General features: G+C 67.7%; 54 protein-coding genes and 1 pseudogene (2 of these 55 cut by a window edge). 33 read left to right on the forward strand and 22 right to left on the reverse strand.

Features of this window, described 5'->3' with window-relative positions:
* A protein-coding gene (locus tag ACSQ9I_RS05215; RefSeq protein WP_436312469.1) for a LysR substrate-binding domain-containing protein crosses the window boundary here: on the forward strand, window positions 1–831 show its 3' portion. It extends 129 nt beyond the left edge of the window; only the last 831 of its 960 coding nucleotides appear in the window; the start codon falls outside the window, past its left edge; the stop codon is at window positions 829–831.
* On the opposite strand, the gene ACSQ9I_RS05220 is transcribed toward ACSQ9I_RS05215, so the two are convergent.
* Window positions 807–1241 (reverse strand): DUF1841 family protein, encoded by a 435-nt coding sequence (locus ACSQ9I_RS05220; protein WP_436302912.1) that lies wholly within the window; start codon window positions 1239–1241, stop codon window positions 807–809. The two genes, ACSQ9I_RS05215 and ACSQ9I_RS05220, sit on opposite strands and share 25 nt — an antisense overlap.
* 70 nt (window positions 1242–1311) lie before the next feature.
* On the opposite strand from ACSQ9I_RS05220, the gene ACSQ9I_RS05225 reads away from it, so the two are divergent.
* From ACSQ9I_RS05225 to ACSQ9I_RS05350, 26 genes are all read left to right on the forward strand, one after another.
* A complete protein-coding gene (locus ACSQ9I_RS05225; protein ID WP_436312470.1) occupies window positions 1312–4482 on the forward strand; it encodes an adenylate/guanylate cyclase domain-containing protein in 3171 nt (1056 codons plus the stop codon).
* 22 nt (window positions 4483–4504) lie between these two features.
* On the forward strand, window positions 4505–5155 hold the full coding sequence (locus tag ACSQ9I_RS05230; protein ID WP_436302914.1) for a peroxiredoxin family protein: 651 nt from the start codon (window positions 4505–4507) through the stop codon (window positions 5153–5155).
* Window positions 5156–5203: 48 nt separating this feature from the next.
* Window positions 5204–6154 carry a LysR family transcriptional regulator gene (locus tag ACSQ9I_RS05235; protein ID WP_436312471.1) on the forward strand — a complete coding sequence of 317 codons (951 nt, stop codon included), beginning with the start codon at window positions 5204–5206 and terminating at the stop codon, window positions 6152–6154.
* Window positions 6155–6428: 274 nt separating this feature from the next.
* On the forward strand, window positions 6429–8039 hold the full coding sequence (locus tag ACSQ9I_RS05240) for a hypothetical protein (RefSeq protein ID WP_436312472.1): 1611 nt from the start codon (window positions 6429–6431) through the stop codon (window positions 8037–8039).
* A 38-nt stretch (window positions 8040–8077) separates the two neighbouring features.
* The gene (locus ACSQ9I_RS05245) at window positions 8078–9067 is read left to right on the forward strand and encodes a UbiA family prenyltransferase (protein WP_436312473.1); all 990 of its coding nucleotides are present in this window, start codon (window positions 8078–8080) and stop codon (window positions 9065–9067) included.
* A 192-nt stretch (window positions 9068–9259) separates the two neighbouring features.
* On the forward strand, window positions 9260–9772 hold the full coding sequence (locus tag ACSQ9I_RS05250) for a hydroxyquinol 1,2-dioxygenase (RefSeq protein WP_093109594.1): 513 nt from the start codon (window positions 9260–9262) through the stop codon (window positions 9770–9772).
* A 139-nt stretch (window positions 9773–9911) separates the two neighbouring features.
* A complete protein-coding gene (locus tag ACSQ9I_RS05255) occupies window positions 9912–10919 on the forward strand; it encodes a hydroxyquinol 1,2-dioxygenase (RefSeq protein WP_093109595.1) in 1008 nt (335 codons plus the stop codon).
* A gap of 50 nt (window positions 10920–10969) precedes the next feature.
* Window positions 10970–12712: an FAD-dependent oxidoreductase gene (locus ACSQ9I_RS05260; RefSeq protein ID WP_436312474.1), complete on the forward strand. Its 1743-nt coding sequence runs from the start codon at window positions 10970–10972 to the stop codon at window positions 12710–12712.
* Window positions 12709–13071 (forward strand): c-type cytochrome, encoded by a 363-nt coding sequence (locus tag ACSQ9I_RS05265; protein WP_436312475.1) that lies wholly within the window; start codon window positions 12709–12711, stop codon window positions 13069–13071. The genes ACSQ9I_RS05260 and ACSQ9I_RS05265 overlap by 4 nt, the downstream gene beginning before the upstream one ends.
* Before the next feature lie 16 nt (window positions 13072–13087).
* A complete protein-coding gene (locus ACSQ9I_RS05270) occupies window positions 13088–13549 on the forward strand; it encodes a nuclear transport factor 2 family protein (RefSeq protein WP_093109598.1) in 462 nt (153 codons plus the stop codon).
* A gap of 41 nt (window positions 13550–13590) precedes the next feature.
* Window positions 13591–15054 carry an aldehyde dehydrogenase family protein gene (locus tag ACSQ9I_RS05275; RefSeq protein ID WP_436306257.1) on the forward strand — a complete coding sequence of 488 codons (1464 nt, stop codon included), beginning with the start codon at window positions 13591–13593 and terminating at the stop codon, window positions 15052–15054.
* 10 nt (window positions 15055–15064) lie between these two features.
* On the forward strand, window positions 15065–16120 hold the full coding sequence (locus tag ACSQ9I_RS05280) for a maleylacetate reductase (protein ID WP_436315713.1): 1056 nt from the start codon (window positions 15065–15067) through the stop codon (window positions 16118–16120).
* Between the two features lie 40 nt (window positions 16121–16160).
* Window positions 16161–17414: an ABC transporter substrate-binding protein gene (locus tag ACSQ9I_RS05285; protein WP_093111626.1), complete on the forward strand. Its 1254-nt coding sequence runs from the start codon at window positions 16161–16163 to the stop codon at window positions 17412–17414.
* Window positions 17411–18130, forward strand: a complete 720-nt coding sequence (locus tag ACSQ9I_RS05290) for an ABC transporter ATP-binding protein (protein WP_436312476.1) — start codon at window positions 17411–17413, stop codon at window positions 18128–18130. The genes ACSQ9I_RS05285 and ACSQ9I_RS05290 overlap by 4 nt, the downstream gene beginning before the upstream one ends.
* Entirely contained in the window at window positions 18127–18828 is a 702-nt protein-coding gene (locus tag ACSQ9I_RS05295) for an ABC transporter ATP-binding protein (RefSeq protein ID WP_093111622.1), read from the forward strand. The genes ACSQ9I_RS05290 and ACSQ9I_RS05295 overlap by 4 nt, the downstream gene beginning before the upstream one ends.
* A 3-nt stretch (window positions 18829–18831) precedes the next feature.
* On the forward strand, window positions 18832–19692 hold the full coding sequence (locus tag ACSQ9I_RS05300; RefSeq protein ID WP_436302921.1) for a branched-chain amino acid ABC transporter permease: 861 nt from the start codon (window positions 18832–18834) through the stop codon (window positions 19690–19692).
* Window positions 19693–19714: 22 nt separating this feature from the next.
* Entirely contained in the window at window positions 19715–20746 is a 1032-nt protein-coding gene (locus tag ACSQ9I_RS05305) for a branched-chain amino acid ABC transporter permease (RefSeq protein WP_436293735.1), read from the forward strand.
* Between the two features lie 77 nt (window positions 20747–20823).
* Window positions 20824–22284 carry a type II toxin-antitoxin system HipA family toxin YjjJ gene (yjjJ, locus tag ACSQ9I_RS05310; RefSeq protein ID WP_436312477.1) on the forward strand — a complete coding sequence of 487 codons (1461 nt, stop codon included), beginning with the start codon at window positions 20824–20826 and terminating at the stop codon, window positions 22282–22284.
* A gap of 102 nt (window positions 22285–22386) precedes the next feature.
* Entirely contained in the window at window positions 22387–23415 is a 1029-nt protein-coding gene (locus ACSQ9I_RS05315) for an ABC transporter substrate-binding protein (RefSeq protein WP_436312478.1), read from the forward strand.
* Window positions 23416–23419: 4 nt separating this feature from the next.
* Window positions 23420–24205 carry an ABC transporter ATP-binding protein gene (locus ACSQ9I_RS05320; protein ID WP_436302925.1) on the forward strand — a complete coding sequence of 262 codons (786 nt, stop codon included), beginning with the start codon at window positions 23420–23422 and terminating at the stop codon, window positions 24203–24205.
* 12 nt (window positions 24206–24217) lie between these two features.
* The gene (locus tag ACSQ9I_RS05325) at window positions 24218–25066 is read left to right on the forward strand and encodes an ABC transporter permease (RefSeq protein ID WP_436312479.1); all 849 of its coding nucleotides are present in this window, start codon (window positions 24218–24220) and stop codon (window positions 25064–25066) included.
* A 198-nt stretch (window positions 25067–25264) separates the two neighbouring features.
* Window positions 25265–26644, forward strand: coding sequence for an FAD-dependent oxidoreductase (locus ACSQ9I_RS05330; protein WP_436312480.1), 1380 nt, complete (start codon window positions 25265–25267; stop codon window positions 26642–26644).
* On the forward strand, window positions 26644–27807 hold the full coding sequence (locus ACSQ9I_RS05335; RefSeq protein WP_436312481.1) for a CaiB/BaiF CoA transferase family protein: 1164 nt from the start codon (window positions 26644–26646) through the stop codon (window positions 27805–27807). Before ACSQ9I_RS05330 ends, ACSQ9I_RS05335 begins: the two co-directional genes overlap by 1 nt.
* Window positions 27804–28580 (forward strand): enoyl-CoA hydratase-related protein, encoded by a 777-nt coding sequence (locus ACSQ9I_RS05340; protein WP_093111606.1) that lies wholly within the window; start codon window positions 27804–27806, stop codon window positions 28578–28580. Before ACSQ9I_RS05335 ends, ACSQ9I_RS05340 begins: the two co-directional genes overlap by 4 nt.
* Before the next feature lie 12 nt (window positions 28581–28592).
* Window positions 28593–28919: a ferredoxin gene (gene fdxA / locus ACSQ9I_RS05345; protein WP_093111604.1), complete on the forward strand. Its 327-nt coding sequence runs from the start codon at window positions 28593–28595 to the stop codon at window positions 28917–28919.
* Window positions 28920–28946: 27 nt separating this feature from the next.
* Window positions 28947–29861: a LysR family transcriptional regulator gene (locus ACSQ9I_RS05350; RefSeq protein WP_093111602.1), complete on the forward strand. Its 915-nt coding sequence runs from the start codon at window positions 28947–28949 to the stop codon at window positions 29859–29861.
* A 7-nt stretch (window positions 29862–29868) separates the two neighbouring features.
* Here ACSQ9I_RS05350 and ACSQ9I_RS05355 read toward each other — a convergent pair whose 3' ends face one another.
* The 3 genes and pseudogenes from ACSQ9I_RS05355 to ACSQ9I_RS05365 all read right to left on the reverse strand — a co-directional run bounded on the left by ACSQ9I_RS05355 (window position 29869) and on the right by ACSQ9I_RS05365 (window position 32009).
* On the reverse strand, window positions 29869–31056 hold the full coding sequence (locus tag ACSQ9I_RS05355) for a YncE family protein (RefSeq protein WP_436312482.1): 1188 nt from the start codon (window positions 31054–31056) through the stop codon (window positions 29869–29871).
* Window positions 31057–31157: 101 nt separating this feature from the next.
* Window positions 31158–31375: pseudogene (locus tag ACSQ9I_RS05360) on the reverse strand (alpha/beta fold hydrolase); the annotation flags it as partial.
* A gap of 214 nt (window positions 31376–31589) precedes the next feature.
* Window positions 31590–32009, reverse strand: coding sequence for a nuclear transport factor 2 family protein (locus tag ACSQ9I_RS05365; protein ID WP_436312483.1), 420 nt, complete (start codon window positions 32007–32009; stop codon window positions 31590–31592).
* A gap of 32 nt (window positions 32010–32041) precedes the next feature.
* Between ACSQ9I_RS05365 and ACSQ9I_RS05370 the strand changes: the two genes are divergently transcribed.
* From ACSQ9I_RS05370 to ACSQ9I_RS05380, 3 genes are all read left to right on the forward strand, one after another.
* Complete coding sequence (locus ACSQ9I_RS05370; protein ID WP_436302928.1) at window positions 32042–32263, forward strand: hypothetical protein; 222 nt, start codon at window positions 32042–32044, stop codon at window positions 32261–32263.
* 124 nt (window positions 32264–32387) lie between these two features.
* Entirely contained in the window at window positions 32388–32606 is a 219-nt protein-coding gene (locus ACSQ9I_RS05375; protein ID WP_436312484.1) for a hypothetical protein, read from the forward strand.
* Window positions 32607–32618: 12 nt separating this feature from the next.
* Window positions 32619–32891 carry a hypothetical protein gene (locus ACSQ9I_RS05380; RefSeq protein ID WP_436312485.1) on the forward strand — a complete coding sequence of 91 codons (273 nt, stop codon included), beginning with the start codon at window positions 32619–32621 and terminating at the stop codon, window positions 32889–32891.
* Here ACSQ9I_RS05380 and ACSQ9I_RS05385 read toward each other — a convergent pair.
* From ACSQ9I_RS05385 to ACSQ9I_RS05450, 14 genes are all read right to left on the reverse strand, one after another.
* The gene (locus ACSQ9I_RS05385; RefSeq protein ID WP_436312486.1) at window positions 32854–33672 is read right to left on the reverse strand and encodes a M55 family metallopeptidase; all 819 of its coding nucleotides are present in this window, start codon (window positions 33670–33672) and stop codon (window positions 32854–32856) included. The two genes, ACSQ9I_RS05380 and ACSQ9I_RS05385, sit on opposite strands and share 38 nt — an antisense overlap.
* The gene (locus ACSQ9I_RS05390) at window positions 33669–34688 is read right to left on the reverse strand and encodes a P1 family peptidase (RefSeq protein ID WP_436312487.1); all 1020 of its coding nucleotides are present in this window, start codon (window positions 34686–34688) and stop codon (window positions 33669–33671) included. The genes ACSQ9I_RS05385 and ACSQ9I_RS05390 overlap by 4 nt, the downstream gene beginning before the upstream one ends.
* A 3-nt stretch (window positions 34689–34691) precedes the next feature.
* The gene (gene gsiD, locus ACSQ9I_RS05395) at window positions 34692–35561 is read right to left on the reverse strand and encodes a glutathione ABC transporter permease GsiD (protein WP_244504109.1); all 870 of its coding nucleotides are present in this window, start codon (window positions 35559–35561) and stop codon (window positions 34692–34694) included.
* A gap of 13 nt (window positions 35562–35574) precedes the next feature.
* On the reverse strand, window positions 35575–36495 hold the full coding sequence (gene gsiC, locus ACSQ9I_RS05400; protein ID WP_436312488.1) for a glutathione ABC transporter permease GsiC: 921 nt from the start codon (window positions 36493–36495) through the stop codon (window positions 35575–35577).
* Window positions 36496–36514: 19 nt separating this feature from the next.
* Window positions 36515–38062, reverse strand: a complete 1548-nt coding sequence (gsiB, locus tag ACSQ9I_RS05405) for a glutathione ABC transporter substrate-binding protein GsiB (RefSeq protein WP_436312489.1) — start codon at window positions 38060–38062, stop codon at window positions 36515–36517.
* 37 nt (window positions 38063–38099) lie between these two features.
* Complete coding sequence (locus ACSQ9I_RS05410) at window positions 38100–39995, reverse strand: dipeptide ABC transporter ATP-binding protein (protein ID WP_436312490.1); 1896 nt, start codon at window positions 39993–39995, stop codon at window positions 38100–38102.
* Window positions 39996–40006: 11 nt separating this feature from the next.
* Window positions 40007–40975 carry an isoaspartyl peptidase/L-asparaginase family protein gene (locus tag ACSQ9I_RS05415; protein ID WP_436302934.1) on the reverse strand — a complete coding sequence of 323 codons (969 nt, stop codon included), beginning with the start codon at window positions 40973–40975 and terminating at the stop codon, window positions 40007–40009.
* Entirely contained in the window at window positions 40972–41928 is a 957-nt protein-coding gene (locus ACSQ9I_RS05420; RefSeq protein ID WP_436312491.1) for a MurR/RpiR family transcriptional regulator, read from the reverse strand. The genes ACSQ9I_RS05415 and ACSQ9I_RS05420 overlap by 4 nt, the downstream gene beginning before the upstream one ends.
* A gap of 424 nt (window positions 41929–42352) precedes the next feature.
* Window positions 42353–43768 carry a pyruvate kinase gene (gene pyk / locus ACSQ9I_RS05425; RefSeq protein WP_436312492.1) on the reverse strand — a complete coding sequence of 472 codons (1416 nt, stop codon included), beginning with the start codon at window positions 43766–43768 and terminating at the stop codon, window positions 42353–42355.
* 47 nt (window positions 43769–43815) lie between these two features.
* Window positions 43816–44598, reverse strand: a complete 783-nt coding sequence (otnI, locus tag ACSQ9I_RS05430; RefSeq protein WP_436293721.1) for a 2-oxo-tetronate isomerase — start codon at window positions 44596–44598, stop codon at window positions 43816–43818.
* A gap of 20 nt (window positions 44599–44618) precedes the next feature.
* Complete coding sequence (locus ACSQ9I_RS05435; RefSeq protein WP_436312493.1) at window positions 44619–45266, reverse strand: class II aldolase/adducin family protein; 648 nt, start codon at window positions 45264–45266, stop codon at window positions 44619–44621.
* Entirely contained in the window at window positions 45263–46567 is a 1305-nt protein-coding gene (gene otnK / locus ACSQ9I_RS05440) for a 3-oxo-tetronate kinase (RefSeq protein WP_436312494.1), read from the reverse strand. Before otnK ends, ACSQ9I_RS05435 begins: the two co-directional genes overlap by 4 nt.
* A gap of 5 nt (window positions 46568–46572) precedes the next feature.
* Window positions 46573–47463, reverse strand: a complete 891-nt coding sequence (ltnD, locus tag ACSQ9I_RS05445) for an L-threonate dehydrogenase (protein WP_436312495.1) — start codon at window positions 47461–47463, stop codon at window positions 46573–46575.
* A 9-nt stretch (window positions 47464–47472) separates the two neighbouring features.
* On the reverse strand, window positions 47473–48783 hold the full coding sequence (locus ACSQ9I_RS05450) for an MFS transporter (protein ID WP_436293719.1): 1311 nt from the start codon (window positions 48781–48783) through the stop codon (window positions 47473–47475).
* Between the two features lie 300 nt (window positions 48784–49083).
* Between ACSQ9I_RS05450 and ACSQ9I_RS05455 the strand changes: the two genes are divergently transcribed.
* On the forward strand, window positions 49084–50100 hold the full coding sequence (locus ACSQ9I_RS05455; protein ID WP_436302940.1) for a LacI family DNA-binding transcriptional regulator: 1017 nt from the start codon (window positions 49084–49086) through the stop codon (window positions 50098–50100).
* Window positions 50101–50122: 22 nt separating this feature from the next.
* Here ACSQ9I_RS05455 and ACSQ9I_RS05460 read toward each other — a convergent pair whose 3' ends face one another.
* Window positions 50123–51511: a c-type cytochrome gene (locus ACSQ9I_RS05460; protein WP_436312496.1), complete on the reverse strand. Its 1389-nt coding sequence runs from the start codon at window positions 51509–51511 to the stop codon at window positions 50123–50125.
* On the reverse strand, window positions 51441–52145 hold the full coding sequence (locus tag ACSQ9I_RS05465; RefSeq protein WP_436302942.1) for an RNA polymerase sigma factor: 705 nt from the start codon (window positions 52143–52145) through the stop codon (window positions 51441–51443). Before ACSQ9I_RS05465 ends, ACSQ9I_RS05460 begins: the two co-directional genes overlap by 71 nt.
* A gap of 125 nt (window positions 52146–52270) precedes the next feature.
* Between ACSQ9I_RS05465 and ACSQ9I_RS05470 the strand changes: the two genes are divergently transcribed.
* Window positions 52271–53068, forward strand: a complete 798-nt coding sequence (locus tag ACSQ9I_RS05470) for a class I SAM-dependent methyltransferase (RefSeq protein ID WP_436312497.1) — start codon at window positions 52271–52273, stop codon at window positions 53066–53068.
* 20 nt (window positions 53069–53088) lie between these two features.
* On the opposite strand, the gene ACSQ9I_RS05475 is transcribed toward ACSQ9I_RS05470, so the two are convergent.
* The gene (locus ACSQ9I_RS05475; protein WP_436312498.1) at window positions 53089–54138 is read right to left on the reverse strand and encodes a glycosyltransferase family 2 protein; all 1050 of its coding nucleotides are present in this window, start codon (window positions 54136–54138) and stop codon (window positions 53089–53091) included.
* Between the two features lie 174 nt (window positions 54139–54312).
* Window positions 54313–55098 carry an IclR family transcriptional regulator domain-containing protein gene (locus ACSQ9I_RS05480; RefSeq protein WP_436312499.1) on the reverse strand — a complete coding sequence of 262 codons (786 nt, stop codon included), beginning with the start codon at window positions 55096–55098 and terminating at the stop codon, window positions 54313–54315.
* A 105-nt stretch (window positions 55099–55203) separates the two neighbouring features.
* Between ACSQ9I_RS05480 and ACSQ9I_RS05485 the strand changes: the two genes are divergently transcribed.
* A protein-coding gene (locus ACSQ9I_RS05485) for a 3-oxoacid CoA-transferase subunit A (protein ID WP_436312500.1) crosses the window boundary here: on the forward strand, window positions 55204–55617 show its 5' portion. It continues 288 nt past the right edge of the window; only the first 414 of its 702 coding nucleotides appear in the window; the start codon lies at window positions 55204–55206; the stop codon falls past the right edge of the window.

Below are 55617 nucleotides of genomic sequence, written 5' to 3' on the forward strand. Positions count from 1 at the left end.
TCGAAGACCCTGGCCGAGCTCGAAACCCTGGCCGGCGCCCGGCTGGTCGAACGCGGCAGCGCCGGCCGGCGCGGCATCCAGGGCTTCACTGTGGCCGGGGAGCAATTGCTGGCGCATGCGCTGCGCGTGCTGGAAGCGCTCGATGCCAGCGCCGAGGCCGTGATGCCGGCGTCGGGCACGCGCCCGCAGCGCCTGCGCATCGGCGCGCTGCCGAGCGTCGCCCCGTCCTTGCTGCCTGCTGCGCTGGCGGCGCTGCGCGAGCGGCTGCCCACGCTGCAGGTGCTGGTGCAGACCGGCGCCAACGGCCCGTTGCTCGATGCCCTGCGCGCGGGCGAGCTGGACCTGGTGGCCGGCCGCATGAGCGACCCGCAGCTGATGGCGGGGCTCACCTTCGAGCTGCTCTACACCGAGCCGCTGGCGCTGGTGGCGCGCGCCGGCCATCCGCTGGCGAGCGGCGCGCCCTCGGTGCAGGAGGTGCTGCGCCATCCGCTCGTCATTTACGGAGAAGGCACCATCCCGCGCCACCACACCGAGAGCTTTCTTTCCGGATTGGGCCTGCGCCTGCCCGCGCATGTGACGCAGACGCTGGATCTCTCGGTGGCGCGCGCGCTGCTGATCCGTTCCGACGCCGTCTGGTTCACGCCCATCGGCGCCGCGCGCGACGACCTGGCAAGCGGTCAGCTGGTGCGGCTGGCGATCGACACCGCCGGCACCGAAGAGCCGGTCGGTCTGCTGTTGCGCAGCGATGCCGAGCCCTTGGCCGCGCGGCAGGCGCTGATCGCGCTGCTGCGCGAGGCCGGTATGGCTCAGTCGCGGGTGGCGCGCCGCTGAACGCAGGCCACGTAGGCCTCGCCGTCGGGCGGCCGGCCGGCGCGCTGGCTCTCCCACATCATCCGGCCCAGGCATTCCATCGCCTCGTGGTGCGCATCGAGCAGCGAGTCGCGGCGCGCGGCCAGCAGTTCGACCGCCTGGCGGATGCCGCGCGGCTGGTCGATCGAGCACTGCTCGCTGATCGACAGGTGCATCGAGAGATGGAGAAACGGGTTCTCGCGCCCGTCCTTGCCGTCGTAGACCCGCGCCACCGCGGCATCGGCATCGACCAGGTCGGCGTGGTACTCGGGGTGTTCGTCGATCCAGCGGCTGGCGATGATTTCCAGCGCTTCCATCGGCAGGCCCTGGCGGCTCTTGGCGAAGACGTCGCAGAAGAAACGACGCACTTCCTCTTGGGAGGGATTGAACATGCGTCGAGGTTAGCAGCAAGCATGCTTGCCAGTGGCGCAAGGGACGGAAGTGGCGCAGCATCGGGCTCCAATGGCCACGACCTGTCTTTGCCCGGCGTGCGGTTGCGTCAGCGACTCGGATTTCGCCTTCTGTCCGCGCTGCGGCGCGGCGCGCCATCCGGCGCAGAACAACTCTGAGCACGAGGGCGACCGACGCCAGGTCACCGTGCTGTTCGCCGATCTGACGGGCTTCACCTCGCTGGCCGAAGGGCTCGATCCCGAAACGCTGCGCAGCTTCCAGAACGCGCTGTTCGAGACGATGGCGCAGGCCATCGCGCACTACGACGGCTTCGTCGAGAAGTTCGTCGGCGATGCGGTGATGGCGGTGTTCGGCGCGCCGCGTGCGCACGAGGACGATCCGCTGCGTGCGCTCGAGGCCGCGCAGGAAATGATGCAACGCGTGGACCGCTTGAGCCGGCAGTGGGCGGCGCGCCTCGGGCGACCCGTGACGCTGCATATCGGCGTCCACACCGGCGCGGTGGTGGCCGGCAGCCTGGGGCAGGGCGCCGGCAGCGCCTACGCGGTCACCGGCGATACCGTGAACACCGCCTCGCGGCTGCTCGCGGCCGCCGAGCCGGGCACGGTGCTGGTGTCGGAGGCGACGCAGGCCATGGTGCGGCACCGCTTCGCCTTCGAGCCGGCCGTCGAGCTGGCGCTGCGCGGCAAGGTGCAGCCGATGCGGGTTCACCGCCTGGCCGGCGCGCGCACGGATCTGGCCTCCGCGCGCGGCCTGGCCGAACTCGGACTGGCGGCGCCGCTGGTCGGGCGCGACGCGGCGATCGCGTGCCTGCTGGCCGCATTCGACCGCATGCAGCGCGGCCAGGCCCAGCTCGTCAGCGTGACCGGGGAGGCCGGCGCGGGCAAGTCGCGCCTTCTTGCCGAGCTGTTCGCGCGGCTCGAAAGCGACGGCCGGTTCGCCGCGACGGTCGTGCGCCGCACCACCTGCTCGTCGCTCGGAGAGCCGACCTACGGCACCTTCGGCGCGCTGTTCCGCGAGGCCTACCGCGTCGAGGAGGCCGACACGCTGGAGGCGGCCCGGCGCAAGCTGCAACAGGGTTTGCAGGCCCTGGGTGCCGATGCGGACGAGGCCGATGCGGTGGCGCAGGTGCTGAACTACCTGCTCGGCATTCAAGAGGCCCGCCCCCGCGACATCGAACCCGAACAGCTGCAGCGCCAGATCACGCTGGCGGCGCGCGCTTTGCTCGAGCGGCGGTTGGCGCGGCAGCCGGTCATGGTCGTCATCGACGACCTGCAATGGGCCGATGCGGCCTCGGTGGACCTGCTGCGCGAGGTCGTCGACCAGCTGGCGGACCGGCCCCTGATGCTGCTGGTCTCGCAGCGCCCCGATGGGCGCGCGCTGCGCACCCTGCTCGCCGAGCACTCGACGGTCGAGCTCGGCCCGCTCGGCGACGAGGACGCCCGCTCGCTGGTGAACCATCTGCTCGGAGCCCCTGCTGCCGACGACGGCCTGGCGCCGATGCGCGATTTCGTCGCGGCCCGCGCCGGCGGCAACCCGCTGTTCGTCGAGGAAGTCGTGCGCAGCCTGGCCGGCCGTGGCCTGCTGGTACGCAAGCAAGGGCGCTGGGTGTGCGCGGCAGATTGCGACGCGCCGGATGTTCCGCCCACGCTGTATGGCCTGCTGCTGTCGCGCATCGACCGGTTGGCCGCCGGGGACCGCCGGGCGCTGCAGGAAGCGGCCGTGCTGGGGGCCGAGTTCGACCGCGCGCTGTTGCAGCGCATCGCGAGCGAGCCGAGGTCGACCGAGGCGGCGCTGCACCGGCTGGCCGTGGCCGACCTGATTCGCGCCGACGGGTCCAGCGAACAACGCTGGCGCTTCACGCACGCCTTGCTGCACGAGGTGGCCTATCAAAACCTGCTGCTGGCGCGTCGCACCGAGCTGCACCAGCGCGCGGGCCGCGCGCTGGAAGCCGAGCTCGGCGCGGATGCGCAGGCCCCGGCCGATGGCGAAGGCCGCGGCCCGCGCCGCCTGGCCGAGCTGGAGGCGCTGGGCCACCACTGGAGCCGGTCGCCGGACAAGGCGCGTGGCGCGCACTACCTGCTGGCCGCCGGCGACTGGGCGCGCGCGGTCTATGCGAACGACGACGCGATCCGCCACTACGAGCGCGCGCTGCGCACTCTGGCCGAGGCATCGGTGGACACGGCTGCCGCAGCGGCCGAGGTCGAGGCCGCGGAGCTCGACGCGCGCGAGCGGCTCGGCGACCTGTTCGGCCTGCAGGGCCGGCGCGCCGAGGCGCTGGCGCACTACGAGCTCGTGCAGCGGGCGGTCGAAGGGCAGCGCGATCCGGTGCGGGCTGCGCGCCTGCTGCGCAAGATCGGCGGCCTGCACTGGGAGGCCGGCGAGCGCGAGCGCGCGGGTGCCTGCTTCAACGCCGGCCTGGCTCGCCTGGGCGAAGACGGCGATGCGATCGAACGCGCGCACCTGTTCCAGGAGATGGGCCGGCTCGCCTTTCGTGCCGGCGACAACGCCACCGCCCTGGCGCTGGCGCAGCGCGCGCTGGCCGAGGTGCCCGCCGATGCCGCCGGGCGCACGCGTGAGGCCAACGTCGTGCGCGCCGAGGCATGCAACACGCTCGGCATCGCGCTGGCGCGCCTGGGGCGGCCGGTCGAGGCGGTGGGGCATATCGAAAGCAGCGTCGCCGAGGCCGAAGCCAACAACCTTCTGCAGGCGGCCTGCCGCGGCTACACCAACCTGGGCGTGCTGTACGCGTCGCTCGATCCGCAGCGCAGCATCGAGACCTGCCTGCGCGGACTCGAAACCGCCAAGAAGGTCGGTGACCTCGGCTTCCAGTCGCGGCTGTATGCCAACCTGGCGGTGGCCTACTGCGCGCTGACCAATCGGTGCGAGGCCGAGGGCATCGCTGCGGCGCACGCCGCGGCCAGCCTGGACCGCCGGCTCGGGCTGCTCGATCACCTCGCGGTGCCGCTGATCGTGCTGGCCCAGATCCACCAGTGCCATGGCGATCATGCGCGCGCCTTCGCGTGGTACCGGGAGGCGTTGCAATTGGCCGAGCAGGTCGACGAGCCTCAACTGCTCTTTCCCTGCTACGATGGTTTGGCAACGTTGTATCTCGACACTGGGCGCCCGGCCGAGGCCGAGGCCTATCTCGCGAAGGCGCAGGCGGTTTGCGAACGCGCCGGCCTCGAGCCCGACGCCCTGATGGTGCTTCCGTTCCTCTGTTGAACCTGCCGGAAGGAGCCTCGACATGACATCCGCGATGAGTCAACCCGTGATGCCGGGCGAACCCGCCCCCGATTTCGCGCTGCCGGCAGTGGCCGGGCCCGAGACCGTTTCGCTCGCCGATTACCGCGGGCGCAGCCCCTTGTTCCTCTCGCTGATGCTCGGCCTGTGGTGTCCGTTCTGCCGACGACAGATCGTGCAGCTCGGCGCGCTCGAGGGCAAGCTCAAGGCGCTGGGCGTCGAGAGCCTGGCCGTGGTGGCGACGGCGCCGGAGAATGCGCGGCTGTATTTCAAGTTCAGGCCGACGCGGCTGCGGCTGGCGTCCGACCCCGATTTGACGACGCACCGCGCGTTCAGGGTGCCGAAGCCCGAGCCGACGCCGGCGATGATGCAGGAGATGGAGACCACCCGGATCAACCCCACCGGCGAACTGCCCGAGCCGCTGCCGATCCCCGAGGCCGGCAGGGTGCTGCAGGAACTCGACGGCTACGTCTACACGCCGGCCGACCTGGCCGATATCGATCGGCAATGGCCGCAGCTGAAGGCGATGTTCATGATCGATCGCGACGGCATCGTGCGCTGGATGGACATCGAGTGCGCCGCCGAGGGCATGGCCGGCATCGGCAAGCTCCCGTCCGAAGACGTGATCCTCGGCGCTGCCCGCGCCCTGCAATGAGCGAAGAGAGGCCGGGCGCGCCGGCGGCATGGGTGTCGCGCTGAATCGATGGACCGCCTCGAAAACATAGAGACATTCGTCCGCGTCGCGCAGACCCAGAGCTTCGCCGAGGCCGCCAGGCAGATGCGGGTGGCCAAGTCGGTGGTCACCAGCCGCGTGAAGCAGCTCGAAGACCACGTCGGCGCGCCGCTCTTCCACCGCAGCACGCGGGTCGTGCGGCTCAGCGACGTCGGGCAGGCCTTCCTGCGCGACTGCACCGAACTGGTCGGGCGGGCCAATGACATCTTGGACCAGATGCGCGGCGCGCGGGCCGGGCCGACCGGCACGCTGCGCATCCACGCGCTGACCGGCTTCGTGCTCGGCCACTTTGCATCGCTGCTGCGCGCCTTCCAGGTCAGCTACCCCGACATCCACCTCGAACTGATCGTGAGCGACGCGGTGGTAGATCCGGTCAAGACCGGCGTGGACTGTGCGCTGCAGATCTTTCCGGCCGCTTCCACCGAACTCGTCTCGCGGCCGCTCTTCCCGGTGCGCCGCGTGTTCTGCGCCACGCCCGAGTACCTGCGCACGCACGGCGCGCCGCAGAGTCCGCGCGACCTGCACAAGCACACGCTCGGCCTCTATTCCGGCTATCCGACCCGCGACCGCTGGACCTTCCATCACGAAGGCGAGCAGGTGACGATCTACATGAGCGCCGCGCTCTTGACCAACAGCGTGCACCTGCTGCGCGAATACGCGCTCGAACATGCCGGCATCGTCTGCCTGCCGACGCTGGTGGCGGGCGATGCGATCCTGGGCGGCGATCTGCAGGTGGTGCTGCCCGAACACCAGCTGTCCTCGTTCTCGCTCAGCGCGGTCTATGCGGGCACTTCGCGCAACGCCTTCAAGCTGCGCCTTTTCATCGAGCACATCACCGCGGCCTTCTCGCGCGTGCCGCCGTGGGATGCCGCGATGATCGAGCGCGGCTTGCTGCCGGCCGATTTGATTGCAGACGCTTAGATACGGAGCCGCCTGAACGCCGCCGTTGGCGCAATTCCTACAGAGCATTGACATCTCGCTGACAGAAGGCGGGCCTTCAATGGCGCACTCTGGTGTTTCGATGTGGTGCCGACGAGCCGTGCTCTGGGCACGAGCGCATGGTATGAAAAGCGCGCCACATCTCTTCACAAACTCACACCGGCGTTTCACAGAAGCGGGCAACTCGCAGGCCGCGTCGCATTGACCGCGCGCCTTGCCGCTGGAGAGCGGCGCAGGCTGTTCAAGGGGACCATCAATGAACACTTCCGGCTGGGTCTTCTCGCCGGCACGCTCGGGAGCAGGCAAGGGCTTCGCTGTCGCCACGGTGGCGGTCTGGACCTTGCTCGTGCTCGCGCTCATGTCGCGCCACGTGTTCTGGCGCGATGAGGTGCGCGCGCTGTCGCTGGCCTTGCAAGGCGAGGGCGTGCTGGCGATGCTGCGCGGCCTGCAGGGCGAAGGCCATCCTGTGATCTGGTACCTGCTGCTGCGCGCAGCGCACGCCGTCGTGGCGTCGCCGGTGGTCCTGCCTGCCGTGTCCTTCCTGGTGGCACTCGCGTCGGCCTGCCTGCTGACACGGCACTCGCCGTTCGGATGGGTGCTGACCGCTGGCGTGCTGCTCGGCCAGGCCGGGCTGTACGAATACGCGGTGGTGGCACGCAACTACGGCATCGGCATGCTGGCGATGTTCGCGTTCGCCACCCTCTACAGACGATATCGGGACCGCGGCATCGTGCTGGGTTTGCTCCTGCTGGTGCTCGCGAACTCCAGCGCGCATGCCGTGCTGCTGGCGGGCGCATTCGCGCTTTTCTGGATGCTCGACCTGGCCTGGCAACGGCCTCCCGCGCCAGCGCGCGCGTGGCGCAACTTCGCGCTGAACGCGGCCCTCGCGGCCTTGGGCGCGGCGCTGTGCGTCGCGACCATCTATCCGCCATTCAACGACGCGGCACAGATCGCGCGGCCGGAAGGCGGCACCGCTGCCGCGATGGCAAAGGCCTTGCTGTTGCCCTCGTCCTCGTTCGGCGAAGTGTCCGGATACCGGCTCTTCAGCGATCTGCTCGAGCCTCTGTCCGGCGAGGATCAGCCCCGGACCCTTGCGCTCTACTTCCTGACCTCGGTGCTGATGGTCGGAAGCGCGCTCGGGCTGGTGCGCCGGCCCGCTGCACTGGTCGCCGCCTGGGTGGCGCTTTTCGGCTTCTGCGTCTTCTTTGCGTTTCTTTATCCCGGAAGCTATCGGCATCAGGCGCTTTGGCTGATGTTCCTCGTTTCGCTGTACTGGATCGTGTGGCGCGAGGCCGCGCCGTCGCCGGGCGGCTCCGCCCTGCGGCGGCGCGTGGGCGAGGTGGGCGCGGCGCTGTTCGTGGCCATCGTTCTGCTCCAGGTCCCGGGCGGACTCTTCAAGCTGGCCCAACTCGCCCAGGCCGATGCGCCGGAAAGCCGCAGCCGTGACTTCGGGCGGCTGATGGCGCGGCAACCTGAATTGCGCGACGCGACGATCCTGGCCGATCCCGACTACCTGGTCGAGCCGCTCGCGTACTACGTTGCGAATCGCACCTACCTGATGCGCGAGCAGCGATTCGGAAAGGTTGTCGTGTTCACGCGGCGCGCCCGCCAGTCCCTCACTCTGGACGACATCCTGGCCGATGCGCATCGCGTGCGCGACTCGACCGGCCAGCCGGTCGTCATCCTTCTCGCGGAGCGGCTGGATCGTTCGGCACCCGCGCGGACGATCACCGAGGGCTACAGCTGGACGCTGTCCACCAGCCCCGAACAGGTGGAGCGGTTCCTTGCGGCCACGCGTCGCATCGAGCGCTTTGCGCCCGCCTGCTGCAGCGACGAGAGCTTCGATGTCTACGTGCTCGATCGCTGATACCCGGCCCCATCGAACAATGGAACACAGCAACGCCCATGTCTTCCGCACCCGCCTCGCATTCGCGCCCCGCCGCCCGGCAAGCCGGACGGCCCGCCGACTACCTCGCCATCGCACGCCTGGACCACAGCACCAAGCACATCCTCATCGTTCCCGGCATGGTCCTGGCGTACCTGCTGCGCGGGGTTCATGCCGACGACGTCGCGCAGCAGGTCGTGCTCGGCCTGCTCTCGGCCGTCGGCATCGCGTCCGCCAACTACGTCATCAACGAATGGCTGGACCGTGAATCCGACAGGCACCACCCGACCAAGTCGCAGCGCTCGGCCGTCCAGCGCCAGTTGCTCGGCCGCTGGGTGCTGCTGGAGTGGTTCTGCTGGCTGGCCCTGGGCATCGGCAGCGCATACCTGGCGAGCGGGACGATGCTGCTGGTCGCCGTGCTGTTCGCGCTGCAGGGCCTGGTCTACAACGTGCCGCCGCTGCGGAGCAAGGACAAGGCCTACCTCGACGTGATCTCGGAATCCGTCAACAACCCCCTTCGCTTGACGATCGGCTGGGCCATGATCGATCCGACGACCGTGCCGCCCGGGTCCGTCATCCTTTCCTACTGGCTGGGCGGCGCGTTCCTCATGGCGGCGAAGCGGCTGTCGGAGTACAGGGAGATCGTGGCCTCGCACGGCCGCGGACTGCTCGCGCGCTATCGCGTCAGCTTCGCGGGCTACACGGACACCTCGCTCACGGTCTCGTGTTTCGTCTACGCGATGCTGTCGGCCTTCTTCCTGGCGGTCTTCCTGCTGAAGTACCGCATCGAATACCTCATCCTGATGCCGCTCGTGGTGGCGCTTTTCGGGCAGTACCTCGCGCTCTCCATGCAGCCCGGCTCGGCGGCCCAGAAGCCGGAGAAGCTCTTCAAGGAGCGCGGCCTCATGTTGCTGGTGCTGCTGCTGGGACTGGCGTTCGCGGTCAGCACCTTCGTCAACATTCCCGTGCTCGAGCCCTTGACCGCTCAGCGCTTCATCAGGCTTCCATGAGCGGCCTGCCGCCTCCTCATCCCAGCGAGTAGGACGCTATCCGTTCGTTCCGCTCCCGGGTTAACCCTGCGGATTGACCGGATCTGCCGAACAATGCGGCCCGCATTTAGGCCCTACCCGAGGGGGCCTTCGTTTCCTAGAGTTCAGCCATCGCAGCACACCGCTGCTTCGACGACCCAGGAGACAAGCCCCATGACCACTACCGGCTACCAGACCCGCTTCGGGTCCCTCAAGCATTTCGACAAAGGCCATGTCGAGCCGATCGCCGACGACGTGCGCCACTACGCCTTCTCGAATTGTTTCGAGATCGCGAGCAAGAGCAAGCCCTACGAGAAGGTCGTGTTCGGCCAGAACCAGATCTACGTGCTCGAGACCCTGCGCGCCGAAGGCGCCTCATCCTGGTACACCTGCGCGCACGACGAGTTCGCGCTGGTGATGGATGGCGAGGTCGAGATCCACCTGGCCAAGCTCGACGCTTCCCAAACCGTCGCCGACGAAGAGAAGAACGGCGCCGTGCTCGTGAAGGGCGAACCCAAGGGCCAGAAGATGGGCTGGATGAAGCTCACGCGCGGCCACCAGGGCCTGTTGCCCAAGAACACGGCCTACCAGTTTCGCGCGCCCGGCGAGCCCGGCGTGATCGTGCTGCAGACCTGCAAGGGCGAACTCTCGGTCGAGAAGTGGGCCGAGATCTGCCAGACACATTGACCACCCCCAGGCTGCGCGCACTTCGTGTCGCTACGCCAACCCCCTCACCGGGGGCAACACCAGCGGCCCAGCTAAGCCGGTTCCGCGGTGTTCCCCGAAGGGGACAGCAGCCAGCATCGAAACAAAGGAGTCACACAACATGAACGCACCCGCAGAACTCGCCAAGGTCATCGCGTCGCAGCCCGACGCCGCGCTTGGCTACAAGGATTTCTCGCTCGGCAGCTTCGGCTTCCGGCGCGACGAGTATTTCGTCCACATCACCTGGAAGACCAAGGACGGCCGGCCCATGAGCCACACCATGGACGCCGGCAACTACCTGCGCGCGCTGATGCGCGACGTGGCCTGGGGCTTCTTCTACGGCTGGGTCAATTTCGACGACGTGGTCGGCACCGTCAACCACTACCAGTCGGTGGACCTCTACGCCGGCAGCTTCAACGGCACGATGAAGGAAGCCGGCATCGACTTGCTGGAGAACTTCCCGACCGCGCAGATCCGCGCCACCTTCGAAGCCATGCTCGACGACTGGACCAACGAGAGCTTCGACCCCTTCAGCGCACCGCAGGAAACCGGCTCGCCCTACGGTCGCAAGAAAGGCAACAACACCGCCAAGATCACCCGGGCGCGCGAGCTCGCCAAGCGCTGCGTCGGCTTGAAGGACGACCTCCGACTGCGCAGCGACGACACCGGCGCGCCGGTCAATCGCGCCTTCGCCGACGTGCCGCAGGGGGAGCCCGAGCTGCATCCGGAACCCGGCTTCGAGAACGAGGTGCATGCCTTCAATCTCTTCGGCTTCCTGAGCCGCTCGCAGGTCACCTGGAACCCGAGCTTCACCTCGGTGGTGAAGCACAGCTTCATGTGCCCGACCACCGAGGAGCACATCCTGCCGATCATCCACGGCAACGACCGGGTCGAGTGGTTCTTCCAGATGACCGACGAGATCCACTGGGACTGCGGCGACAAGAACACTGGCAAGCCCATGGCCCGCGTGATCATGAAGGCCGGCGACATGGCCGCCATGCCCGCCTACTGCCGCCACCAGGGCTTCAGCCCGAAGCGCTCGATGCTGCTGGTGTGGGAGAACGGCTCGCCGAGCCTGGTCTATGAGATCCAGAAGGGCGAGAGCCCCGAGATCCCCGTAACGTTCTAGAGGAAAACGCGCCGCGGAGCGGCGCGTCCTCTGTGTTTAGGAGACAAGAGATGGCAGACCGCATCCGATCCGATGCCGGCGCAGCTTCGCGCCGACGATTCATCCAGCAGGCCGGCGCAGGCTCGGCGGCCGTCGCTGCGGCGACGCTGGGCCTTTCGACGCAGGAAGCCGAAGCCGCACCGGCTTTCGACGCGAGCTACGACGTCGTGGTCTGCGGCAGCGGCTGCGGCGGCCTGGCCTCGGCGTTGTTCGCGCGCTGGCAGGGAAACAGCGCGGTGATCCTCGAGAAAGCCGGCAGCATCGGCGGTACCACAGCCAAGGCCGCGTTCTGGTACTGGGTGCCGAACAACGAGGCGATGAAGAAGGCCGGCATCGCCGACCCCAAGCCCGACTTCCTGAAGTACGTGGCGCGGCTGTCGAGCCCGCAGACCTACGATCCGGCGCATCCCCGCCTGGGCCTCACGCCATGGGAGTACGACATGTGCTCCGCTTTCTACGACAGCGCCTCGCCGGCGACCGAGCTGCTGGCGGCCAAGGGCGCGCTGCCTTATCGCCACGTGGCCGACGTGCCCGATTACTTCGCCGAGCTGCCCGAAGACAAGGCGCCCAAGGGCCGCGTGCTGGTGCCGAAGGACGCGATCCCCAGCATGTCCGACGGCGGCCTGGTGGCGGTGCGCACGCTGTCGGCCAAGGCACGGCAGGAGGGCATTCCGATCCGCACCGGCATGCGCGTGACCAAGGTGCTGCAGGACAAGTCCGGCCGCGTGATCGGCGTCGAAGCGAAGGACGAGCTCGATGCCACGGTACGGCTGCGCGCGAGGAAGGCGGTGATCTTCGCCACCGGCGGCTTCACGCACAACGTCGAGCTGCGCAAGAACTTCTTGAACGGCCCGATCTATGGCGGCTGCGCGGCGCCCAGCAACGAGGGCGACTTCGTGCAGATCGCCGGCCCGCTCGGCGCTCAGCTGCGCAACATGAACTACGCCTGGACCTGCCCGATCCCGCTGGAGAAGGCGATCGCCAAGGACGGCTCGATCTCGGGCATGTTCTCGGTGGCCGGCGACTCGATGCTCTTCGTCAACAAGTACGGCCGGCGCAACGTCAACGAGAAGCTGCAGTACAACGAGCTGGCCCAGACCTTCTTCGAATGGGATGGCGCCAAGGCCGAGTACCCGAACCTGGTGCGCATCGCGGTCTGGGACCAGCGCTCGCAGCAGCATTCGGCCAGCGCCGAATACGGCCGGCTGATCGTGCCGCCCGGCACCGACGACCGCCATGTGATCAAGGGCGCCACGCTCGCGGAACTGGCACGTGCCATCGACGAGCGCCTGGCCAAGTACGCGGGCGCGACCGGCGGCGCGAAGCTCGCGCCCGACTTCCTGCCCAACCTGCAGGCTGCCATCGCGCGCTTCAACCAGTTCGCGAAAACCGGCAAGGACCTCGACTTCCAGCGCGGCGAGCGCATCGTCGAGCAGCTCTTCAACGGCGACGTGAAAGCCGAGCCGGGCCGCGCCAACCCGACGATGTGGCCGCTGGCCGATGCCGGCCCGTACTACGCGGCGCTGGTCGTCGCCGGCACCCTCGACACCAAGGGCGGACCGAAGACCGACACGCACGGCCGCGTGCTCGACGGCCGCGACCGGCCGATCCCCGGCCTCTACGGCGTCGGCAATTGCGTCGCCTCGGCCTCGGGCCGTGCCTACTGGGCCGGCGGCGCGACGCTGGGGCCGATCATCGCCTTCGCCTACCGCGCGGCGAACGCGGCGCATGCCGAGGGCAGGAGCGCAGCATGAAGACCTGGCTCCTCATCCCGGTGCTGGCGCTCGCCGCGAACCTGGCCCACGCGCAATCGCCCGGCCAACGCCTCGCGCAGACCGCATGCACCCAGTGCCACAGCTTCGGCAAGGGCGAGCCGCACGGCGTCGGGCCCAACCTGTTCGGCCTGCTCGGAAAGCCGGCGGCGGCCAACGGCGGCTTCACCTACTCCAAGCAATACGTCGACGCGATGAAGGGCAAGACCTGGGATCGCGCGCTGCTCGACAAGTGGCTCACCGACACCCAGGCGGTCGCGCCGGGCAACACGATGGTCTATTTCCAGGACGACCCGAAGAAGCGCGCCGCGCTCATCGAGTACATGCAATCGCAGAAGTGAAAGAAGGAGACACACCATGGCCCTCACACGTCAAACCATGACCGACGAGCAACGCAAGTCGGTGGCGCTCGAATACCTCAAGGCCTACGACAACGGCGGCGTCACTTCCACCGGCGGCTCGATCCTCGACCTGTTCGCGAGCGACGCGCAGGTCTACTTTCCGAAATGGGGCCTGGCCAACGGCAAGGACGAGATCGGCAAGCTCTTCGGCGAAGTCGGCAGCCGCGGCAAATCCATCCGCCACGACTACGCCGGCTTCAACTGGATCTTCTCGGGCACCGACCTGTTCGCCTGCGAAGGCACGAGCTACGGCGAGCATGCCGACGGGCCCTGGCGCGCGGGCGTGCCCGAGTGGGGCGCGGGCCGCTGGTGCGACGTGTTCGAGGTGCGCGACTGGCTGATCCAGCGCTGCTTCATCTACCTCGATCCCGACTACGCCGGCAAGGACACGGCCCGCTACCCCTGGTTGAAGACATGAAGCTCGCAGACATCCAGCAGGCCGCAGGCCTCAAGACCCCCATCCGCCACCAGCTCTTCATCGACGGCCGATTCGTCGACGCCGAGTCGGGCGAGACGCTGGCCACGCTCAATCCGCACGACAACTCGACCATCGTGGAAGTCGCGCTGGCCGGCAAGGCCGACGTCGACCGTGCCGTGGCCGCGGCGAAGCGCGCCTTCCCGGCCTGGAGCCGCATGGCCGCGGCCGACCGAGGACGCATTCTGCTCAAGCTCGCAGACCTGATCGAGGCCAACGCCGAAGAGCTCGCGCGCCTCGAATCGCTGGACACCGGCCATCCGGTGCGCGACTCGCGCAAGCTCGACGTGCCGCGCACGGCGGCCTGCTTCCGCTACTTCGGCGGCATGGCCGACAAGTTCCAGGGCGAGACCATTCCGGTGGAGCAGGGCTTCCTCAACTACACGCTGCGCGAGCCGGTCGGCATCGTGGGCCAGGTGGTGCCGTGGAACTTCCCGCTCATGTTCACCAGCTGGAAGATGGCGCCCGCGCTCGCGGCCGGCAACTGCATCGTGATGAAGCCGGCCGAGATCACGCCGCTCAGCTCGCTCAAGATCGTCGAGCTCATGGCCGAGGCCGGCATGCCCGCCGGCGTGGTCAACATGCTGCCGGGGCTGGGCAGCGTCGCGGGCCAGTACATCGCCGAGCATCCCGAGATCGCGAAGATCGCGTTCACCGGCAGCACCGCCACCGGCCGGCGCATCGTGCAGGCCAGTGCCGGCAACCTCAAGAAGGTGCAGTTGGAACTCGGCGGCAAGGGGCCCAACATCGTGTTCGAAGACGCCTTCCTGCCCGCCGCCGTCAACGGCAGCGCCTGGGCCATCTTCCACAACCAGGGGCAGGCCTGCATCGCGGGCTCGCGCCTGATGCTGCACGAGAAGATCGCCGACGCCTTTCTCGACCAGTTCATTCCGCTCGCCAAGTCCATCCGGCTCGGCAATCCGCTCGACGATGCGACCGAGATGGGTCCACTCACGAGCGCGCAGCACCGCGAACGCGTGCTGAGCTATGTCGAAGTGGCGAAAGGCGAGGGCGGAGAATTGCTCGCCGGCGGCAGCTCGCCCGGCGGCGAACTCGCGAAAGGCTGCTACGTCGAGCCGACGGTGGTGCGCGCAAAGTCGTGGCGCGACCGCGTGGCGCAGGAGGAGGTTTTCGGCCCCTTCGTCACCGTGCTCACCTTCAAGGACGACGCCGAGGCGATGCAGATCGCCAACGGCACCGACTACGGCCTCGGCAGCGGCCTGTGGACCAGCAACCTGCAGCGCGCGCACCGGGTCGCGCGCGACCTGCATGCGGGCATGGTCTGGATCAACAGCTACAAGCGCGTCAACCCGGGCTCGCCCTTCGGCGGCGTCGGCCAGAGCGGCTATGGGCGCGAGATGGGCTTTGATGCGATGCGCGAGTACACCCAGGTCAAGAGCGTCTGGGTCAACATCGATGCGCAGATCCCGCCGCACTTCCAGCGCTGATGCCATGGCCATGCGCGACTTCGTCTACACCAGCCAGCCGCAGCGCGTGGTCTTCGGCGCCGGCAGCCTCGCCCACCTGGCGCGCGAGATCGACGCGCTGGGCGCGCGCCGTGCGCTGGTGCTGTGCACGCCCGAGCAGCGCGCCCAGGCCGAGCGCGTGGCCGAGCTGCTGGGCGCCCAGGCCGCCGGCATCTTCGACCGCGCCGCGATGCACGTGCCGATCGAGACCGCGCGCGAGGCTCGCGAGATCGCGCGTGAGCTCGATGCCGACTGCGCCGTGGCCATCGGCGGCGGCTCCACCACCGGCCTGGGCAAGGCCATTGCATTGGATTCGGGTCTGCCCATCCTGGCGATTCCCACCACCTACGCGGGCAGCGAGATGACGCCGATCTACGGCCTGACCGAAGCGGGCCTCAAGAAGACCGGCAAGGATCCCCGTGTGCTGCCGCGCACCGTGATCTACGACCCCGAGCTCTCGCGCAGCCTGCCCGTGGGTTTGAGCGTCACCAGCGGCATCAATGCGATCGCGCATGCGGCCGAGGGGCTCTATGCGCAGGACAGCAACCCGGTGATGGACCTGATGGCCGAGGAAGGCATTGCCGCGATCGCGCGTGCGCTGCCCGCGATCCGGCGCCAGCCCGAGGACATCGAGGCGCGCTCCGATGCGCTCTACGGCGCGTGGCTGTGCGGCAGCGTGCTGGGCAATGTCGGCATGGCGCTGCACCACAAGCTGTGCCACACGCTGGGCGGCAGCTTCAACCTGCCGCATGCCGAGGTGCACGCGGTGGTGCTGCCGCATGCGATCGCCTACAACGCGGCCGCGGCGCCGCGGGCGATTGAGCGCATTGCGCGAGCGCTGGGCCGCGAGAACGCGGCGCAAGGGCTCTTCGAGCTGGCGCGCGACAACGGCGCGCCGGTCGCGCTCAAGGACATCGGCATGAAGCACAGCGACCTCGACCGCGCGGCGGACATCGCGGCGGCCAACCCGTACTGGAATCCGCGCCCGGTCGAGCGCGAGGCGATCCGCGCGCTGCTGCAGCGCGCCTTCGAGGGCGAGCCGGCCTGAATCCCTTGTGCAAGAAGAGAAGCAAAAGAAGGAGACAACCATGACATTCAATCGCAGACAGTTCACCCAGGCCGCGGCCGCGCTCGCCGCGAGTGGCGCCGCGCCGCTGGTGTTCGCCGCCGACACGCTGAAGATCGGCTACGTGTCGCCGCAGACCGGGCCACTCGCACCCTTCGGCGAGGCCGACAAGTGGGTCATCGAGCAGATGAAGACGGCCTTCAAGGACGGCCTCAGCGTCGGCGGCAAGAAGTACGCGGTGCAGATCGTGCTGAAGGACAGCCAGTCCAATCCCAACCGCGCGGGCGAGGTCGCCAACGATCTGATCCTCAAGGACAAGGTCGCGCTGGTGCTGACCGCCGGCACGCCCGAGACCGCGAATCCGGTGAGCGACGCCTGCGAGCTCAACGAAGTGCCCTGCGTCTCCAGCGTGGTGCCGTGGCAGCCCTGGTTCTTCGGCCGCAAGGGCGATCCGGCCAAGGGTTTCAACTGGACCTATCACCTGTTCTGGGGGTTGGAGGACGTCATCGCCAACTTCACCAACGGCTGGAAAACCGTCGAGACCAACAAGAAGGTCGGCGGCCTGTTCCCCAACGACGGCGACGGCAATGCCTGGGGCGACAAGGAGCTCGGCTTCCCGAAGCCGCTGGCGCAGATGGGCTTCACGCTCACCGACCCGGGCCGCTTCCAGAACGGTACGCAGGACTTCAGCGCGCAGATCGCGGCCTTCAAGCGCGACAACGTCGAGATCGTGACCGGCGTGGTGATCCCGCCCGATGCCAAGACCTTCCTCACGCAGGCGCGGCAGCAGGGCTTCAGGCCCAAGGTCATCACTCTGGGCAAGGCGCTCCTGTTCCCGGGCGCGATCGAGGCGCTGGGCGATCTGGGCTACGGCCTGTCGACCGAGGTGTGGTGGAGCCCGTGGCATCCCTTCACCTCGAGCCTCACGAAGCAGAGCGCCAAGTCGCTGGCCGAGGCCTACGAGGCGGGCGCGAAGAAGCAATGGACGCAGCCCATCGGCTTCGCGCACGCGCTGTTCGAAGTCGCGTCCAACGCGCTCTCGCGCGCCAAGTCGCCCAAGGCGGCCGACGTGCGCGACGCGGTCGCCGCCACCTCGCTCGACACGGTGGTCGGCCCGGTGAAGTGGGGCGGGCAGGGCCCGTTCAAGAACGTGAGCAAGACGCCGCTGGTGCTGGGCCAGTGGAACAAGGGCCAGAAGTACAAGGTCGAGCTGACCATCGTCAACAACGATGCGGCCAAGAGCATTCCGGCCGGCGGCACCCTCAAGCCGCTATGACGCTTCTCGCGCTGCACGGCGTCTGCAAGTCCTACGGCGCGCTCAAGGTCACCGACGACATTACGCTCGCGGTGGCCGAGGGCGAGACGCTGGGCATCCTCGGGCCGAACGGCGCGGGCAAGACCACGCTGTTCAACCTGATCTCGGGCGACGTGCGCGTCGACGCGGGGCGCGTGGAGTATGAAGGGCGCGACGTCACCACGCTCAAGCCGCACCAGCGCTGCCATGCCGGCATCGGCCGCAGCTACCAGGTGCCGCAGCCCTTCGGCCACATGAGCGTGTTCGAGAACCTGGTCACGGCCGCCTGCTTCGGCGCCGGCCAGACCGAGCGCGAGGCCTGGCAGACGGCGCAGGAGGTGCTGGCCGAGACCGGCCTCATGGCCCATGCCAACAAGCCGGCCGGCGGTCTGACCCTGCTCGACCGCAAGCGGCTCGAGCTTGCGCGTGCGCTCGCGACGCGGCCCAGGCTGCTTCTGCTCGACGAGATCGCGGGCGGGCTGACCGAGCCCGAGGCGAGGCAACTGGTGGAAGAGCTCAAGCAGATCAAGGCGCGCGGCGTGACCATGATCTGGATCGAGCACGTGGTGCATGCACTGCTCTCGCTGGCGGATCGGTTGTTCGTCATCAACTTCGGGCAGAAGCTGGCGGAAGGCGAGCCGCGGGTGGTGATGGGCGATCCGGAGGTGCGGCGGGTTTATATGGGGATGGAGGCATGACGAAGCTGCTCGAAGCCCGAGGCCTGAAGGCCTTCTATGGCGATGCCCAGGCGCTCTTCGGCATCGACTTCGAGCTCGCGCAGGGCGAGCTGGTCGCGGTCATCGGTGCCAACGGCGCGGGCAAGTCCACGCTGCTCAAGTGCCTCACGGGCCTGGTGCGCGCGCCGCGCGAGGCGGTGCACTTCAAGGGCGAGGCCATCGGCGGCCTCGCGCCCGGCGAGATCGTGAAGCGCGGGCTGGCGATGGTGCCCGAGGGCCGGCGCCTGTTCTCCAGCCTCAGCGTGGAGGAGAACCTGCTGATCGGCGGCCACGCGGGCCGCAAGGGGCCGTGGAACCTGCAGCGCCTCTACGCGCTGTTCCCCATCCTCGCCGAGAAACGGCACGAACCCGGCACCTCGCTCTCGGGCGGCCAGCAGCAGATGGTGGCGCTGGGCCGTGCGCTGATGAGCAACCCCGAGGTGCTCTTGTGCGACGAGCTCTCGCTGGGCCTGGCGCCGATCGTGATCCGCGAGATCTACGCCGCCATGCCGGCCATCACCCGCGAAGGCATGACGGTGGTGATCGTCGAGCAGGACGTGAGCATGGCGCAGCGCGTGTCGCAGCGCATCTATTGCCTGCAGGAGGGGCGCGTGTCGCTCGCGGGCCGATCGGACGCGCTCACGCGGGACCAGATCTCGGCGGCCTACTTCGGAGTCTGAGCCGTGCTTGAAACCCTGCTCCAAGGCATCCTGCTCGGCGGTCTCTACACCCTCTTCGCGCTCGGCCAGTCGCTGATGTTCGGCGTCATGCGGCTCACCAACACCGCGCAGGGCGACTTCATCATCCTCGGCGCCTTCGCGGTGATCGCCGGCACCACGCTCGTGGGCGGTGCGCCCTTCCTGGTCGCGCTGGCGGTGCTGCCGCTGGCCTTCGGCTTCGGCTATGCGCTGCAGCGCTACGTGCTCAACGGCACGCTGGGCAAGGACCCGCTGCCCTCGCTGGTCGTGACCTTCGGCCTCTCGATCGTGATCCAGAACCTGCTCTTGGAACTGTTCTCAGCCGATCCGCGCTCGATCGAGACCGGCGGCCTCAACACGCTGGGGCTTCGCATCGGCGAGTCGCTGTCGCTGGGCGTGCTGCCGCTGGTGGTGCTCGCCATCGCGGTTGCCGCGACGGCGGCGCTGCAATGGCTCTTCGCGCGCACGGCGCTCGGCCGCTCGTTCCGGGCGGTGTCGGACGACCGCGAGATCGCCGAACTCATGGGCCTCAACGCGAAGAAGGTCTACGCCTTCGCGACCGCCATCGCCTTCGTGCTGATCGCGGTGGCCGGCGCGCTGCAGGGCATGCGCACGACGGTGTCACCCTCGGACGGGCCGCTGTTGCTGCTGTTCGCCTTCGAGGCCGTGATCATCGGCGGCATGGGCTCCTTCTGGGGCACGCTCGCGGGCGCAATGATCCTCGGCATCACGCAGCAGATCGGCTTCCGACTCGACCCGGGCTGGGGCATCTGGGTCGGGCACATCGTCTTCCTGCTGGTGCTGGTGCTCAGGCCGCAAGGGCTCTTTCCGAAAACGCGAGGCTGATGCAATGACCAGGAATCCGGTCTTGACCCCGAACCCGGCGTTCGACGTCGTGCGCAGTACAGCCGCGAGCCGCGCCGCGCTGATGGTGGCGGCGGTGCTGGTCGCCCTTGCCGCCAGCCTGCCCTTCTGGGGCGAATCGAGCTGGATGCGCGAGTTCGTCGAGATCGCCTGCTACTTCATCTTCGCGATGATGTGGAACCTGCTCGCCGGGTACGGCGGCATGGTCAGCATCGGCCAGCAGGCCTTCTTCGGCTTCGGCGGCTACGTGATGCTGATGCTCGGCAACTTCGCCGGCGTCAACCCCTTCATCGCCATTCCGCTCGGCGCGCTGGCGGCTGGGGCCATCGCGGTGCCGGTGTCCTTCGTCGCCTTCCGGCTCTCGGGCGGCTACTTCGCGATCGGCACCTGGGTCATCGCCGAGGTGTTCCGCCTGAGCTTCGCCAACGTCTCGGTCGTGGGCGGCGGCTCGGGCACCACGCTCACCGCCCTGCGCGGCATCGAGCGCGCCACGCGCGAGAGCGTGACCTACTGGATGGCGCTGGCTTGCGTGGTGGCGGCGATCGCACTGGTCTACCTGTTCCTGCGCAGCAAGCGCGGGCTTGCGCTGCTCGCCATTCGCGACAACGAAGTCGCCGCCGAATCGCAGGGCATCCCTGTCGTGCGCATGAAGCTCGCGGTGTACGTGGTCGCGGCCTTCGGCGCCGGCCTGGCGGGCGCGCTCTATTTCGTCGGCAACCTGCGCATCAGCCCCGACGCCGCCTTCAGCGTGAACTGGACCGCCTTCGCCATCTTCATGGTGGTGATCGGCGGCATCGGCCGCATCGAGGGGCCGCTGGTGGGTGCGCTCATCTTCTGGGCGCTCAACAAGTTCTTCAGCGACTACGGCACCTGGTACCTGCTGGGCCTCGGCCTGCTGGCGATCGTGGTCACCATCTTCTTCAAGCAGGGGCTCTGGGGCTACGCGCAGCAGCGCTGGGGGTGGTCGCTGTTTCCGACGCAGCGGGTGCTGGTGGGCAGCGCCCCATCAGATAAGGTATTAGAATCTATTCATTAATCTATTCATTAATCTATTCATTTTTATATTCCGAAGTCGACTTGCAAGAGGTGTGTCCGCAGGTTCGATCTATTCACATGAGCGAACTTACCGAGCGCGTTCGACAGGCGCTGCGTACCGCTGGCGCCGCGCGCAGCGCTGAGCTGCAGCAGGTCTGCGGTGCAAGCCAAGCCTCCATTTCGCGTGCGCTCGCGCCGCTTCTTTCGGCGGGCGAGGTGCTCAAGGTCGGCCGCGCACGGAATCAGGCCTATGTCATGCCGCGCCGCGTGGAGGGCATAAGCACCACCGGCACCATCCCGATCATGAAGGTGGACGGCACCGGAAAGGCCGCCGAGTTCGGCACCTTGATTCCTGCGGTCAGAGGTCGATGCTGGGTCGAGGAGTTCGAGCCCACTCGTGCGCAGCTTCACGATGGCCTGCCGTGGTTCCTGGCCGACATGCGGCCGCAAGGTTTCCTCGGACGCGCATTCGCGCATGCCCGGAAGGAACTCCACCTTGCCGACAACCCCGATCACTGGACGGATGACGACGTCCTGAGAGCCCTGAGCCAAGTCGGTGAGGACTTGCCCGGCAACCTGATCCTTGGAGCCGGGTCGTTCGAGCGCTTCATGCACGCAGGCCCGGCCGATCGGGCGTCGCCGGATCTGTACCCCGAGTTGGCCGAGGCCGCGATGCACGGCGCCCTGCCCGGTTCCTCCGTGGGTGGCGAACAGCCCAAGTTCTGCACCGTTCGCGAGGACGGCCAGCCCGTGATCGTGAAGTTCTCGCCCGCAGGGGACTCTGCGCCCGAGCAACGGTGGGCCGACCTCCTGGTGTGCGAGCACCTGGCCCTCTCCACCTTGAACGCGGCTGGCGTTCCGGCGGCGAGGACACGGATCTTCGTTGCAGGCGGCCGCACCCTGCTCGAAGTGGAGCGCTTCGACCGCACCACGCGCGGCCGCATCGGCATGGTCTCCCTGCTCGCGTTCGACAACGAGTACATCGGCCAGATCGACAACTGGGCCGCGTCCGCGGAGCGTATGAGCACGCGCGGCCTGATGCGCCCCAGCGATGCCGACAGGCTTCGATTGCTGGAGGCATACGGACAACTGATCGGCAATACCGACCGGCATTACGGGAACATTTCGCTGGTCATCGATCCATCGGGCAACTGGGCGCTGGCGCCGGCCTATGACACCTTGCCCATGGTCTATGCACCCGTGGCCGGTGAACTGGTGTCGCGGGACGACTTCGATCCAGGCAAGCTGGTCCCCACGGCAGACACGCTGCGGGTTTGGGACGCAGCCAGGAAACTGGCCATCGCGTTCTGGCAAAGCGCGGCCGGGGACAAGCGGATCTCCGGCGCGTTCCGCGAGGCGGCAGGGCGACACGCGCGCAGCCTTGCGGCGCATGAAGATCCGCCGCAGCCCGCCGCAGCCCGCCGCGGACGAGCCGGTCTTTCAGCGAGAGCGGCCGAGCTGACGCAAGGCAACGCGGGTCCGTGGCCTGAAACAGGCCGGCCACCTCGGGCGAGCCGCTGCCCTGGCACTCCGCCCTAATTTTTAGCTCGCCCGTTGCGAAAAACGGTTCTTGGAGGCAACGCCCTCCGCTCCTAGCATCCGCCCACTGCCTTCATCCTCTTGCATCAAAAGGAACCTGCCATGGCCCATCTCCACGACTCCGGCCGCCGAAGCCTGCTCAAGACCTCGCTCATTGCCGGCGGACTTTCGGCGGGCGGCCTGCTGTCGATCGACGCGTTCGCGCAGGGCAAGGCGCGCATCAACATGCAGCTCGGCTGGATCGTCGGTGTCAACCAGATCGGCGAAGTGGTCGCCAAGCGGCTGGGCTTCTACGAACAGGAAGGCATCGATTTCGCGATCCAGCCCGGCGGCCCCAACATCGATGGCGTGGCCATCGTCGCCTCGGGACGCTACGAGCTGGGGCAGGTCTCCTCGAGCCCGTCCGTCATGCTCGCGGTCTCGCAGGGCCTGCCGATCAAGTGCTTCGCCGTCGGCGCGCAGAAGCACCCCTTCACCTTCTTCTCGCTGGCCAAGAACCCGGTGCGCAAGCCGGCCGACCTGGTCGGCAAGCGGGTGGGCCTCCCGTCGACGGCGGCCGTGCTGCTGCGTGCCCTGCTGGCGAAGAACAAGATTCCGGAGAAGGAGGTCAAGGTCGTCACCATCGGCGCCGACATGTCGCCGCTGCTGACGGGCCAGGTCGATGTGGTCACCGGCTGGCTCACCAGCACGACTGCGCTCAAGGTGCTGGGCCCGGAGCGCGTCGACCTGACGCTGTGGGACTCGGGCGTGAAGCTCTACGCGCTGCCGTACTACGCGTCGACCAAGACGCTCGAGACGCAGCCCAAGGTCATCGAAGCCTTCCTGCGCGCCACCGCCCGCGGCTGGCAGCATGTGAAGGCCAACCGCGACGAGGCGGTCGACCTGCTGGTCAAGGAATACCCCAACCTCAAGCGCGAGGACGAACGCGTGGCGGCCGACGTGATGCTCGAGTACAGCTTCGGCGGCCTGGCGCAGACGCAGGGCTGGGGCGCGATGGACCCGGCGGTCTGGCAGGAACAGATCTCGATGTACGCGGATCTGGGCCAGTTCACCGCGCGCACGCCGAAGGTGGAAGACGTGCTGTGGCTCGACGGCCTCAAGGCGAGCGCGGCCGCGCGGATGAAGGCGTGATGCCATGGCTGCCGTTCTGACGAACGCCTCGCCCGCGATCTCCTGTCGCGACATCGGCATGCGCTTCTTCACCGAGCGCCGCGACGTGACTGCGATCAAGAGCCTGGACCTCGACGTCGCTCACGGAGAGTTCCTGACCTTGCTCGGGCCCTCGGGCTGCGGCAAGTCCACCTTCCTGCGCGTGGTTGCCGACCTGCTGGAGCCGAGCCGCGGAAAGATCGAGGTGCTCTCCGCGACGCCGCAGGCCGCGCGCAAGAACCGCGACATCGGCTTCGTGTTCCAGGATGCGGCGCTCTTGCCGTGGCGCACGGCGCTGCAGAACGTCGAGCTGCCGCTGCAGGTGGGCGGCGGCGCGAGCCGCAAGGGACGCCGCTCGCCGCAGGAGCTGCTCGAACTGGTCGGCCTGAAGGACAAGGCGCAGGCCTGGCCCCATGAGCTGTCGGGCGGCCAGCGCCAGCGCGTGTCGATTGCGCGCGCACTGGCCAGCGACCCGAAGATCCTGCTGATGGACGAGCCCTTCGGCGCGCTCGACGAGATCACGCGCGACCGGCTCAACGAGGAGATCCGGCGCGTCTGGAAGGAAACCGGCGTGACGATCCTGTTCGTCACCCACAGCATCCATGAGGCCGCCTATCTGGGCCAGCGCGTGCTGATGCTGGCCGCCAATCCGGGCCGCGTGCGCGAGATCGTGCCGGTCGAGCTGCCCGAAGACCGGACGCTGGACATCCGCGAGACCCCCGAGTTCGTGCGCCTCACCGCGCACTTGCGGCGCGTGCTGGAAACCTGCTGACGGGAGGCCCCCATGACCACCAGTTCCATCGATACGCCGGTGACCGGCCTGGCTCAAGTTCCCGCCGACCCCGAGTACCTCGCCTGGGCCGCAGCGCGCCAGCGGCGCGTCTGGCGCCGCCGCATCCTGCCGGCGCTCGGCATCGTCGGCCTCGTCGTGCTGTGGTGGGCCGTCATCGCGATCTTCGACGTCAAGCCCTTCATCGCGCCCACGCCATGGGCAGTGCTCGAAACGCTCCACGCCAAGCGCGCCGTGCTGCTCGACAACCTGATCCCCACCGCGATGGAGGCGGCCGGCGGCTTCCTGCTGGGCAACCTCGCCGCGATCGCGATCGCGACGGTCTTCGTGCACAACAAGACGCTGCAGGACATCTTCTTCCCGGTGGTGCTGATGTTCAACGCCGTGCCGCTGGTGGCCAAGGCCCCGGTGCTGGTGCTGATCATGGGCAACGGCATGGAGCCGAAGATCACCATCGCGGCGCTGGTGTGTTTCTTCCCGACGCTGGTGAACATGGTGCGCGGCCTCGAATCGGTGAACCCGCAGGCCATGGAGCTGATGCGCGTGCTGTCGGCCAGCAAGACGGAGATCTTCTTCCGCCTGCGGCTCCTGAACGCGCTGCCCTATCTGTTCTCGGCCCTGCGCATCGCGGCATCGATGTGCGTGATCGGCGCGGTGGTCGGCGAATGGGTGGGCGCCACGGTCGGCATCGGCGCCATGATTCTTCAGGCCACTTTCAACTTCGACTCTCCGCTGCTGTACGCCGCGATCGTCATGAGCGCGAGCCTCTCGGGCCTGTTCTTCCTGCTCGTGACCCTGGCCGAGCGCTGGATCATTCGCTGGCATCCGGAGAGCACGCACTAGAAGGGCCTGTTAACACATGAATCACCCCCGCGTGGGGCCCCAGAGAGGGCCCAATCTGGGCGCCAAGCGGAACTGGGTTGCACACCCAGTGCCCTCTCTTGGGCCCCACCCGAAGGGCCGGGGGTGATTCATGTGTTAACGGGCCCTAACGCAGTGCGTCACCTCGACATTTCAAACAGGACAAACAGGAGATTAGCTATGAGCCGTATCGGCGACTGGATGCAGGAGTCTGCGCACGACGTTCGTGTGGCAGCCGAATCGGATGTGGTGGTGGTGGGCGGCGGGCCGGCCGGCCAGGCCGCGGCCCTTGCCGTTGCGCGCAACGGTGCGAGCGTGACGCTGCTGGAGCGCTACAACCACCTCGGCGGCCTGGCCTCGGGCGGCATGGTGCTGGTGCTCGACGACATGTGGGACAACCAGCAGAAGGAAATTTCGGTGCGCGGCATCTGCCTCGAGATGATCGATCGCATGGCCGCGCTCGGCCTGGCCGAATATCCGAAGCAGCAGGACTGGGGCAGCCTGCCCGACTCGGTGCGGCGCTGGAAGCGCTGGGGCACCTACGACTTCCACAGCAAGGAGAAGCCGCACCCGATCTGCTTCGCGGCGGCCTTCGACCCCGACGCGTGGAAACGCACCTCGCTCGAGATGGTGCAGCGGGCCGGCATCGAACTGCGCCTGCACTCGTGGTTCTCCCGTACCCTGGTGGAGGACGGCAAGGTCAAGGGCGTGGTCTGCGAGACCAAGGGCGGGCGCGAAGCGATCCTGGGCAAGGTGGTGATCGACGCCACCGGCGACCTCGATGTCGCGGCATCGGCCGGCGCGCCCCACATCAGCGGCGCCTACATCGTGACCACGGTGTTCCGGCTCGGCGGCGTCGATACCGACGAGGCCGAGCGCTTCGAGAGCGAGGAGCCGCAGGCCTTCCAGGCGCTGGACCGCGAGGTCAAGCACATGCTGGGCGGCGCCTGGGAGAACTGGTGGCTCAAGACGCCGCTGCCGGGCATCGTCTGGTGCAACTGCCCGCACATGCCCGGACTCGACGGCCTGAAGGTGGCCGACCTGACGCGCGCCGAGGTCCAAGGCCGCAACACCATCCACAAGGTGATCGACTTCGTTCGCGCCCGGCTGCCCGGCTTCAAGAACTGCTACCTGGTCGACATGGCGCCGCAAACCGGCATCCGCCAGACCCGGCTGCTCGAAGGCGAGTATGTGATGACCAAGGAAGACCTGGCCCAGCGCACCCGCTTCGAAGACAGCGTGGCCCGCGGCCGCGACTACTACTACCCCTTGCGCACCCTGCTGCCGCGCAGCGTGGAGAACCTGCTGGTGGCCGGCCGCCACTACTCCGCGACCTCGGCGGCGCAGAAGATCTCGCGCGAGATCCCGCCCTGCATGGCGATGGGCGAGGCCACCGGCGTGGCCGCGGCACTGGCGCTCGACGCCGGCGTGTCCGTGCGCCACGTGGACGTCGCCAAGCTGCAGCGCACGCTGCGCGCCCAGGGCGCCGACCCCGGCGACCAGAAGGGCCCGAACACCGATGTGCCGGCGATCGCCCGCTCGTTTGCGGAGGCCGCGTGATGACGACCGCTAACCTGCCGCTGGCCGGCATCCGCGTGATCGACTTCACGCAGGTGATGATGGGCCCGGTCTGTACCCAGATGCTGGCCGACCACGGGGCCGACGTGATCAAGATCGAGCGCAAGGGCGCGGGCGACCTGAGCCGCTCGACCTTCGCGCCGGTCGCGGGGCACGACAACCCGATCTTCTGCAGCCTCAACCGCAACAAGCGCAGCGTCGAGATCGATCTGCGCGATGCGGCGCAGATGGACCTGGTCAAGGCATTGATCGCCGATGCCGACGTGGTCACCAACAACTTCCGCGCCGGCGTGATGGAGCGCCTCGGCCTCGGCTACGAGGACTGCAAGCGCCTCAACCCGCGCATCGTGTATGCGGTCGGCACCGGCTTCGGCGAATCCGGACCCTATGCGCACAAGGGAGGGCAGGACGTGCTCGCGCAAGCCTTGACCGGCGTGATGGCGCGCCGCGCCGATGCCTCGGTGCCGATCTCGATCTACCCGACCGCGTTGGCCGACTACACGGCCGGCATGCACATGGTGCAAGGCATCCTGTTCGCACTGCTGCAGCGCGAACGCACGGGCGAGGGCCAGAAGATTGCTGTCTCCCTCTACAACTCGATGTTGTCGATGCAGATGCAGGAGGCTGCGATGGTCATGATGGAGGACTCGGAGGTCAACTGGGCCGCGATGCCGCTGTCGGGCGTCTTCGATACGCAGACCGGTCCGCTGGTGCTGGTCGGCGCGTTCAAGGCGAATCCGTTGCGCGACATCTGCGCCGCGCTGGAGATCGACGATCTCTCGCAGGACGCGCGCTTCGCCAACCTGGCAGCGCAGTTCGCGCACAAGGCCGAGCTGCACGCGATCTTCCACGAACGCTTCGCGAGCAACACGCGCGAACACTGGCTGGGCCGCCTCGAGGCAGAGGACCTGCTCTCGGCGCCGGTGCGCAACATGCGCGAGGCGCTGGTCGACCCGCAGACCCTGCACAACAGAATGATCCTGGAGGGCGAGGATTCGTCGAAGCGCGAACTGAAGTTCATCGCCAGCCCGATCCAGATGTCCGGCGCGCAGACCGGCCTGCTGCGCGAGCCGCCGCGGCTTGGCCAGCACACCGAGGAAGTGCTCGCCGAAGCTCGCGCGCTGATCGAAGAGGCCGGCGCATGAGCGTCCTGTTCGAAGTCGCGCACCATGTCGCGACGGTCACCATCGACCGGCCCGAGGTGATGAACGCGGTGGACCTGCCCACCGAAGCCGAGCTGATCCGCATCTGGACCGAGATCGAGCGCCGCGACGACATCCGTGTCGTGGTGCTGACCGGCGCCGGCGAGCGCGCCTTCTGCGCCGGCGCGGACCTGAAGAACACTTCGAATCTCAAAGGCGTCGACTACTGGGCCGCGGCCCGGCCCGGCGGCTTCGGCGGCATCGCGCTGCGCGAGACGCTCGACGTGCCGGTGATCGCGCGCGTCAACGGTTTCGCCCTGGGCGGCGGCCTCGAGATGGTGCTGGGCTGCGACCTCGTGGTGGCGTGCGAGGAAGCCAGCTTCGGCCTGCCCGAGCCCCTGGTCGGGCGCCTTCCGCTGGACGGCGGCATGCTGCTGCTGCAGCGGCAGATCCCGTTTCGCCAGGCCATGGCCATGATGCTGACCGGGCAACGGATCCAGGCGCAGCGCGCGCTCGAGATCGGGCTCATCAACGAAGTCGTGCCGCGCGCCGGGCTCGACGCGGCGGTCGATCGCTGGGTGCAGCAGCTGCTCGCCTGTGCGCCGCTGTCGCTGCGGGCCGTCAAGCAGGTGGTGCGGCACACCGGCACGATGTCGCCGGCCCAGGCCCACGGCATGCGCTTGCCGGCGCTGGTGAAGGCGCTGCAGTCCGAAGATTCGAACGAAGGCGTGCTGGCCTTCCAGCAGAAGCGCAAGCCCCAATGGCAGGGCCGCTAGGCGAGTCGTCCCATGGCCCACGTCATCACCACCGCCTGCATCGACGTCAAGGACGGCGCCTGCGTGAAGTGCTGCCCCGTCGATTGCATCTACGAAGGCGAGCGCACTCTGTACATTCACCCGGATGAATGCATCGACTGCGGCGTTTGCGTGTCCGCCTGCCCGACGGAGGCGATCTACGAAGAGTTTCGGCTGCCGCCCGAACTGGGGCATTTCATTGCGATCAACCGCGAGTTCTTCGATGCCGAGGTCAGCGGCCTCGGCTCGCCCGGCGGCGCCGAGGCGCGGCGCGTGGCTTGCGACCATCCGCGCATCGCACAGGAAGCGCCGCGCGCCTGAGCAGCCAGGATGCAGGAGAGCAGGCTGATGCATGCCATCGTCCTGAAGTACTTCATCGAGGTGGCGAGCTGCGGCTCGGTGCGCAAGGCCTCGGAGCGGCTGTACGTGGCGGCCAGCGCCGTCAACCGGCAGATCCACAAGCTCGAAGACGAGCTCGGCGTCGAGCTGTTCGACCGCCTGCCCAACGGGCTGCGCCTGAATCCGGCGGGCGAACGGCTGCTCAAGCATGCGCAGGAAACGCTGCACCAGTTCCAGGTGATGCGCACCGAGCTCGATGCGCTCAAGGGCGAGCGCACCGGCCATGTGAAGCTCGCCGCGATGGATTCGTTCTTCGAGGAGCTGCTGCCGGCTGCGGTCGAGGAGTTCCTGCAGATCTTCCCCGCGGTCACCTACACCATCACCGCGACGCAGCCGATGGAGGTGCCTCAGCTGGTGATGTCGGGCCAGGTCGACGTGGGTCTCACTTTCGTGAATCGCCTGCCCGGCGGCGTCGCGGCGGTGGCCCTGGCGAATCTTCCGATCGGGCTCGTGATGCCGCCGGGGCATCCGCTGGCGAAGCACGACAGCGTGTCGCTGAAGGATTGCGCGAACTTTCCGTTCTTGCGCTCGAGCTCGCACCCCGTGGTCAGCGCTTCGCTCTCGCCCGAGTTCACCGCCTTCTGGGACGACATGGAGCCGGCCGCAACCTGCAATTCGACGCCCCTGCTCAAGCGGCTGATCATGGGCGGCAAAGGCATATCCTGCTTCTCGAAGATTGCCTTCATCGAGGAGCTCAAGCGCGGGGATCTGCTCTGGCGGCCTTTCGCGCTGCCGGCGCTCAACCAGATGCAGGTGGGCATCGTGGTGCCGTCGCAGCGCATCCTGCCCCACGTCACGCAGAACTTCGTCGGCCGCATGGCGCGGCGCCTGGCGCAGCTGGAGAGCATCGCCGCCGCGCTCTAGGGCTGCTTCAGTGCGTGACGCGGCCCCGCATGGCTGCCGGATGCCCCGCCAGCCCGAAGGATTTGCCCGTAGGCACCAGCGTGTCGCCGTCGACGCGCAGGATCGTGATGTCCTGGTCGATGAAGTTGCCGACATAGAGGTACTTGCCGTCGGCGCTGAACACCGCGCCTTCGGGCAGGCCGCGCACCTCGACCTCGTTGGTGCGCGTGACCTTCCGGCCGTCGATCCGCAAGCCCACCACCGAGCCGTTGCGGTTGTAGAAGTAGGCGTTCTTCGCCGAGTTGCTGCCGCGCAGCAGCACCGCTACGGCGAACTTGCCGGTCGGGCTCACGGCCAGGCCTTCGGGGCCGTCGCCGACCACCACCTTGTCGATCACGCGCGGCGGTTTGGCTTCGAGGTCGATCACGCTCACCGTGTCGATCTGGCCGTCGGAAGCGCCGGAATTGCCGTTGTCGGCCGTGAGCGCGAGCTTGCCGTCGGGCGTCACGTCCAGGTTGTAGGGCCAGAGGCCGGCCGCGAAATCGAGCTTGTTGTACGTGACCTTCTCGCCCTCGACCTCGAGCATCGCGACCTTGTGGTTAGGGAACTTGCTGGCGAGCGCGCGCCGGCCGTCGGGCGTGAAGCGCACGTGCGAGACCGACTCGCCCATGGCCACGGTGTCGATCAGCGTCACCTTCTGGCCTGCGATGCGCAGCACGCTGACCGAGTTGTCGGCGCGGTTGGCCACCAGCGCCAGCGTGCCCGCGCGGTTGATCGACAGGCCCGAGGGCTGCCTGCCGATGGCGAGCGTGTCGATCAGCTTCGGCGGCGTGGCGGCGAGGTCGATCACGAACAGCCGGTTGTCCGGCACCTGGCGGCGCACGCCGTTCTCCTCGACCACGTTGAGCGAGTTGGCGACCAGCGCGAGCTTCTCGTCGGCCGTGATCGCGAGGTTGGTCGGCGGGCCGGCGATGGTGTTGTCCAGCGGCAGCGTGACCACGTTGCGCGGCGCGAGCGGGTCGGTGCCGATGTCGATCACCTGCACGCTGTCGCGGCCATGGGCGGCAAGCACCACGGCGCCGGCGTCGCTCCACGACTGCTTCTCGTCGTTGGCGACCAGGAGGAGCTGGCGTTGTCCTGCCGTGGGTGTCATGCCGGCGCAGCCTGAGAGGGCGGCCAGGGTGAGCGTGCCGAGAGCGAGGAAGCGAAGGCGCATGGTGTTGTCTCCGTTGTTGTTTTCGACGGGGCCCGTCGGGCGGCCATCGTAGCCGGCGAAGCGCCGCGCAGGCTCAGGGAATACCAGCCGCCGCCGCGCCTTCAGGCCGCGACCGTCTCGTCGAGGAAACGCCGGATGGCTTCGGCGATCTCGTACCCATGGGTTTCGAGCGCGAAGTGGCCGGTGTCCAGGAGCTGCACCCGCGCGTTCGGGTTGTCGCGCGGAAAGGCCTCGGCGCGCCGGCAGGAAGAAGGGATCGTTTCGCCCCCACACCGGCGAGCAGGGGCGGCCGATGCGCGCGGAAGTACTGGTGGAACTCGTGGATCGAAACCTATGCGGCGCTCGCCGGCGAGATGAAGGCGGGAGCTGCCGCGTGAACGATTTGGTGGCGGCCTACCATGCGGCGCGTCGCTGGCGCGCGAGATGCATGCGCGTGCTGTTGCGGCGCCTGTTGCGGCGCGGCGTTGCGCGTTTGGTTCTTGCCGCGGCTAGCGTTCGCTGTCTATCGCACGCCGCATGACGGGTGCGTCCGTTTACGTCGTCGCCGCGAGCGCGGCGGCGGTGTCGTAGAACTCCATGAAATCCACGATCTTGCCGTCGCGCATCCGGATCACGTCCGCCTTGGGCGTCTTCACCGTCTTGCCGGTTCCGCGGTGTTTCCACTCGCAGCTGCCCAGCATCACGACGCGGTCGCCCTGGGCAACGAATTCATCGGCCGTGTAGTCGAGCATCTCCCAGCTCCTGCTCAATTCCAGGAAATAGCGCTGCACTTCAGATTTCGAACAGCAGCCCTGGGTGTAGCTCGCGCCTGCGGCGGCGGCGCCGAGCGAGCACCAGTGGACATCCTCGGCCATCAGGTCCATCCAGTGCTGGGCGCTGTCGCCCCTTGAGTCGTTCCAGCGAAGGTATCCGTCGCGGAGGACGGCCACGTTTTTCTCTTCCAAAACGGTCATGAAAGCCTCCTGGTCCACAGCGGACGCTCATCTTGCACAAGTTCGATGACGACGGCAATCTGCCATTGGACAAGCTTGCCTGCGCCGGCCAGATCATGCTGCTGGTGCGGTGTGTTCTGCCTCTCGGCCTTCGTCATCCGGGTGGCGCGCAAGCCGACGCGCAAAGTGGATCTTCCCCAAGCCGGCCATTGGGGCCTTTCCGTGGCTTATTGCACGCTTCGGCCGATCGCTTGCGCGAATCGGCTGAAGCGTGAAATCCATCGCTTCCGCCTATGCCTTCGCGCGCATCCAATGGGCTCCCTGGTCTTCAACAAAAGGGCCGCCATGTTCTCCAAGCTGTTGAGCTCATCCCGACGCGTCTGGCACCGGACTTCGCCCGTGCGCCGACGACAGGCGGTCGTGGCGCAGGCGCACGGCCAGACCATGCTGCTCGACTGCCAGTGGCAAGAAGGCTGGTGGTCGGGCGTGGTCAAGATTCGCGAAGCTTCGGAAGAACGCGTCGTGCATGTCTGCATCGATCTGCGGGCCACCGCCGACGATGCGCTGAACGACGCCGAGCACGACGCGCAGCGCCTGGCGCTGATGTTCGCGCAGTAGGAGGAGACCGCCATGCACCCCGACGCCATCGAACTGATCGTGGACGAGCCCGTCTCCGGCCACTTCTACTGGATCCTGCAGAAGCACGCCGAACTCGACGGCAAGCCGATCGCCATCGAATCCGCGCAAGGCCCGATGCCGAGCTACAGCGCCGCCATGATGGCCGGCATCGAAGCGCTGCAGCGGCGGGCCGACAGCCGCGGCGAGGGCGCTGCCTGCCCCGTCGTCACCGTGTACGTCGATCCGTTCAGCGCAGCATCGCCGACATCGCCGAGCAGCAGTTGAGCATGCGCACAGCGGCCTCGACCGAGGGCGCGGAAAAGCGCAGCTCGGTCGCGGCGACGCGCTCGAACTCGGGCCACTGGCAGAACAGGTCGGCCAGCGCGGGCGCTTGGGTGTGCAGCGTGACCGAGAGCGGTTTCTGCATGACGAATGTCCGTGCGCCGTCACGGGCCGCAAGAGCCGCTTCCACGCCGATGCGGATCGCCGCACACGCCTGTACCGGCGACAGTGACATCCCGCTGGTCTGGCCCGTCGCACGTTTGGTCTGCACGAAGGTGGCGTGCGGGAACAGCGGCCGGTTCTCCGCGATGAAGACGTCGTCGCCGCTGGCCATCAGCACCGGCGCGCCGTATTCGCCCGCCAGCGCACCGTAGAGCGCGGCCTCGCCCACGGCCTGGCCGTTGATCTCGACGCCGGCGAAGGCGAAGCTGTTGATGGTGTGCGCAAGGATGCCCAGGCCCTGGGCGCGCGAGTGGTAGCCGACCATGCACACGCCGTCCATGCCGAGTTCGACGCCGCTCACCATGCTCAGGTAGCGCGGCTTGCCCTGGATCACCTGGGCGCGCGCGTCGAGCAGCTCGGGCAGCATGTTGCGGAAGTCGCCATGCGAGTCGTTGACCCAGACCTCGCTCGCACCGCCGTCGAAGGCGCCGGCGATGGCCGCGTTCGCCTCCTCGGTCATGAGCCGGCGGGCGCGCTCGTATTCGGGATTGCCGGCACGCACCTGCTGGGAATGGAAGACGCCGGCCACGCCTTCGATGTCGACGGAGATCAGGATTTTCATTTTGGAGCAAGTTCGCGCAGCAGCGCGCTGAGCGCCGGCCGCACATGGCCGTCGCGTCCGGTGACGGGATCCGCATGCCACAGCGCATTCAGGATGGCCTGCTCCGTGCTGTCGGCCGCGGCCTGGAACAGGTCGTCGAGCAGGCCGTCGTGCAGGAGCGCGACGGCCGGCATCGGCGCTGCGCGCCGCTGCGGCAGCGTGTAGGCGGTCGAGAAGGCGAGCGCGATGTCGCCGCTGCCGTGGCCGAAGACCGAGCCGGTGCGCGCGAGGCCGGCGCCGGCGCGCAGCGCCAGCCGGCGCAGCTGGCGTGCGTCGAGCGGTGCGTCGGTGGCGATCAGCATGATGATCGAGCCCTTCTCCGTATCGGCCTGCTGCGCCGTTGCGAGCCGTCTGCCGACCGGCTGGCCGGCGATGAGGAGGTTGGGCAGCAGGCCGAAGTTGGCGAGCACCAGCGCGCCCACCGTGTGCGTTCCGGCGCGCCGCGATGCGCTGCCGATGCCGCCCTTGAGCGAGAAAGAGGACATGCCGCGCCCGGCGCCGACCGAGCCCTGCGCCACGTCCTCGCCGGCCGAGGCGCAGGCCTGCAGGTAATGGCCCTCGTTGACTGCCATGCGCTGGATGTCGTTGAGGAAGCCGTCGTTGCACTCGAACACCAGCGGGTTCACCGTCGGCAGGCTGCGCCCGCATTCGGGATTTGCGGCGACGCACTGGCGGATCTGCGCCGCCGCCACGGCCGGCACCGAGAAAGTGTTGGTCAGCGCGATCGGCGTCTCCAGCACGCCGAGCTCCTCGACCTGCAGCAGGCCGACGCTCTTGCCGAAGCCGTTGAGCACCGCGAAACCCGCGGGTACGCGCTGCAGGTAGGGATCGCCGGCATGGGGTCGAACCACGGTCACGCCGGTCTGCACCTCGCCCTCGGCCAGCGTGGCATGGCCGACCGTGACGCCGGCGACGTCCGTGATGGCGTCGCGCGGGCCCGAAGGCAGCGTGCCGATGCGCGGGACCGCGGGGCTCATCTTCTAGAGCCGGTCGATTTTCGGATCGAGGGCATCGCGCAGACCATCGCCCAGCAGGTTGAAAGCCAGCACCGTGAAGAAGATCGCCAGCGACGGGAACAGCGCGACGTGCGGCGCGTTGACCATGTCGGCGCGCGCCTCGTTGAGCATCGCGCCCCACTCGGGCATCGGCGGCTGCGCGCCCATGCCGAGGAAGCTGAGGCTCGCGGCCGTGATGATCGAGGTGCCCAGGCGCATCGTGAAGTAGACGACGATAGACGAGATCGTGCCCGGAAGGATGTGGCGCAGCAGGATGGTGCGGTCGTTGGCGCCGATGCTGCGCGTGGCCTCGATGTAGGTCAGGTTCTTCAGCACCAGCGTGTTGCCGCGCACCAGCCGCGCGAAGGCCGGCACGCTGAACACCGACACCGCGACCACCACGTTGGTCATGCTGCTGCCCAGGATGGCGACCACGCCCAGCGCCAGCAGGATGCCGGGAAAGGCGAAGAGCACGTCGGAGATGCGCATCACGATGCGGTCCCACCAGCCGCCGTAGTAGCCGGCCAGCAGGCCCAGCACGGTCCCCACGATGGCGCCCAGCACCACCGAGAGGAAGCCGGCGGCCAGCGAGATGCGCGCACCCATCAGGATGCGGCTGAAGATGTCGCGCCCGAGCGGGTCGACGCCGAACCAGTGCGCCGCCGAAGGGCCCGCATTGATCTTGTCGTAGTCGAAGAAGTTCTCGGCGTCGTAGGGCACGATCCACGGCGCGAGGATCGCGACCGCCACCAGCAGCAGCACGAAGACCAGCGCGGCCAGCGCCACGTGCTGCATGCGGAACTTGCGCCAGAACTCGGTCCACGGCGTGCGCACCTTGCCTTCGGTGGCGAGCATCGGGACCGGCGCGTCACTTGTAGCGGATGGTGGGGTTGATATAGCCATAGAGCACGTCGACCACGAGATTGATCAGGATGAATTCGAGCGAGAAGAGCAGCACCAGCGTCTGGATGATGGGGTAGTCGCGCATGTCGACCGCGTCGACCAGCAGGCGCCCGAGGCCGGGCCAGTTGAACACCGCCTCGACCACGATCGAGCCGCCGAGCAGGAAGCCGAACTGCAGCCCCATCATCGTGACCACCGGGATCAGCGCGTTGCGCAGGCAGTGCTTCAGGATGACCCACTTCTCCGACACGCCCTTGGCGCGCGCGGTGCGAACGAAGTCTTCCTGGATCACCTCGATGAAGGAGGCCCGCGTGAAGCGCGCCATCACCGCGGCCACGGCGGCGCCCAGCGTCAGCGAGGGCAGGATGTAGTGCCGCCACGAATCGGCGCCCACCGTGGGCAGCCAGCCGAGCTGGACCGAGAAGATCTGCATCAGGAGCATGCCGAGCGCGAAGGCCGGGAACGAGATGCCTGAGACCGCCAGCGTCATGCCGAGCCGGTCGGGCCACTGGTTGCGGAACACCGCCGACGTGATGCCGATGGCCATGCCGAAGACCACGGCCCAGGCCATGCTGCTGATCGTGAGCAGCAGCGTCGGCATGAAGCGCTCGGCGATCTCGGTCGACACCGGCCGCTTGGAACGCAGCGAATGGCCGAAGTCGCCCTGCAGCATGTTGCCGAAGAAGTTCAGGAACTGCTGCGGCAGCGGCTTGTCGAGGCCGAGGTCCGCGCGCACCAGCGCCACGGTCTCGGGGCTGGCGTCCGGCCCGGCCGCCAGCCGCGCCGGATCGCCGGGCAGCATGTGCACGAACAGGAACACCAGCACCGCGACGATCAGCAGCGTCGGCAGCAGACCCAGCAGGCGCTTGAGGACGTACTGGGTCATGGGCGATTCCGCGCCGCGATCACTTCAGCTCGACTTCGTCGAAGTTGAAGCTGCCGTCCGGGATCACGTAGAAGCCGGCCAGGTTGCGCGCGCGCACCGACAGCAGCTGCTCGGTCACCAGGAAGGCCCAGGGCGCGTCCTTCCAGATGCGCTGCTGCGCGTCGGCGTAGATCTTGGCCTTGGCGGCAGGGTCGGTGGTCACCAGCGCCTTCTTGATATCGGCATCGACCTCGGGGTTCTTGTAGTAGGCGGTGTTGAAGAGCTTGGGCGGGAAGGACTCGGAGGCCAGCAGCGGACGCATCGCCCAGTCGGCCTCGCCGGTCGACGAGGACCAGCCCACGTAGTACATGCGCACCGGCGCGGTGGCCGGGTCCTGCGCGCTCTCGACGCGTTCGACGCGCTGGCCGGCCTCGAGCGCCAGCACCTGCACCTTGATGCCGACCTGCGCCAGCTGCTGCTGTACGAACTGGATGACCTTCTGTGCCGTCGTGTAGTTGTAGGCCGACCAGAGCGTGCTCTCGAAGCCGTTCGGGTAGCCGGCTTCCTTCAGCAGCTCGCGCGCCTTGGCCGGGTTGTAGGGCCAGGGGCCGAGCTTGGCCGCGCCCTCGATGCCCTTGGGCAGCACGCCTTCGGCCGGAATCGCATAGCCCGAGAACGCCACCTTGACCAGCGCTTCCTTGTTGATCGCGTAGTTGACGGCCTCGCGCACCTTCGGGTTGTCGAAGGGTTTCTGCTGCGTGTTCATCGAGATGTAGCGATGGATGATCGAGGGCGAGCTGCTCACCTCGAGGCTGGGCTTTTCCTTCAGCGTCGCGGCCGCTTCGGGCGGCATCGGGAAAGCGAAGTGCGCTTCGTTGGTCTGCATCATCGCGGCGCGCGTGTTGTTGTCGACCACCGGGCGGAAGGTGATGCTGTCGACCTTCGGGTAGCCCTTCTTCCAGTAGCCGTCGAACTTGGCGACCTTCAGGTAGTCGGTGGCCTTCCATTCGACGAACTTGAAGGGGCCGGTGCCGACCGGGTTCTGCGCGATGCCCTTGTTGCCGTACTTGGCCAGCGCGGCCGGCGAGATGATCACGCCCGAGGGGTGCGCGAGCGTGTTGATGAAGGGCGAGAAGGGCTCGCTGAGCGTGAAGCGCACCGTGGTCGCGTCGACCGCCTCGGTCTTGGCGATGTTCTTGTAGAGGTTGTAGCGCTTGAGCTTGTTGTCCGGGTTGGTCACGCGGTCGAAGGTGGCCTTCACGGCCTCGGCATTGAAGGGCGTGCCGTCGTGGAACTGCACGCCCGTGCGCAGCTTGACGGTGTAGACCAGGCCGTCCTTGCTGACGGTGTGGCCCATGGCCAGCACCGGCCCCATCTTCATGTCCTTGTCGAAGCCGTAGAGGCCCTGGTAGAAGGACTTCGCGACGGCTTGCGACAGCGTGTCGTTGGCGTCGTAGGGGTCGGTGGTCGTGAAGCCGGACTGCACCGCGACGACGATGTCCTTGGCGGCGTGCGCCGACAGCGCGAAGCCGGCCAGGCCGGCGATGGTCAGCGCGGCGGCGATGCGGGAGAGGCGTTGCTTGTTCATGGTGGAACTCCTTCTTTGAAGTCGGTGACGTTGAAAATCAGTTGATCGGGTGCTGCGCGACGAAATGGCCGAGGCCTACCTCGACGAGCGGCTTGACGCCGGGCTCGTAGCCCACGGGGTGCATGGGGCTGGGAATCTCGCCCTGCAGCAGCGGCCGGTCGCGGTTGCGGCGCGCCGGATCAGCGACCGGCACGGCCGCCATCAGCTTGCGCGTGTAGGCGTGCTGCGGATTCTCGAAGATCGCGCGCCTGGGGCCGATCTCGACGATCTGGCCCAGGTACATCACGGCCACGCGGTGGCTGATGCGCTCGACCACGGCCATGTCGTGCGAGATGAACAGGAAGGCGATGCCCAGCTCGCGCTGCAGGTCCAGCATCAGGTTGACGATCTGCGCCTGGATCGACACGTCCAGCGCCGACACCGACTCGTCGGCCACCACCACCTTGGGGTTGAGCGCGAGCGCGCGCGCAATGGCGATGCGCTGGCGCTGGCCGCCGGAGAACTCGTGTGGGTAGCGCTGCGCGTAGTCGGCCGGCAGGCCGACCTTCTCGAGCAGCCAGCGCACGCGCTGCTGCGCCTTGGCGCCGCTCGCGATCTTGTGCACCAGGAGCGGCTCCATGATCGAGAAGCCCACCGTCAGGCGTGGGTCGAGCGAGGCGAAGGGGTCCTGGAAGATGAACTGGATGTTGCGCCTGAGCGCCTGCAGCTCGCCGGTGGGCAGCATGAGGACGTTGCGGCCGTCGAACTCGATCGCTCCGCCCTGGCTCTCGACCAGGCGCAGCAGCGAACGGCCGGTGGTGGACTTGCCGCAGCCCGATTCGCCGACCAGCGCCAGGGTCTCGCCGGCACGCAGATCGAAGCTGATCTGTTCCACGGCATGCACCACGCGCGTCACGCGGCTGAAGAGGCCGCTTTTCAACTCGAAGCGGGTCACCAGGTCTTTCACGCGCAGGATCGGTGGCTGGTCGCTCTGCACGGTGTCCTGCGGGCTCGCATCGCTCACGCTCACGCGGGCGCCAACGGCGTCGACCTGCAGCAGCTCGAAGCGCCGGGGCAGGTCGGTGCCGCGCATCGCGCCCAGGTGCGGCACGGCCGAGAGCAGCGCACGCGTGTAGGCATGCTGCGGCGCCGCGAACAACTGCTCGGAGGGCCCGGCCTCGACCTTGTCGCCCTGGTACATCACCAGCACGCGATCGGCCACCTCGGCGACCACGCCCATGTCGTGCGTGATGAACACCACGCCCATCTGCATCTCGGTCTGCAGCTCGCGGATGAGCTGGAGGATCTGCGCCTGGATCGTCACGTCGAGCGCGGTGGTCGGCTCGTCGGCGATCAGGAGCGAGGGCCGGCACGACAGCGCCATCGCGATCATCACGCGCTGTCGCATGCCGCCCGAGAGCTGGTGCGGGTAGCGCGCGAGCACGCTGCGTGCTTCGGGAATGCGCACCAGCTCCAGCATGCGCAGCGCCTCGGCGGCTGCTGCGGCGCGGTCCTTGCCCTGGTGGATGGCGATGGCCTCGGCGATCTGGTCGCCGGCGGTGAACACCGGGTTCAGCGAGGTCATCGGCTCCTGGAAGATCATCGCGATGTCGGCGCCGCGGATGCCGCGCATCGTCGCGTCGGAGGCCCGCGCCAGGTCGAGCACCCGGCCGTCGCGGCGCCGGAAGGCCATGCGGCCTTGTGCAATGCGGCCGCCGCCGTATTCCACCAGACGCATCAGCGACAGCGAGGTGACGGACTTGCCCGAGCCCGACTCGCCGACGATGGCCAGCGTCTCGCCGCGGTCGACGTGGAAGGACAGCTCGCGCACCGCGTCCACGGTGCGCTCGGAACTCGCGAAGCGCACGGTGAGCGCGTCGACGGCGAGCACGCGCTGGCCGGGCAGCTCCAGTGCGGCGGATGTTGCGGTCGGCGCGGAGAGGACGGCGGACATGGTGGCAGCGTTTATCGATGGATGGCAGTGTGCGGCGGCTCGGCGCCGCGCGCATGGCCCCGGTACATGCCCTCGGTGTTGAAGGGCAGGCAGACGTTGCCGGCGCGGTCGATGGCGATCAGGCCGCCGCTGCCGCCGATGGCAGGTACGGCCTGCATGATCACGGCGTGCGCGGCCTGCGCCAGCGACTGGCCGGCGTAGCGCATGCGCGCGCAGACGTCGTAGGCCGCGGCCGTGCGGATGAACATCTCGCCGCTGCCGGTGCAGGACACGGCGGCGCGCTTGTCGTCGGCATAGGTGCCGGCGCCGATCAGCGGCGAGTCGCCGACGCGGCCGACGCGCTTGTTGGTCATGCCGCCGGTGGAGGTGGCGGCCGCCAGATGGCTGCGCCGGTCGAGCGCGACGGCGCCAACGGTGCCGAACTTGTTCGTTTCGTCCAGTGGCGCGGTGGACAGCGCCGCTGCGCGTGCCGCGCCGTCGTGGTCGAGCGCGACGCGGCCTTCGGCGCGCGCGCGCCGCAGCTGCTCGCGGCGCGCCTCGGTGGAGAAGTACTCCGGTTCGACCATTTCCAGCCCGCGCCCGCGCGCGAAGGCCTCGGCGCCGGCACCGGCCAGCAGCACGTGGGCGCCGTCGTCCATCACCGCGCGCGCGGCGTGCACCGGGTGGCGGACGCGGCTGACGCCGGCGACGGCGCCGGCGCGCAGCTCGGCGCCGTCCATCACGGCCGCGTCGAGCTCGTGCGTCTCGGCGCTGGTGAAGACCGCACCGTGGCCGGCGTTGAACAGCGGGCAGTCCTCCAGCATCTCGACCGCCAGGCACACCGCGTCCAGCGCGCTGGCGCCGCGCAGCAGCAGCGCCTGGCCGGCGAGCACGATGGTGCGCAGCGCGTCGTGGTAGGCCGCGGCCGCGCTCGCGTCCAGCGCCGCCGCGCTGATGGTGCCCGCGCCGCCGTGGATGGCAATGACCGGTGTGGTTCTCATCGTGCCTTCTTCTTTCTGTTCGGCGCGCGCGGCGCCGGCGCCTGTTGGTTCTTTTCGGCGTTGGCGGCCCGCAAGTCCTGCGCGCCATGCAGCCAGGGCATGACCGAGTGGACGATCTTGCCGGCGGCCTGGAACGCGCCCGGCGCGCGCAAGGCCACCGCGCTGGTCAGCGCCTCGATCAGCGCCAGCACGCTGGTCTCGCAGTTGGGGCGGTAGCGGGTCTCGGTCTGCGCATAGAGCACCACGTCGGCCAGCGGCGCCAGCGGCGAGCTGGGCCGGTCGGTCAGGGCCAGCACGCCCACGCCCTGGGCGCGGGCGATGCCGGTCAGCGCCATGGTGTCGGTCAGGTAGCGCGGGAAGCTCAGCGCCACCAGCAGGTCGCGCGGCCCGCCGCGCGACAGGGCGCGCGCGCCGTGCGTGACGCCGCTCACCGAGGGCAGCAGGCGCACGTCGGCGCAGTAGGTGTCCAGGCCATGCTGCAGCAGCCCGGACAGCCAGGCGCTGGCGCCGAAGCCGACGACGTAGATGGTGCGCGCGTCGAGGATGCGCGCCACCGCCGCCTCGCAGGAGGCCGGGTCCAGCGCCTGGCGGGTGGCCTCGATGTTGCCCCGGCTCTCTTCCAGCGCGGCGGCAAAGACCTCGGCCACCGTCGAGGGCTGCGCCAGGCTGCCGCGCAGCCGTTCCACCGGCGCCAGCAGGGGCTCGAAGCCGCGGACCAGTTCGGCGCGGAAGTTCGCATAGCCGTCGAAGCCCAGGGCGCGCGCGAAGCGGTTGGCGGTGGCCACCGACACGCCGGCGGCCGTCGCCAGTTCGTCGATCGGCAGCGTCGCGACCTGCAAGGGGCGCTCCAGCACGTAGTCGGCCACCTGCCGGTGCGAGCGCGTCAGCTGCGGCAGGGCCTGCGCGATGCGCTGCGCCACGGTGGTTGCGGAAGACGCGGAAGAGGCAAGCATTCGGTTCGGGCTCGCCCCTTCAAGGTGCGAAATATGAAAAGAAAATTACAAACTGGTGCGAGAAAAGAAAATTTTCGATCATCGGCCGATGTTTAGCAAGTCGTGGGCCAGTGGGTTTTCACCAAGGGACCTGTCGCGCCTGTCATTCGAGGCGGGCGTGGCAATCCGAGTCGTGCGCGTGAGCAGCGAGTGCTCCGGCGACACCGTCAAGGCGGTGGCCCGGCGCGCGGGCTTCGGTAGCGCTGCTGCGTTCTCACGCGCGCACTCTCCGTACTCTCGTACGTATGGCTCCGCGCCCCGCGGCGGCGAGATCAAGCGCAGTGCCAGTTGACGTGATGCGTGGCGGGCATCACGCAGCACGGCAAGCGCGTGCGCTTCTACTCGACGGTCGAGGCCTTGATGTCCTTGACTCTGGCCATGGATTTCAAGCCTTCGCGATGTGCAGGAAGTTGGTGGTTCCGACGACGCCGAATGGCATGCCGGCTGCGATCGCGACGTAGTCGCCCGAGACGGCGTAGCCTTCCCGGCGCGCCAGCCCACAGGCGCTGTCGATCATGTCGGGCACGTCCTGGATGACTGCATCGGAATGCACCGAGTGCACCCCCCAGGTCAACGCGAGCCGCCGAGCGATGGCCAGGTCAGGTGTGATGCTCAGCACGGGCGCGACGGGCCGCTCGCGTGCTGCGCGCAGGCTTGTCGCTCCGGATCGCGTGTAAGTCACGATGGTGGACAACGGGAGCAAACTTGCAGTAACGCGCAGCGACAGGCACACGGCGTCTGCCACTGACGCAAGTGGCTCTTTCCGCGACGCATCCATGCCCGAGCGGTAGTAGGGATCGGATTCGACCTCGGCAATGATCCGGTCCATCATCGCAACCGCCTCCCGTGGATAGGCGCCGGAAGCGGACTCCGCGGAGAGCATCACGGCGTCCGCGCCGTCGTACACCGCGGTCGCAACGTCGGAGGCCTCGGCCCTGGTGGGAACCGGTGCGGCGATCATCGATTCGAGCATCTGGGTGGCGACGATCACCGGCTTGCCCGCGTCGCGGCAGGCACGCACGATCCGCTTCTGGATCCGCGGTACCTGCTCGGCGGGCAGTTCGACGCCCATGTCGCCGCGGGCGACCATCACCGCGTCAGTCAGGGCGATGATCGCGTCGAGGCATTCGATGGCGGCGGGCTTTTCCAGTTTCGAAAGGACACCGGTTCGACCTTTGACGATCGCATGCACTTCCTCGAGATCCTCCGGTCGCTGGACGAACGACAACGCGACCCAGTCCACTCCCAGCGTCAGGCCGAAGGTCAGGTCGGTACGGTCCTTGGCCGTGAGGGCTGAGATCGGCAGCAGGACCGATGGAACGTTGACGCCTTTGCGTTCCGACAAGCGTCCACCGTTGACCACACGAGTCTGTGCGAAATCGTGACCGCAAGCTTCGACGATCAGACATATCTTCCCATCGTCGAGCAGCAGGTCCGTGCCTGGCTTGAGGGCGGCAAAAATCTCTGGGTGCGGCATGGGTGCCCGTGAGGCGTTGCCTGGAGTCGGATCGAGGTCGAGGCGGAAAGCCTCTCCCGTCTTCAGCTCGATCGGGCCGTCTGCGAACGCCCCGATGCGCAGCTTTGGTCCCTGCAAATCGAGCAGGATCGAGATCGGGCGCCCGGCGTCGTGCTCGACCTCGCGGATCATCTTGACGCGCTCGGCATGCTGCGCGTGGGTTCCGTGACTGAAGTTGAGCCGAAAAACATCGGCACCGGCGTCGAACAGCGCTCGGATGGTGACAATGTCGGCACTTGCAGGCCCGAGGGTGGCGACGATCTTGGCGTGGCGTGAACGCTTCATGACAGGTTCCGGATCAAAGAATGAAATCAGTGCTGATGAACTTCGACTCACGTCAGCCGTCTGAACCACTCCAGGCCGGAGGATGTCGCTCCTTTCGGGCGGTACTCGCAGCCTATCCAGCCGTCAAAGCCCAATTCATCGATCAAGTTGAATAGGTAGTCGTGATTGAGTTCACCGACGTCGGGTTCATTCCGAAGCGGTACTCCAGCGATCTGCAGGTGGCCCACATGGCCGGAAGGCAGATATTTGCGCAGCTTCATCGACACATCGCCCTCGACGATCTGGCAGTGGTAGAGGTCCATCTGGACTTTCAGATTCCGTGCGCCGACCTCGGCCACGACCGCGTGCGCCTCATCCTGCCGATTGAGGAAGAATCCGGGAATGTCGCGCGTGTTGATCGGCTCGATCAGTATGTCGACGCCGCGAGCGGCCGCCTGTTCTGCGGCCCAGGCCAGGTTGGCGGTGTAGGTGCGGCGCAGCGTGGTGCGATCCGCGTCCGCCGCCGCAAGCCCTGCCATCGCATGCACGCGCGGGCATTTCAATGCCTCGGCGTAGTCCAGCGCTGTCAGGACACCGCGACGGAATTCCTGTTCGCGCCCGGGCAGACACGCAATGCCGCGTTCGCCCGCATCCCAATCGCCGGGTGGAGCGTTGAACAGTACTTGTTGCAGGCCATGGTCGCTCAGACGCTGCGCGAGAACGGCGCTGTCGTAGGCGAATGGAAACAGGTATTCGACGGCCTTGAAGCCGTCATCGGCCGAGGCGGCGAAGCGGTCGAGAAAGTCATGCTCAGGGTAGAGCATGGTCAGATTGGCGGCAAAGCGGGGCATAGAGCTTCCTTCGTGGGGTGTTACCAGCGCGCGCCGAAGTGGGTACGCAACTCGTCGATACGTTCAGGTGAGAGCGGCTGAGGCCTTGCCGTCAGCCAAAGCCGCGCGGTCTCCTCCAGCTCTTCGAGCACAGCGCAGGCTTGCGCGGGCGAGCCGTGCCATACGTTGGGACCGAGCCGGTCGAGCATCACGGCGCGGATGGGCGTGCCCGCTTCTCGCATCGTCACGATGCGGCGTGCCACTTCGTCGCCTGCGGCGGGATCGCCGGGCCGGTGGTATGGGATCAGCGGAACGTGACCGACCTTCATCACGTAGTACGGTGTGATCGGAGGAACGATGTCGTGCGCGTTCCACACGCCAGCGAGCGAGAGCGCGACCAGGTGGGTGGAATGCGTGTGGATCACGCAGCGCGCGTGCGGGTCGGCCGCATAGATGCGTCGGTGCAGGGCGAGCGTCTTGGATGCGGGGTCGCCGCCGGTTTGAACGCCGCCGATGTCCACCTCGGCCAGGTGCACCGGTTCGAGCTGCCCGAGGCATGCATCGGTGGGCGTGATCAGAAAGCCATTGTCGGTGCGCACGCTGATGTTGCCGGCCGTGCCATGCACATAGCGGCGGTCGAACAGCGACGCGCCAACCCGGCAGATTTCCTCTCGCACGTCGCTTGTCATGCCGCCAGCTGATCGAAAGCCTTCGTGAAGAAGTCGGTCGTTCCGAAGTTGCCGGACTTCAGTGCCATATGCAGCGTCTCGCCGGCACACGCCGGGGAGTGCACGGCCGTCCACGGCACGCCCGGGTCGATCTGGGGGCCGATGCCCATCTGACGCACATTGAGCTCGCGCACCACCGCACCCGAGGTCTCGCCGCCGGCCACGACCAGTTGCCGCACGCCGCGCTCGACCAGTCCGAGCGCGATGCTTGACAGTGCCTCCTCGACCAATTCGCCGGCACGTGCGACGCCGAGTTGCGCCTGGACGTCCTTGACTGAAGCCGACTCGGCGGTGGCATACACCAGCACCGGCCCATCGAGTACGTGCTCGCCGGCCCAGGCCAAGGCCTCGCCCACCACGTCGTCGCCGGCAGCGATCGCCAGCGGGTCGACCGCAAAGCTTGCCCGCCCGCTGCGCTTGAAGTGCAGGACCTGCACGTTCGTCGCCTGCGAGCAACTCCCCGACACGATCGCCCGAAGGCCCGAAGCGGGCGGCAGCCTGTCGGCCCTCGCGGCTGCCGCACCGGGTTCGTTGAACTGCCAGTTCTGCGGCAGGCCGATCGCCAGGCCGGATCCGGCGGTCACCAGGGGCATGTCTTGCACCGCCGCGCCGATCTGTATCAGGTCCTGGTTGGAGACCGCGTCGACCACGGCGATCCGGACACCTTCGGCCTTCAGCGCCGCAAAGCGCTCGCGAATGGCACGCGCACCCTGCGCGACCACGTCATAGGTCACCAGCCCGACCTTGTGCTTCGTCTGAAGCTGAAGCACGCGCACGAGATTGGCGTCCGTCATCGGCGTCAGCGGATGGTTGCGCATGCCGCTGTCGCTGAGCAACTGCTCGCCGACGAACAGGTGGCCGTTGAAGATCGTGCGCTGGTTCTCCGGAAACGCCGGGCAGGCGATGGTGAATTCGCCGTCCGGCAGATCGGACAGCGCGTCGAGCAGCGCATCGGTGACGGGACCGATGTTGCCCTCGGGCGTCGAGTCGAACGTCGAGCAGTACTTGAAGTACACCTGCTGCACGCCCTGGGCGCGCAGCCAGCGCAGCGCATCGAGCGACTGGGCCACGGCGTCGGCCGGCGCGATGGTGCGCGATTTGAGCGCCACCACGATGGCATCGGCATCGATCGCGGCAGATTCGTCCTCGGGTATCCCGATGGTCTGCACGGTGCGCATGCCGCTGCGCACGAGGTTGTTGGCGAGGTCGGTCGCGCCCGTGAAGTCGTCAGCGATGCAACCGAGCAGAGGCTTCGCGACCATGGCGCTCATCGTCCAGCCTTCGGCAGTTCGATGCCGGGGAAGATCTTGATGACCGCCGAGTCGTCTTCTTTCGCGAAACCGGCGGTCGAGGCCTGCATGAACATCTGGTGGGCGGTGCTCGCCAGCGGCAAGGGGAACTTGCTGGCCCGTGCGGTGTCGAGCACCAGCCCGAGATCCTTGACGAAGATGTCCACCGCCGAGAGGGGTGTGTAGTCGGCCTTCAGCACGTGGGCCATGCGGTTCTTGAACATCCAGCTGTTGCCGGCACTGTTCGTGATGACCTCGTACAGCGAGGCGGCGTCGACCCCTTCGCGCAAGCCGAGCGCCATGGCTTCGGCGGCGGCTGCGATGTGCACGCCGGCGAGCAGTTGGTTGATGATCTTCACCTTGCTGCCGTTGCCGGCGCGGTCGCCGAGCCTGTAGACCTTGGCCGCCATCGCTTCCAGCAGTCCCTCGCAGCGCTCGAACGCGGCGGGCTTGCCGGCCGTCATCATCGTCATGTCGCCCGAAGCGGCCTTGGCCGCCCCGCCCGAGATCGGCGCATCCAGGTACAGGATGCCGAGCGCTTCAAGCCGCGATTCCAGTGCGATCGACCAATTGGGGTCGACGGTGGAGCACATCACGAACACGCTGCCGCCGGCCAACTCGGAAGCGGCGCCGTTCGGGCCGAAGAGGATCTCCTCGGTTTGCTGCGCATTGACGACCACCGATATGACCACATGGCAGGACTTGCCTACCTCGGCGGGTGAGGCGCAGGCGACGCCGCCGTCCTTCGCGAAGGCTTCTGCCGCGCCGGGGCGCGCATCACACACGTGCACGGCGTGGCCCGCGCGGCGCAGCGACTTTGCCATTCCGGAACCCATGGCGCCGAGGCCGATGACTCCAATGTTGCTCATGAGGCCTCCTCAGCGATTGACCAGGCGCGCAGGCGTTCTCAGCACCGCGATGGCGCCGACCACCAGCGTGCCGGCCAGGACGTACATCCCGCTTTGCGTGCTTTGCGTCGCATCCTTCAAGTAGCCGACCAGGTAGGGACTGACGAACCCGGCCAGGTTGCCCACCGAGTTGATCGCCGCGATACCGACCGCGGCGGCGGCTCCCGACAGGAACGAAGTCGGCAGCGACCAGAAAAGCGGCGCGCACGTCAGCACTCCGGCAGCGGCCAGGGAGAGGGCCGCAACGGAGACGACGGTGTTGTGGACGAACGAAGCCGCAACGATGAAGCCGACCGCACCGAAGATCGCGGGAACAACCAGGTGCCAGCGGCGCTCGCGATGCGCGTCGGCGCTGCGTCCGATGAGGTTCATGGCCACGATGGCGCAGCCGAACGGAATGGCGCTGAAGAGGCCGATGTTGAGGTTGCCGGTCACGCCGGTCGCCTTGATCAGGGTCGGCATCCAGAATGTCAGGCCGTACTGCCCCATCACGAAGCAGAAGTAGATCAAGCACATCAGCCAGACGCGCCGGTCACCGAAGATCGCGCCGATCGAATGCTTGCTTTGCGTGCCCTTCTGGTCGGCGACGATTTCGCGTTCGAGCAGTTGCTTTTCCTGCTCGGTGAGCCATTTCGCCTGGCGGATGTTGTTGTCGAGGAACATCAGCACGACCAGGCCCATCACCAACGCGGGCAGGGCCTCGATGATGAACATCCATTGCCAGCCCTGCATTCCGCCGGTGCCCTGGAAGAGGTCCATGATCCAGCCCGACAGCGGATTGCCGAAAATGCCCGCGACCGGAATCGCCGACATGAACATGGCGATGATCTTGGCCCGGCGATGGGCCGGGTACCAGTACGTCATGTACAGGATCACCCCGGGGTAGAAACCTGCTTCGGCAAGCCCCAGCAGGAAGCGCATGACGTAGAACGTCGTCGGCGTCTGGACCCAGATGAACGCGGCCGACAGCAGGCCCCAGGTGATCATGATCCGGGCGATCCATACGCGGGCGCCTACGCGGTGCAGCAGGATGTTGCTGGGCACTTCGAAGAGGAAGTAGCCGACGAAGAAGACGCCCGCGCCGAGGCCGAACACGGTCTCGCTGAAGCCCAGGTCTTGCGACATCTGCAGTTTGGCGAAGCCGACGTTGACGCGGTCGAGATAGGCGACCACGTAGCACAGCATGAGCAACGGAACGATGCGCCAGAACACCTTCGCATAGGTTCGATCGGCTTCGGCGACGACGGGCCCCTCATGGGGCGATGTGGCAATGGTGGTCACGGGTGTCTCCTGGTGGTGTGGTGAATCGGTTGTCCACGGGCAGCGGTCCAGCGCAGCGAATGCGGGAGACCCCGAGACTGGGCCATTCCGGTTGTTCGCGCTAACAATTGCATTTTTGCTTGTCTGTTAGCGCAAACAATTCAGTATTTACCCTGCCCATTGCGGGACCCACGGCGATGCGGCCTGCAGTCCCAGGCATCGAGAGTGGCCGCTATGCTTGGCTACTCGGCGGGCTTCGCGGCGAACGTTGACGCCCCGCCGGGTCCGGGCCTGAGCAAATGAGAGGGGATTCAATACCCGATGGATGAACGACAGGAATCTTCTGGCGACGTGACGTTGTCCGAGGTCGCGCGCCTGGCCGGGGTGAGCGGCATGACCGTGTCACGGGTGCTGCACGACCATGTGAACGTCTCCGAGGAGACCCGCGCCAAGGTGCAGGCGGCGGTGGCGGCACTCGGCTACGTGCCGAATCGCCTCGCTGGCGCCCTCGCCACCGCAAGGACGCGATTGATGGTGGTGATCATTCCGTCGCTGGGCAACATCGTGTTCCCGGAGGTCCTGCGCGGAGCGAACGAGCGCTTCGAGGCGGCCGGCTACCAGGCCGTGATCGGCGTGTCGGACTACGACCTCGCGAAGGAAGAGCAGCTCATCGCCGCAATGCAGTCATGGCGGCCGTCGGGCTGGATCCTCGCCGGGCTCGAACACACGCCGCGCGCCCGTCAGATGTTGCGCGAGGTCCGCAGTCCCGTGGTCGAGGTGATGGACATCGATGGCGAGCCGATCGACATGGCGGTGGGATTCTCGAACGTCGCAGCAGGGCGGGACATCGGCAAGTTTCTGACCGACAGCGGCCGACGCCGCATCGGGTACGTTGGCGGCAATCTTGAGCGCGACCTTCGTGCTGGCAAGCGCCTGGAAGGCTTCGTGCAGGCCCTGTCCGAGCGCGGCATCGCGTTGCAGGGTCGGTTCACCGCCGACCAGCCGTCGTCCTTGCTGCTGGGCCGCTCCGGTCTGGCGCAACTGCTTGCCCGGCACCCGGATCTCGATGCCGTCTATTTTTCCAACGACGACATGGCCGTGGGCGGCCTCATGCATTGCATGGCTGCCGGTATATCGGTGCCCGACCAACTGGCCCTGGCGGGATTCAACGGACTGGAAATCGGTGAAGCGGTGCCGCTACGCTTGACGACGATCAAATCGCCGCGCTACCGCATCGGTCAGCTCGCCGCCGACCACATCCTCGCCAGGCTTGCCGGCCAAACGCCCCCGCTGCGGGAGGATATTGGCCTTGAGTTCATCGCCGGGCAGACAGCGTAGAGACATCACCTCCCGCTGCGCCTCACTGCGACTTCAGGTACTGGGCGAGATCTGCAATCTCCTGCGGGGTGAGGCCCAGCGATCGCCTGGTGTTGTAGGTGGCTGCGACCTCCTCGAGCGTGGCGGCGGACCCGTCATGGAAGTAGGGCGCATGCTGCCAAACGCCTCGCAGAGGCGAGGTGCGGTACATCCTGGTCGCCGAACGGGAAGCGTAGCTCGGCGTTTCCGGTTCCGCCATCGAGTCGCTGGGGGGATGCAGCGTCGAGTTGGCATCCGTGAAGAGGGCGCCGCTGTGGCAGTTCACACACTTTCCTGCGCCGTCGAAGACCACCTTGCCCCGCGCGGCTGCAGCGGCGTCGAAACTGCCCGCCGGCGCAGCGGGGGCCTTCAACGACAACTGATACGCCTGCAACGCGGGCAACTTGTTCGTCACCAGGTCTGCGGTGCCGTTGGTGATGTTCAGGTTCAGGCGCGGCTCGGAGAAACTTCCCTGGCCGCCCATCTGGGTCACGGCCACATACCGGTTCCAGTAGGCGATTTCGGCGCCGTCGCCGGTGAAAGTCACGCTGTGAATGCCCTCCAGCCCATAGGCCGGCGGGATGACCACCGGCTTGTTGAGGCCATCGATGTTGAACCGCGGGTCGTACTTGCCTTTGCCCCAGGAGAGATAGACGGCTTTCTTGGCCGCGTCCACCGCCGGGGAAAGCGCGATGATGGCGCCGGGATTCAGGTCCCGATTGGGCCAGCCATCGAGCCGCTTGCCGATGCCCGGCGCGAAAGAATTGTCGACGGTCGAGTGGCAGAGGGCGCAGGTGACGCCGACGCGGGTCAGCGCATCCTTGCCGCCGACCGTCTCCACAGTGCCCTTGAGGCCGACCACAGCGTCCAGCTTCAGCAAGGCGACGGTCGTGGCGGGACTCTTGAGATCGACACTTCCATCCTGGATGCCCTTCGCCACGGCCGCCGGCAGCGCCTCGGCGTCGACCTTCAGCCCGACCGCCAGCGCGGTCACGGGGCTGACTGCGGTACTGATGACCTCATGCATCCGCAGCGTGCCGGTCCAATGGGCTTCGTCGCCGAAAGTGTCGAAGCGGAAGATCTGCTTGCCCTGTGCGACGAGAGCGGCTTGCTCGGCTGCCGGACCTCCGGCGCCACCCGTACCGACGCCGCCTCCACCCCCGCCACCGCCGCACGCGACAGTCAGCGCGGCTGCGACCGCAGCCGTGGTCGCGATCAGCACGGTTCGTGCGCCGACCTGGGTTCCAACGCCGCTCGCTTCCAGCCATTCACGACGTGACGTGGTCATGTGGAGCTCCTTTCGCAGCACCCGTGTGGGGGATTCAGCGCGCAACGCCGGCTTGGCCGATGCCAGCCATGACGCGCGCGATGATGGCGTCGCAGCGAATGCCATCGAAAGCGAACGCGTCGCTCAGCGCGACATCGACTTCGCGCGACAGCGACTCGCGCAGCAGCCCGCGGGCGCGAAAGAAGCGGCTGCGCACAGTCGCTTCCGGAATCGCCAGCGCAGCCGCCACTTCCTCGATGCTCATGTCTTCCACGGCACGCAGCACGAACACGGTGCGAAACGCTTCGGGCAAGCCATCGATGCCGGACTCGATCAGGTGGCGCATCTCCCCGCGCATGGCCACGCGCTCAGGCTGTTCGTCGGCGTCCGCGTGCATCCACGTTTCTCCTTGCGCTTCGCACAGATCCGTGGCGGCGTCGAGCGGGACCACCTGGGCACCGGCGCCGCGGCGCAGCCGCCCCAGCGCCTCGTTCACCACGATGCGCACCAGCCAGGTGGACAGGCGCGCCTCGGCTCGGAAGCCGGAGAGTGAACGCCAGGCACGCAAATAGGCCTCCTGCAGCGCATCCTGCGTCTCTTCGTCGTTCTTCAGGATGCTGCGGCCGGTGCGAAACAGCAGGCGGTTGTGCCTGCGCATGATCTGCTGGAAGGCATCGATGTCGCCACGCGCAGCGCGAGCGGCCAGTTCGGCATCGGAGGCGGAGGTCGGTGCAGCGGTGCTGAATGGAAGTGGTGGCATGTCGGACCCCTGTGCCCATTGGATGGGGCAGGGGATCGTGCTGTTCCCGCATGCCGCCTTTGCCGGAACAGGTCCAGCGAGGCGGACAATCCCTTTCTTGGGACATCTCCTGGAGGAGCACACCTATGGCGGATCGAAAGGACACGTGGGCAGCCGGCGATCTCTACGAGCCCTACGTGGGGCGCTGGAGCCGAAAGGTCGCGGCCGAACTGCTGGCCTGGCTTCGGGTGCCGCCGCAGTCGGCATGGCTGGACGTCGGCTGCGGCACCGGGGCCCTCACGCAGACCATCCTGGACCACGCGCAGCCGGCCTCGGTGCTCGGCATCGATGCCTCTGAAGGCTTCGTCGACCATGCGCGCAGCCATATTCCGGATCCGCGCGCGTCCTTCGAGGTCGGCGATGCGCAGAAGCTGCCGGTCGAGGCGGGGCGTTTCGATGCGGCCGTCGCCGCGCTGGTGCTGAACTTCGTTCCGGAGCCCGGGCGCGCGGTCGCCGGGATGGCACGTGTGGTCAAGCCCGGAGGGACGGTGGCCGCGTACGTGTGGGACTACGCCGGCCGGATGGAACTCATGCGCCACTTCTGGGACGCCGCCGTCGAGCTGAATCCGGCGGCCGCTGAACTCGACGAAGGGCGGCGATTTCCGCTCTGCCAGCCGGCGCCGCTCGAGGCGCTGTTCGTCCAGGCGGGATTGCGTGCCGTCGAAGTGCGTCCCCTCGACGTCGCGACGCCGTTTCGCGACTTCGACGACTACTGGACGCCGTTTCTGGGCGGACAAGGACCTGCGCCCGGTTATGCGATGTCCTTTAAGGAGGCGGATCGGTCGAGGCTGCGCGAACGCATTCGCGCCGCATTGCCGCGCCGGCCCGATGGCGCGATCGCGCTGAGCGCGCGCGCCTGGGCCGTGCGCGGGTTCGCCGCTTAGGGCCTGTTCGCAGGCCCTAATCAAGCGCGGCGCAGGAATTTTCTCAACATCAGTTTGGCGGGGCTGCTGCCGAAGATCAGCCGCGAATACGAGACGAACAGGTCCTTGGGAAGCAGCACGCTGCCGTAGTAATAGATGCGGTACTGGCGTGGCCCCCGGCGGGTGTCCGGGTGGCGCAGCACCTTCCACAGCAGCCCGAGGTCCTTGCCGGCCCCGGACAGCCAGCGTTCGAGGAAGGTGAGCCAGAGATAGCCCCCTTGGTCGTCCAGCGGCCGCCACAAGGAAGCCGAGCCGGGCCTGATCTTCTCGAGCTGGCTGCGCAGCCAGGCATCGAAACGGCGGGCACGTTGCAGCGTCTTCCTGATCTGCTCCAGCGAGACCATCGACCCCGACGAAATGGACGTGAGGTGGATGCGATAGCGTGTCAGCGGTTCGGGAATCCAGGCGGTTGGGCTGAGCAGCGTGGCGGCAGTGCAAAGCTGCAGGTCCTGGTACATCAGCCGATCGGAGTCCAGCGGGCCGATGGCGGCCAGGACCTCGCGCCTGAAGGCCAGCGCCGAGGTCAACGCGAGCACCGGGGTCGAGGCGGCCTTCAATGCCTCGGAAGCGAGCCAGCCCTCGGGCCCTTTGCCGCCGGGATAGTAGGGCGCGAGGCCCAGACGGGGCTGCACCTCGGAGAAGCGCATCATGCTGTGGTGGACCCAGCCGGGGCGATGTCCGTTCACGCGCCCGCGCAAGGCGGCGAGCACCTTTTCGATGCGCTCCGGCACGATGGCGTCGTCGGCATCGAGCAGGAGCACCACGTCCCCGGAGCATGCGGCGAGCGCGGCATTCGTCGCCGAGCAGATTCCACCGTTTGGCTGATGGATCGCCCGGATCTGGGGCAGGCGCGCCGCATAGCCGTTCAGCACCTCCGCGGTGTCGTCGGTCGAGCCGTCGTTCACCACCACGATTTCGTCAGCGGGGATGGTCTGGGCGAGACAGCTCTCCAGGCACTCGGCCAGGAAGCGGCCGTAGTTGAAGCAGATGATGGCAATGCTCACCCTCGGCACGGGCGGCAGCTCGGGCATCGCCAGCGGCTCGAGCGCAATTTGGACCGGTGCTGCGGACATGGTCTTGCCAGCTTTCCATGGACATGTGTCGGGATGGCGACGAGGCGCACCCCTCCTGCGGTAGGCGCGCGTCGAATTTTGCCAGCGAGGCAAGATGCGCGCCATAGCTTTTCATGCATCGAGCCGCCGGCCTCAAAGCAGCCGCGAAACCTCCGCCGCCGCGGCCAGCAGCGCGGGCAGCATGGTCTCCTGCATCACCTTCGCGCTGGTGCGGTTGGCCTGGCCGCTGATGTTGAGCGCGGCCACCATGCGGCCGGCGCGGTCGACGATCGGCGCGGCGATCGAGATCAGGCCTTCTTCCAGTTCCTGGTTGACCAGGCACCAGCGCTGGCGCCGCGCCTGCACGACCTTGGCAAAGAGGGTGTCGATGTCGGTCAGGGTGTGGCGCGTCAAGGCTTCGAGCGTCGAGGCTTCGAGCCGCGCGCGCACCTCTTCATCGTCCAGGTCGGCGAGCAGCAGGCGGCCCATCGAGGTGCAGTACGCGGGCAGGCGCGAGCCCACGCCGAGGCTGATTCGCATGATCTTGTGCGTCGGCACGCGCATCACGTAGACGATGTCGGTGGCGTCGAGCACGGCCGCCGAGCACGACTCCTGTACCTGCTGCACCAGCGCCTCCATCACCGGCTCGGCACGGTTCCAGATCGGCATCGACGAGAGGTAGGCGAAGCCCAGGTCGAGGATGCGCGGCGTCAGCGCGAAGAGCTTGCCGTCGGAATCGACGTAGCCCAGCGTCTGCAGCGTGAGCAGGATGCGGCGCGCACCGGCGCGCGTGAGGCCGGCCGCGGCCGCCACCTCGCTCAAGGTCTGGCGCGCTGCGCTCGCGCTGAAGGAGCGGATCACCTGCAATCCGCGCGCGAAGGACTGCACGTAGCTGTCGCCCGGTGTGGGTGCGGTGGGCTGCTTCTTGTGGGTTGCCATAGCGGTGGATCTTCTTTAAAATTCATTATACGAACACTTGTTCGGTATGCGAACAAAATCGCAACCTGGGTGTTTCGCTTTTCCCCACCCCCGGAGACAGATTTCATGATCAACAAGATCGCGCGCTCGGTCGCCGATGCCATGGCCGGCATCCCCGACGGCGCCACGGTGCTCATCGGCGGCTTCGGCACCGCCGGCATTCCCGGCGAGCTCATCGACGGCCTGATCGAGCAGGGCGCCACGGACCTCACCGTCGTCAACAACAACGCAGGCAACGGCGATACCGGCCTGGCCGCGCTGCTGAAGGCCGGGCGCGTGCGCAAGATCATCTGCAGCTTTCCGCGCCAGGCCGACAGTTACGTCTTCGACGAGCTCTATCGCTCCGGCAAGCTCGAACTGGAACTGGTGCCGCAGGGCAACCTGGCCGAGCGCATCCGTGCGGCCGGTGCCGGCATCGGCGCCTTCTTCTGCCCGACCGGCTTCGGCACCCAGCTGTCCGGCGATCGAGAGACGCGCGAG

This window comes from Variovorax sp. LjRoot84 (assembly GCF_964254305.1).
In the GTDB taxonomy this organism is placed as follows: Bacteria; Pseudomonadota; Gammaproteobacteria; order Burkholderiales; family Burkholderiaceae_C; genus Variovorax.

Excerpts from the sequence above, each read along its gene's own strand:
- ACSQ9I_RS05220 (WP_436302912.1), bottom strand. The coding sequence starts at position 1,241 with ATGTTCAATCCCTCCCAAGAGGAAGTGCGTCGTTTCTTCTGCGACGTC.
- ACSQ9I_RS05225 (WP_436312470.1), top strand. The coding sequence starts at position 1,312 with ATGGCCACGACCTGTCTTTGCCCGGCGTGCGGTTGCGTCAGCGACTCG.
- ACSQ9I_RS05230 (WP_436302914.1), top strand. The coding sequence starts at position 4,505 with ATGACATCCGCGATGAGTCAACCCGTGATGCCGGGCGAACCCGCCCCC.
- ACSQ9I_RS05235 (WP_436312471.1), top strand. The coding sequence starts at position 5,204 with ATGGACCGCCTCGAAAACATAGAGACATTCGTCCGCGTCGCGCAGACC.
- ACSQ9I_RS05240 (WP_436312472.1), top strand. The coding sequence starts at position 6,429 with ATGAACACTTCCGGCTGGGTCTTCTCGCCGGCACGCTCGGGAGCAGGC.
- ACSQ9I_RS05245 (WP_436312473.1), top strand. The coding sequence starts at position 8,078 with ATGTCTTCCGCACCCGCCTCGCATTCGCGCCCCGCCGCCCGGCAAGCC.
- ACSQ9I_RS05250 (WP_093109594.1), top strand. The coding sequence starts at position 9,260 with ATGACCACTACCGGCTACCAGACCCGCTTCGGGTCCCTCAAGCATTTC.
- ACSQ9I_RS05255 (WP_093109595.1), top strand. The coding sequence starts at position 9,912 with ATGAACGCACCCGCAGAACTCGCCAAGGTCATCGCGTCGCAGCCCGAC.
- ACSQ9I_RS05260 (WP_436312474.1), top strand. The coding sequence starts at position 10,970 with ATGGCAGACCGCATCCGATCCGATGCCGGCGCAGCTTCGCGCCGACGA.
- ACSQ9I_RS05265 (WP_436312475.1), top strand. The coding sequence starts at position 12,709 with ATGAAGACCTGGCTCCTCATCCCGGTGCTGGCGCTCGCCGCGAACCTG.
- ACSQ9I_RS05270 (WP_093109598.1), top strand. The coding sequence starts at position 13,088 with ATGGCCCTCACACGTCAAACCATGACCGACGAGCAACGCAAGTCGGTG.
- ACSQ9I_RS05280 (WP_436315713.1), top strand. The coding sequence starts at position 15,065 with ATGCGCGACTTCGTCTACACCAGCCAGCCGCAGCGCGTGGTCTTCGGC.
- ACSQ9I_RS05285 (WP_093111626.1), top strand. The coding sequence starts at position 16,161 with ATGACATTCAATCGCAGACAGTTCACCCAGGCCGCGGCCGCGCTCGCC.
- ACSQ9I_RS05290 (WP_436312476.1), top strand. The coding sequence starts at position 17,411 with ATGACGCTTCTCGCGCTGCACGGCGTCTGCAAGTCCTACGGCGCGCTC.
- ACSQ9I_RS05295 (WP_093111622.1), top strand. The coding sequence starts at position 18,127 with ATGACGAAGCTGCTCGAAGCCCGAGGCCTGAAGGCCTTCTATGGCGAT.
- yjjJ (WP_436312477.1), top strand. The coding sequence starts at position 20,824 with ATGAGCGAACTTACCGAGCGCGTTCGACAGGCGCTGCGTACCGCTGGC.
- ACSQ9I_RS05315 (WP_436312478.1), top strand. The coding sequence starts at position 22,387 with ATGGCCCATCTCCACGACTCCGGCCGCCGAAGCCTGCTCAAGACCTCG.
- ACSQ9I_RS05320 (WP_436302925.1), top strand. The coding sequence starts at position 23,420 with ATGGCTGCCGTTCTGACGAACGCCTCGCCCGCGATCTCCTGTCGCGAC.
- ACSQ9I_RS05325 (WP_436312479.1), top strand. The coding sequence starts at position 24,218 with ATGACCACCAGTTCCATCGATACGCCGGTGACCGGCCTGGCTCAAGTT.
- ACSQ9I_RS05330 (WP_436312480.1), top strand. The coding sequence starts at position 25,265 with ATGAGCCGTATCGGCGACTGGATGCAGGAGTCTGCGCACGACGTTCGT.
- ACSQ9I_RS05335 (WP_436312481.1), top strand. The coding sequence starts at position 26,644 with ATGACGACCGCTAACCTGCCGCTGGCCGGCATCCGCGTGATCGACTTC.
- ACSQ9I_RS05340 (WP_093111606.1), top strand. The coding sequence starts at position 27,804 with ATGAGCGTCCTGTTCGAAGTCGCGCACCATGTCGCGACGGTCACCATC.
- fdxA (WP_093111604.1), top strand. The coding sequence starts at position 28,593 with ATGGCCCACGTCATCACCACCGCCTGCATCGACGTCAAGGACGGCGCC.
- ACSQ9I_RS05350 (WP_093111602.1), top strand. The coding sequence starts at position 28,947 with ATGCATGCCATCGTCCTGAAGTACTTCATCGAGGTGGCGAGCTGCGGC.
- ACSQ9I_RS05355 (WP_436312482.1), bottom strand. The coding sequence starts at position 31,056 with ATGCGCCTTCGCTTCCTCGCTCTCGGCACGCTCACCCTGGCCGCCCTC.
- ACSQ9I_RS05365 (WP_436312483.1), bottom strand. The coding sequence starts at position 32,009 with ATGACCGTTTTGGAAGAGAAAAACGTGGCCGTCCTCCGCGACGGATAC.
- ACSQ9I_RS05380 (WP_436312485.1), top strand. The coding sequence starts at position 32,619 with ATGCACCCCGACGCCATCGAACTGATCGTGGACGAGCCCGTCTCCGGC.
- ACSQ9I_RS05385 (WP_436312486.1), bottom strand. The coding sequence starts at position 33,672 with ATGAAAATCCTGATCTCCGTCGACATCGAAGGCGTGGCCGGCGTCTTC.
- ACSQ9I_RS05390 (WP_436312487.1), bottom strand. The coding sequence starts at position 34,688 with ATGAGCCCCGCGGTCCCGCGCATCGGCACGCTGCCTTCGGGCCCGCGC.
- gsiD (WP_244504109.1), bottom strand. The coding sequence starts at position 35,561 with ATGCTCGCCACCGAAGGCAAGGTGCGCACGCCGTGGACCGAGTTCTGG.
- gsiC (WP_436312488.1), bottom strand. The coding sequence starts at position 36,495 with ATGACCCAGTACGTCCTCAAGCGCCTGCTGGGTCTGCTGCCGACGCTG.
- gsiB (WP_436312489.1), bottom strand. The coding sequence starts at position 38,062 with ATGAACAAGCAACGCCTCTCCCGCATCGCCGCCGCGCTGACCATCGCC.
- ACSQ9I_RS05410 (WP_436312490.1), bottom strand. The coding sequence starts at position 39,995 with ATGTCCGCCGTCCTCTCCGCGCCGACCGCAACATCCGCCGCACTGGAG.
- ACSQ9I_RS05415 (WP_436302934.1), bottom strand. The coding sequence starts at position 40,975 with ATGAGAACCACACCGGTCATTGCCATCCACGGCGGCGCGGGCACCATC.
- ACSQ9I_RS05420 (WP_436312491.1), bottom strand. The coding sequence starts at position 41,928 with ATGCTTGCCTCTTCCGCGTCTTCCGCAACCACCGTGGCGCAGCGCATC.
- pyk (WP_436312492.1), bottom strand. The coding sequence starts at position 43,768 with ATGAAGCGTTCACGCCACGCCAAGATCGTCGCCACCCTCGGGCCTGCA.
- otnI (WP_436293721.1), bottom strand. The coding sequence starts at position 44,598 with ATGCCCCGCTTTGCCGCCAATCTGACCATGCTCTACCCTGAGCATGAC.
- ACSQ9I_RS05435 (WP_436312493.1), bottom strand. The coding sequence starts at position 45,266 with ATGACAAGCGACGTGCGAGAGGAAATCTGCCGGGTTGGCGCGTCGCTG.
- otnK (WP_436312494.1), bottom strand. The coding sequence starts at position 46,567 with ATGGTCGCGAAGCCTCTGCTCGGTTGCATCGCTGACGACTTCACGGGC.
- ltnD (WP_436312495.1), bottom strand. The coding sequence starts at position 47,463 with ATGAGCAACATTGGAGTCATCGGCCTCGGCGCCATGGGTTCCGGAATG.
- ACSQ9I_RS05455 (WP_436302940.1), top strand. The coding sequence starts at position 49,084 with ATGGATGAACGACAGGAATCTTCTGGCGACGTGACGTTGTCCGAGGTC.
- ACSQ9I_RS05460 (WP_436312496.1), bottom strand. The coding sequence starts at position 51,511 with ATGGCATTCGCTGCGACGCCATCATCGCGCGCGTCATGGCTGGCATCG.
- ACSQ9I_RS05465 (WP_436302942.1), bottom strand. The coding sequence starts at position 52,145 with ATGCCACCACTTCCATTCAGCACCGCTGCACCGACCTCCGCCTCCGAT.
- ACSQ9I_RS05470 (WP_436312497.1), top strand. The coding sequence starts at position 52,271 with ATGGCGGATCGAAAGGACACGTGGGCAGCCGGCGATCTCTACGAGCCC.
- ACSQ9I_RS05475 (WP_436312498.1), bottom strand. The coding sequence starts at position 54,138 with ATGCCCGAGCTGCCGCCCGTGCCGAGGGTGAGCATTGCCATCATCTGC.
- ACSQ9I_RS05480 (WP_436312499.1), bottom strand. The coding sequence starts at position 55,098 with ATGGCAACCCACAAGAAGCAGCCCACCGCACCCACACCGGGCGACAGC.